Source organism: Micromonospora sp. NPDC093244, assembly GCF_040683695.1.
Classification (GTDB): Bacteria; Actinomycetota; Actinomycetes; order Mycobacteriales; family Micromonosporaceae; genus Micromonospora.
The window spans coordinates 396,054-453,424 of record NZ_JBFBEO010000004.1 but is presented as its reverse complement, the minus strand read 5'-3'; the positions used below and the strand labels follow the sequence as shown (position 1 = coordinate 453,424).

General features: G+C 72.3%; 48 protein-coding genes and 2 pseudogenes (2 of these 50 cut by a window edge). 20 read left to right on the top strand and 30 right to left on the bottom strand.

Going from position 1 to position 57,371, the window contains the following annotated elements; all coding sequences use genetic code 11:
* Positions 1-261, top strand: partial view of a glutamate-5-semialdehyde dehydrogenase gene (locus AB0N27_RS22925; RefSeq protein ID WP_364373256.1) — the end only. Its footprint begins 981 nt before the window's first position; the window shows 261 of its 1,242 coding nt (coding positions 982-1,242); its start codon lies beyond the left edge, outside the window; the stop codon is at positions 259-261.
* Here AB0N27_RS22925 and AB0N27_RS22920 read toward each other — a convergent pair.
* From AB0N27_RS22920 to AB0N27_RS22895, 6 genes and pseudogenes are all read right to left on the bottom strand, one after another.
* A complete protein-coding gene (locus AB0N27_RS22920; RefSeq protein ID WP_364373253.1) occupies positions 258-1,094 on the bottom strand; it encodes a prenyltransferase/squalene oxidase repeat-containing protein in 837 nt (278 codons plus the stop codon). The two genes, AB0N27_RS22925 and AB0N27_RS22920, sit on opposite strands and share 4 nt — an antisense overlap.
* 145 nt (positions 1,095-1,239) lie before the next feature.
* Positions 1,240-2,488 (bottom strand): annotated as a pseudogene (moeZ, locus tag AB0N27_RS22915) (adenylyltransferase/sulfurtransferase MoeZ).
* Positions 2,489-2,543: 55 nt separating this feature from the next.
* Positions 2,544-3,281 carry a DUF3152 domain-containing protein gene (locus AB0N27_RS22910; RefSeq protein ID WP_364373250.1) on the bottom strand — a complete coding sequence of 246 codons (738 nt, stop codon included), beginning with the start codon at positions 3,279-3,281 and terminating at the stop codon, positions 2,544-2,546.
* 161 nt (positions 3,282-3,442) lie between these two features.
* Entirely contained in the window at positions 3,443-4,288 is an 846-nt protein-coding gene (locus AB0N27_RS22905) for a DUF3152 domain-containing protein (RefSeq protein ID WP_364373247.1), read from the bottom strand.
* Between the two features lie 5 nt (positions 4,289-4,293).
* Positions 4,294-5,268: an alpha/beta hydrolase gene (locus AB0N27_RS22900; protein WP_364373244.1), complete on the bottom strand. Its 975-nt coding sequence runs from the start codon at positions 5,266-5,268 to the stop codon at positions 4,294-4,296.
* A gap of 23 nt (positions 5,269-5,291) precedes the next feature.
* Positions 5,292-7,121, bottom strand: a pseudogene (locus AB0N27_RS22895) (hypothetical protein); the annotation flags it as partial.
* Between the two features lie 1,595 nt (positions 7,122-8,716).
* Here AB0N27_RS22895 and AB0N27_RS22890 point away from each other — a divergent pair.
* From AB0N27_RS22890 to AB0N27_RS22875, 4 genes are all read left to right on the top strand, one after another.
* Complete coding sequence (locus AB0N27_RS22890) at positions 8,717-9,355, top strand: TetR/AcrR family transcriptional regulator (RefSeq protein WP_139586375.1); 639 nt, start codon at positions 8,717-8,719, stop codon at positions 9,353-9,355.
* Between the two features lie 64 nt (positions 9,356-9,419).
* The gene (locus AB0N27_RS22885; protein ID WP_030329796.1) at positions 9,420-9,647 is read left to right on the top strand and encodes a DUF3107 domain-containing protein; all 228 of its coding nucleotides are present in this window, start codon (positions 9,420-9,422) and stop codon (positions 9,645-9,647) included.
* A gap of 657 nt (positions 9,648-10,304) precedes the next feature.
* Complete coding sequence (locus tag AB0N27_RS22880; RefSeq protein ID WP_364373240.1) at positions 10,305-11,999, top strand: DEAD/DEAH box helicase; 1,695 nt, start codon at positions 10,305-10,307, stop codon at positions 11,997-11,999.
* Between the two features lie 88 nt (positions 12,000-12,087).
* On the top strand, positions 12,088-13,245 hold the full coding sequence (locus tag AB0N27_RS22875) for an SAM-dependent methyltransferase (RefSeq protein ID WP_364373238.1): 1,158 nt from the start codon (positions 12,088-12,090) through the stop codon (positions 13,243-13,245).
* On the opposite strand, the gene AB0N27_RS22870 is transcribed toward AB0N27_RS22875, so the two are convergent.
* Positions 13,242-13,676 (bottom strand): hypothetical protein, encoded by a 435-nt coding sequence (locus AB0N27_RS22870; RefSeq protein WP_364373235.1) that lies wholly within the window; start codon positions 13,674-13,676, stop codon positions 13,242-13,244. The genes AB0N27_RS22875 and AB0N27_RS22870 overlap by 4 nt on opposite strands.
* Before the next feature lie 247 nt (positions 13,677-13,923).
* Here AB0N27_RS22870 and AB0N27_RS22865 point away from each other — a divergent pair, with 247 nt between their 5' ends.
* On the top strand, positions 13,924-14,340 hold the full coding sequence (locus AB0N27_RS22865; protein WP_364373232.1) for a helix-turn-helix domain-containing protein: 417 nt from the start codon (positions 13,924-13,926) through the stop codon (positions 14,338-14,340).
* 11 nt (positions 14,341-14,351) lie between these two features.
* Here the strand turns inward: AB0N27_RS22865 and AB0N27_RS22860 are convergent, their stop codons facing one another.
* The 8 genes from AB0N27_RS22860 to AB0N27_RS22825 form a co-directional block, all read right to left on the bottom strand.
* A complete protein-coding gene (locus tag AB0N27_RS22860; protein WP_364373229.1) occupies positions 14,352-15,287 on the bottom strand; it encodes a hypothetical protein in 936 nt (311 codons plus the stop codon).
* Positions 15,288-15,437: 150 nt separating this feature from the next.
* Positions 15,438-17,606, bottom strand: coding sequence for a DEAD/DEAH box helicase (locus AB0N27_RS22855; protein WP_364373226.1), 2,169 nt, complete (start codon positions 17,604-17,606; stop codon positions 15,438-15,440).
* Positions 17,607-17,719: 113 nt separating this feature from the next.
* A complete protein-coding gene (locus AB0N27_RS22850) occupies positions 17,720-18,466 on the bottom strand; it encodes an SDR family NAD(P)-dependent oxidoreductase (protein WP_364373223.1) in 747 nt (248 codons plus the stop codon).
* Positions 18,467-18,589: 123 nt separating this feature from the next.
* Positions 18,590-19,699, bottom strand: a complete 1,110-nt coding sequence (locus tag AB0N27_RS22845) for a branched-chain amino acid ABC transporter permease (RefSeq protein WP_364373220.1) — start codon at positions 19,697-19,699, stop codon at positions 18,590-18,592.
* A complete protein-coding gene (locus AB0N27_RS22840) occupies positions 19,696-20,586 on the bottom strand; it encodes a branched-chain amino acid ABC transporter permease (protein ID WP_364373217.1) in 891 nt (296 codons plus the stop codon). The genes AB0N27_RS22845 and AB0N27_RS22840 overlap by 4 nt, the downstream gene beginning before the upstream one ends.
* On the bottom strand, positions 20,586-21,311 hold the full coding sequence (locus tag AB0N27_RS22835) for an ABC transporter ATP-binding protein (RefSeq protein WP_364373214.1): 726 nt from the start codon (positions 21,309-21,311) through the stop codon (positions 20,586-20,588). The genes AB0N27_RS22840 and AB0N27_RS22835 overlap by 1 nt, the downstream gene beginning before the upstream one ends.
* Entirely contained in the window at positions 21,311-22,054 is a 744-nt protein-coding gene (locus AB0N27_RS22830) for an ABC transporter ATP-binding protein (protein WP_364373211.1), read from the bottom strand. Before AB0N27_RS22830 ends, AB0N27_RS22835 begins: the two co-directional genes overlap by 1 nt.
* Before the next feature lie 3 nt (positions 22,055-22,057).
* The gene (locus AB0N27_RS22825; RefSeq protein WP_364373208.1) at positions 22,058-23,257 is read right to left on the bottom strand and encodes a substrate-binding domain-containing protein; all 1,200 of its coding nucleotides are present in this window, start codon (positions 23,255-23,257) and stop codon (positions 22,058-22,060) included.
* A 518-nt stretch (positions 23,258-23,775) separates the two neighbouring features.
* On the opposite strand from AB0N27_RS22825, the gene AB0N27_RS22820 reads away from it, so the two are divergent.
* Together AB0N27_RS22820 and AB0N27_RS22815 are read left to right on the top strand one after the other, a co-directional pair.
* Positions 23,776-25,110, top strand: coding sequence for a potassium transporter TrkG (locus tag AB0N27_RS22820; protein WP_364373205.1), 1,335 nt, complete (start codon positions 23,776-23,778; stop codon positions 25,108-25,110).
* Between the two features lie 16 nt (positions 25,111-25,126).
* Positions 25,127-25,795: a TrkA family potassium uptake protein gene (locus AB0N27_RS22815; RefSeq protein WP_364373202.1), complete on the top strand. Its 669-nt coding sequence runs from the start codon at positions 25,127-25,129 to the stop codon at positions 25,793-25,795.
* A gap of 41 nt (positions 25,796-25,836) precedes the next feature.
* On the opposite strand, the gene AB0N27_RS22810 is transcribed toward AB0N27_RS22815, so the two are convergent.
* The 7 genes from AB0N27_RS22810 to AB0N27_RS22780 all read right to left on the bottom strand — a co-directional run bounded on the left by AB0N27_RS22810 (position 25,837) and on the right by AB0N27_RS22780 (position 34,541).
* Positions 25,837-27,474, bottom strand: a complete 1,638-nt coding sequence (locus tag AB0N27_RS22810) for a serine/threonine-protein kinase (protein WP_364373199.1) — start codon at positions 27,472-27,474, stop codon at positions 25,837-25,839.
* A 70-nt stretch (positions 27,475-27,544) separates the two neighbouring features.
* Positions 27,545-29,104 carry a fused MFS/spermidine synthase gene (locus AB0N27_RS22805; protein ID WP_364373196.1) on the bottom strand — a complete coding sequence of 520 codons (1,560 nt, stop codon included), beginning with the start codon at positions 29,102-29,104 and terminating at the stop codon, positions 27,545-27,547.
* A gap of 36 nt (positions 29,105-29,140) precedes the next feature.
* Positions 29,141-30,115 (bottom strand): hypothetical protein, encoded by a 975-nt coding sequence (locus AB0N27_RS22800; protein WP_364373403.1) that lies wholly within the window; start codon positions 30,113-30,115, stop codon positions 29,141-29,143.
* A gap of 236 nt (positions 30,116-30,351) precedes the next feature.
* Positions 30,352-31,161, bottom strand: coding sequence for an inositol monophosphatase family protein (locus AB0N27_RS22795; protein ID WP_364373193.1), 810 nt, complete (start codon positions 31,159-31,161; stop codon positions 30,352-30,354).
* Positions 31,154-31,606: a response regulator gene (locus tag AB0N27_RS22790; RefSeq protein WP_091569521.1), complete on the bottom strand. Its 453-nt coding sequence runs from the start codon at positions 31,604-31,606 to the stop codon at positions 31,154-31,156. Before AB0N27_RS22790 ends, AB0N27_RS22795 begins: the two co-directional genes overlap by 8 nt.
* Complete coding sequence (locus tag AB0N27_RS22785) at positions 31,603-33,345, bottom strand: ATP-binding protein (protein ID WP_364373189.1); 1,743 nt, start codon at positions 33,343-33,345, stop codon at positions 31,603-31,605. Before AB0N27_RS22785 ends, AB0N27_RS22790 begins: the two co-directional genes overlap by 4 nt.
* Positions 33,342-34,541 carry a fused response regulator/phosphatase gene (locus tag AB0N27_RS22780; RefSeq protein ID WP_364373186.1) on the bottom strand — a complete coding sequence of 400 codons (1,200 nt, stop codon included), beginning with the start codon at positions 34,539-34,541 and terminating at the stop codon, positions 33,342-33,344. The genes AB0N27_RS22785 and AB0N27_RS22780 overlap by 4 nt, the downstream gene beginning before the upstream one ends.
* Positions 34,542-34,941: 400 nt before the next feature.
* On the opposite strand from AB0N27_RS22780, the gene AB0N27_RS22775 reads away from it, so the two are divergent.
* The gene (locus AB0N27_RS22775) at positions 34,942-37,242 is read left to right on the top strand and encodes a M28 family peptidase (protein ID WP_364373400.1); all 2,301 of its coding nucleotides are present in this window, start codon (positions 34,942-34,944) and stop codon (positions 37,240-37,242) included.
* Positions 37,243-37,294: 52 nt separating this feature from the next.
* Here AB0N27_RS22775 and AB0N27_RS22770 read toward each other — a convergent pair whose 3' ends face one another.
* The gene (locus AB0N27_RS22770; RefSeq protein ID WP_364373183.1) at positions 37,295-38,236 is read right to left on the bottom strand and encodes a threonine/serine dehydratase; all 942 of its coding nucleotides are present in this window, start codon (positions 38,234-38,236) and stop codon (positions 37,295-37,297) included.
* A 41-nt stretch (positions 38,237-38,277) separates the two neighbouring features.
* The gene (locus AB0N27_RS22765) at positions 38,278-39,297 is read right to left on the bottom strand and encodes a hypothetical protein (protein ID WP_364373397.1); all 1,020 of its coding nucleotides are present in this window, start codon (positions 39,295-39,297) and stop codon (positions 38,278-38,280) included.
* Positions 39,298-39,472: 175 nt separating this feature from the next.
* On the opposite strand from AB0N27_RS22765, the gene AB0N27_RS22760 reads away from it, so the two are divergent.
* The gene (locus AB0N27_RS22760) at positions 39,473-39,832 is read left to right on the top strand and encodes a hypothetical protein (RefSeq protein ID WP_364373180.1); all 360 of its coding nucleotides are present in this window, start codon (positions 39,473-39,475) and stop codon (positions 39,830-39,832) included.
* Between the two features lie 33 nt (positions 39,833-39,865).
* On the opposite strand, the gene AB0N27_RS22755 is transcribed toward AB0N27_RS22760, so the two are convergent.
* The 3 genes from AB0N27_RS22755 to AB0N27_RS22745 all read right to left on the bottom strand — a co-directional run bounded on the left by AB0N27_RS22755 (position 39,866) and on the right by AB0N27_RS22745 (position 41,464).
* The gene (locus AB0N27_RS22755) at positions 39,866-40,120 is read right to left on the bottom strand and encodes a Smr/MutS family protein (RefSeq protein WP_088987488.1); all 255 of its coding nucleotides are present in this window, start codon (positions 40,118-40,120) and stop codon (positions 39,866-39,868) included.
* 115 nt (positions 40,121-40,235) lie between these two features.
* The gene (locus AB0N27_RS22750) at positions 40,236-40,604 is read right to left on the bottom strand and encodes a tetratricopeptide repeat protein (protein WP_364373176.1); all 369 of its coding nucleotides are present in this window, start codon (positions 40,602-40,604) and stop codon (positions 40,236-40,238) included.
* Positions 40,605-40,693: 89 nt separating this feature from the next.
* Positions 40,694-41,464, bottom strand: a complete 771-nt coding sequence (locus AB0N27_RS22745) for an ROK family protein (protein ID WP_364373173.1) — start codon at positions 41,462-41,464, stop codon at positions 40,694-40,696.
* A gap of 62 nt (positions 41,465-41,526) precedes the next feature.
* Here AB0N27_RS22745 and AB0N27_RS22740 point away from each other — a divergent pair, with 62 nt between their 5' ends.
* From AB0N27_RS22740 to AB0N27_RS22730, 3 genes are all read left to right on the top strand, one after another.
* The gene (locus AB0N27_RS22740; RefSeq protein ID WP_364373170.1) at positions 41,527-43,164 is read left to right on the top strand and encodes an ABC-F family ATP-binding cassette domain-containing protein; all 1,638 of its coding nucleotides are present in this window, start codon (positions 41,527-41,529) and stop codon (positions 43,162-43,164) included.
* 38 nt (positions 43,165-43,202) lie between these two features.
* Positions 43,203-43,511, top strand: a complete 309-nt coding sequence (locus AB0N27_RS22735; protein WP_364373167.1) for a hypothetical protein — start codon at positions 43,203-43,205, stop codon at positions 43,509-43,511.
* A 129-nt stretch (positions 43,512-43,640) separates the two neighbouring features.
* Entirely contained in the window at positions 43,641-44,366 is a 726-nt protein-coding gene (locus AB0N27_RS22730; RefSeq protein WP_364373164.1) for a methyltransferase domain-containing protein, read from the top strand.
* Here AB0N27_RS22730 and AB0N27_RS22725 read toward each other — a convergent pair.
* A complete protein-coding gene (locus tag AB0N27_RS22725) occupies positions 44,363-45,370 on the bottom strand; it encodes a LacI family DNA-binding transcriptional regulator (protein WP_364373161.1) in 1,008 nt (335 codons plus the stop codon). The genes AB0N27_RS22730 and AB0N27_RS22725 overlap by 4 nt on opposite strands.
* A gap of 146 nt (positions 45,371-45,516) precedes the next feature.
* Between AB0N27_RS22725 and AB0N27_RS22720 the strand changes: the two genes are divergently transcribed.
* The 5 genes from AB0N27_RS22720 to AB0N27_RS22700 are packed head-to-tail and all read left to right on the top strand — an operon-like array spanning position 45,517 to position 51,282.
* Positions 45,517-47,031 carry an alpha-N-arabinofuranosidase gene (locus AB0N27_RS22720; protein ID WP_364373158.1) on the top strand — a complete coding sequence of 505 codons (1,515 nt, stop codon included), beginning with the start codon at positions 45,517-45,519 and terminating at the stop codon, positions 47,029-47,031.
* A gap of 60 nt (positions 47,032-47,091) precedes the next feature.
* Entirely contained in the window at positions 47,092-48,420 is a 1,329-nt protein-coding gene (locus AB0N27_RS22715; RefSeq protein ID WP_364373155.1) for an ABC transporter substrate-binding protein, read from the top strand.
* Positions 48,421-48,426: 6 nt separating this feature from the next.
* The gene (locus tag AB0N27_RS22710) at positions 48,427-49,389 is read left to right on the top strand and encodes a sugar ABC transporter permease (RefSeq protein WP_364373152.1); all 963 of its coding nucleotides are present in this window, start codon (positions 48,427-48,429) and stop codon (positions 49,387-49,389) included.
* A gap of 10 nt (positions 49,390-49,399) precedes the next feature.
* Positions 49,400-50,257 carry a carbohydrate ABC transporter permease gene (locus tag AB0N27_RS22705; protein ID WP_364373149.1) on the top strand — a complete coding sequence of 286 codons (858 nt, stop codon included), beginning with the start codon at positions 49,400-49,402 and terminating at the stop codon, positions 50,255-50,257.
* The gene (locus AB0N27_RS22700; RefSeq protein ID WP_364373146.1) at positions 50,254-51,282 is read left to right on the top strand and encodes a glycoside hydrolase family 43 protein; all 1,029 of its coding nucleotides are present in this window, start codon (positions 50,254-50,256) and stop codon (positions 51,280-51,282) included. Before AB0N27_RS22705 ends, AB0N27_RS22700 begins: the two co-directional genes overlap by 4 nt.
* Before the next feature lie 42 nt (positions 51,283-51,324).
* Here AB0N27_RS22700 and AB0N27_RS22695 read toward each other — a convergent pair whose 3' ends face one another.
* The gene (locus AB0N27_RS22695; RefSeq protein WP_364373143.1) at positions 51,325-52,821 is read right to left on the bottom strand and encodes an amino acid permease; all 1,497 of its coding nucleotides are present in this window, start codon (positions 52,819-52,821) and stop codon (positions 51,325-51,327) included.
* Positions 52,822-53,023: 202 nt separating this feature from the next.
* Here AB0N27_RS22695 and AB0N27_RS22690 point away from each other — a divergent pair, with 202 nt between their 5' ends.
* The gene (locus AB0N27_RS22690; RefSeq protein WP_364373140.1) at positions 53,024-54,682 is read left to right on the top strand and encodes a family 10 glycosylhydrolase; all 1,659 of its coding nucleotides are present in this window, start codon (positions 53,024-53,026) and stop codon (positions 54,680-54,682) included.
* Between the two features lie 179 nt (positions 54,683-54,861).
* A complete protein-coding gene (locus AB0N27_RS22685; RefSeq protein WP_364373137.1) occupies positions 54,862-55,398 on the top strand; it encodes a phospholipase in 537 nt (178 codons plus the stop codon).
* A 100-nt stretch (positions 55,399-55,498) separates the two neighbouring features.
* Here the strand turns inward: AB0N27_RS22685 and AB0N27_RS22680 are convergent, their stop codons facing one another.
* A protein-coding gene (locus AB0N27_RS22680) for an NB-ARC domain-containing protein (RefSeq protein WP_364373134.1) crosses the window boundary here: on the bottom strand, positions 55,499-57,371 show its 3' portion. 968 nt of this gene lie beyond the right edge of the window; the window shows 1,873 of its 2,841 coding nt (coding positions 969-2,841); its start codon lies off the right edge, out of view — the gene reads right to left on this strand; its stop codon occupies positions 55,499-55,501.

Sequence of the window (57,371 nt, the reverse complement as noted above, 5' to 3'; positions counted from 1 at the left end):
GCGCACATCCGGCGCTACGGCACCGGGCACACCGAGGCGATCCTCACCGACTCGGCGAGCGCGGCCCGCGAGTTCGTCGCCCGGGTGGACGCGGCGGCCGTGATGGTGAACGCCTCGACCCGCTTCACCGACGGGGGCGAGTTCGGCTTCGGCGCGGAGATCGGCATCTCCACGCAGAAGCTGCACGCCCGCGGCCCGATGGGTCTGCCCGAGCTGACCAGCACCAAGTACGTGGTCACCGGGAACGGGCACGTCCGCTAGGCGACGGTCACCGGGCGGCAGGCCCGGATCGCCGAGAGCGTGGTGTGCACGTCGAACTGGTGGCCGTCGTCGCTCTCCCAGCCGCCGTCGCTGCGCTGCGTCTCGGCCAGCCGGCGGAGCGCCCGCACCATGACCCAGTCCTGCGCGTCGATGCCGACCCGGCGTAGCGTGGCCGCCAACCAGGCCACGTCACCCGGGGACATCGTCGCCATCCGCTCGGCCAGCACCACCTGGATGCGCGCCGACTCGTGGAACATGTCCTGCCGGTGCAGCACCGCCGCGCTCAGCCAGCCGGCGGCGAGGAACGACGGCCAGCTGCCGTCCGGGCGGATCCGTCCGGCTATCGAGTGGGCCGCCGCCTGGACGACGCCGGCGTACGCCCCGCCGACCCGGTGATCGAGCGGCCCGGAGGCGCGGGCGTCCAGCCCGGCGACGGTGAGCCAGAAGCCCGCATTGGCGGTGACGAAGAGCTTGGCCTCGGGGTCGCCGGGACGGGCCCACTCCGGAGCCGAGCCGGCCAGCGAGGCGTCCTCGTCCCAGCCGCCGTCGGCCTGCTGGCGTGACGCCAGCCAGTCCAGTGCGCGGCGGGCGGCGGGACGGCCGAGCGCGCCCAGGTCGTCCAGCTCGGCGAGCCGGAAACAGGTCGCGTCGATCGAGGCGACCTCGCCACCCCACGTCGCCGGCCAACCGCCGTCGGACGACTGGCCGACCTCGGCCGTCTCCAACAGCTCGGTGGGCACCGGGGTGCCGTTGCGGAGCCACGAGAGACGGGCGCGTTCCACCGCGTCCCCATGCGCCACGACGAACCCGATGGCGGCTTCCATGTCGACCACGGCGGGAACGCTACCTGCGCAGACGCGATACCGCCTCGGGGAATCGGCCAGCCGGGAGTGGCTGCGTCGCTCCGACCCGACGGCGACTCGTCGTCATGTGCGTCGATTTGCCGGGACGGCGGTGACGCCGCCCCGGCTCAACCGGTCAGTACGCGGGCAGCGACGGGTCGATCTGCTTGATCCAGGAGAGCACGCCGCCCTGCACGTGCACGGCGTCGCGGAACCCGGCGGCCTTGAGCGCGGCGAGCGCCTCCGCCGAGCGGACCCCGGACTTGCAGTGCAGCACGATCTGCCGGTCCTGCGGCAACTGCGCGAGGGCGTCACCGGAGATGATGTCGCCCTTGGGGATGAGAGTGGCGCCGGGGATCCGGACGATCTCGTACTCGGCCGGCTCCCGGACGTCGACGAGGAAGATGTCCTTGCCGGCGTCCTGCCACTCCTTCAGCTCCAGCGCGGTGATCGTCGAGTCGAGCGTCGCCTCCTGGGCCCCCACCGAGACCGCGCCGCAGAAGTCCTCGTAGTCCTCGAGGAGGTCGGTGACGCTCGGGTTCTCGCCGCAGAGCACGCAGTTCGGGTCCTTCCGGACCTTGATCTTGCGGTATTCCATCTCCAGGGCGTCGTACACCATGAGGCGGCCGACAAGCGGCTCACCGATGCCGGTGAGCAGTTTGATCGCCTCGTTGACCTGGATCGAGCCGATCGACGCGCAGAGCACACCGAGCACGCCGCCCTCGGCGCACGACGGGACCATGCCGGGCGGCGGCGGCTCCGGGTAGAGGCAGCGGTAGCAGGGGCCGTGCTCGGCCCAGAACACCGACGCCTGGCCGTCGAAGCGGTAGATCGAGCCCCAGACGTACGGCTTGCCGAGCAGCACCGCCGCGTCGTTGACCATGTAGCGGGTGGCGAAGTTGTCGGTGCCGTCGACGATCAGGTCGTACTGGGCGAAGATCTCGCGGACGTTCTCCCGGTCCAGGGCGATGTTGTGGATCTCCACGTTGACCAGCGGGTTGATCTCGCGGATCGACGCGGCGGCGGATTCGGCCTTGGACCTGCCGATGTCTGACACGCCGTGGATGACCTGGCGCTGGAGGTTCGACTCGTCGACGGTGTCGAAGTCGATGATGCCGAGCGTGCCGACCCCCGCCGCGGCGAGGTACAGCAGGGCGGGCGAGCCGAGGCCACCGGCCCCGACACAGAGCACCCTGGCGTTCTTCAGCCGCTTCTGCCCGGCCACCCCGACGTCCGGGATGATCAGGTGGCGTGAGTAACGGCGGATCTCGTCAACGGTCAGCTCGGCGGCGGGCTCGACGAGCGGGGGCAACGACACGGTGGACTCCCCGGGATCGGCGGTCTGAACGGCGCCATTGTTGCTCGCCGGGGCACCCCTCGGCCATGAGGGAGGACACGTGGTCCGCGATGCGGGAGCGGGAATAACCGACAGCCGGTCGATCAGGGGACGAACTCACCCGCGTAGCGACGACCGTCGACGTACGGCCAGGCGTTTGCCACGCAGCCCTCGAGGCCGTACGTCTGCTGCTGCATGACCGGCGCCGGCTCACCCGGGCCGGGGCAGGCCTCGTGCTGCTCGCCGAACTCGTGGCCCACCTCGTGGTTGACGACGTAGGTGCGGTACGTGTCCAGCGGGGCGCCGTAGTCGGGCACGGCCTCCTGCCAGCGCGCCAGGTTGATGATCACCTGCCCGGGCAGCCGGCAGGACGTGTACCGCTCGGTGCTCAGCCCGCCCTCGGCGCACATCCGCTCCGAGGTGACGGGGGTGGCCAGGTAGATGGTGAAGTCGGCTGCCCCCGCGTCGGCGACCCGTTGGACGCGCAGCTCACCGGAGGCGATCCAGCTGCGCCTGTCGGTCAGCACCTCGTCCACCTTGGCGGCGAACGCGTCGACGTCCTGGCCGGTGCCGCGTTCCACAGCGACCCGGTACCGGTGCAGCGGGCCGTCCTCGCCGTGCACTGTGGTTCCGCCATCGGCGGCGGTGAAGCGTCCCGCGCCGACGGACGGGTAGCTGCTGGGCGCCGGGTGGGCGGCCCCGCCGCCCAGTCCCATTCCGCCCTGGGTGGTGGTGGCCGGCACGTCGGCCGGCGGTTCGCCGCCGCGGGAGACGGTCACACCGACGGCGGTGGCGAGCACCAGCGCGCCGATCAGCAGGCTGCGGCGCCGGCGCCGGTGCATCCGGACGAGGGTGGGACGGCCGTGCCGGTACGCCGACCGGTCCGACGGATCGGGCGGCTGAGGCGGGCCGTAAGGGGACGACGGCGTCATGACGCCCAGCCTGCCAGATTATTCGGGCATTTCTCCGCTTATACCGCTATTCACGCAAGAGGGATGCTTCGTCAGAGCCCGGGACCGGCGTAACGGCGTCCGTCCAGGTACGGCCACGGGTTGACCCGACACCCGTTGAGGAACAGCGTCTGCTGCATCATCACCGGCGCCGGCCGCCCCGCCCCCGGACAGCGCTCGTGCCGGTGCCCAAGCTGGTGACCCACCTCGTGGTTGACCACGTACGTCCGGTAGACCGACAGCGGCACGCCGGCCGAGACGTAGTGCGGCACGGACAACCGCCACCGGTCCAGGTTGATGATCACCTGACCGGGTGCCCGGCAGGACGTGTACGGGCGACCCCCGATCCGGATGTCCACCCCACCGGCGGCGCACATCCGACCCGCCGTACGGGCCGTGGCCAGGTAGACGGTGAAGTCGCGGGGCGCGTTGCCGGGCACCTGCTGCAACCGCAGCCGCCCGCTGTCGACCCAGCTGCCCGGCCCGGCGAGCGCCGCCTCGACGGCCCGCCCGAACCCGACGGCGTCCTCGGCACTGCCCGATTCCACGGCCACCCGGTAGCGCCGCAGCTCACCCGCGCGACCCAGCACCGGGCCGGAGCGGTCGTCATAACCGAACCGGCCCGCACCCGCGCTGGGTACCGACCCCGGCAGCCGCAACACCGCGGGCGCACTCGGCGACGCCGACACGGACGGCGACGGGTCCGCCGACGGCGGCAGCGGCGCGGCCACCAGCGGCGGCGGCACGCTGCTGATCTCATCCGCCGCCAGCCGGTCCGCCTCGGGACGGCCACCCGGCCCCTCGGCGACCACGATCACCACCGCACCGACGGCCACCACCACCGCCATCAGTTGCGCGAACAGGGCGAAGCGACGGTGACGACGAGCTGACCTGGGCATCCGGCTCAGCCTGACAGATCAGACCGCCCGGTCGCGTCCTCCGTTTCGGCGAGCAGACCGACCACCGCCCGGGCGACCAGCCGGGGCACCTCCAACTGCGCCACATGACCCACGCCGTCGAGCATCAGCAGACGGCTGTCCGGGATGACCCGCGCGGTCTGCGGCGCGACCCGCACATCGACCAGCCGGTCCGCCCGACCGCCCACCACGAGCGTCGGCGCCCGCACCGACCGGGCCAGCCGCCACAGCGACCCCGACCCCGGCAGGTACGCCCGCAGGAAACTGGAGACCAACCCGCGGAACGTCCGCACGTACGCGGCCGCGTAGTGCTCCGCCTCGTAGCGCACCCGGATCTCCTCCAGCGCCTCGGCGCGGCGCTGGTCGCAGATCCGGTCGAGGTCCGCCACACACGCCTCAAGCACCTGCTGGGCCATCACCTCGGGCGCGAGCTGGGTGAGGTACCGGCCGACCAGCCGTTCACCGCCGGGAATGGCGAGCACCGGCAGCATCCGACCCTGCAACGAGCGCCGGAAGTCGAGGAACGGCAGCGCCGGAGAGATCAGGGTGAGCGTTCGGACCAGGTCCGGTCGCAGGGCGGCCACCTGGACCGAGACCGCGCCGCCCAACGAATTGCCGAACAGGTGCACCGGCCCCCGGCCGGAGTGCTCGATCCAGCGGACGACCAGATCCGCGAAGGCGGGGATCGTGTAGCGGCGACCCGGCTCGCTGCGGCCGAACCCGGGCAGGTCGATGGCCTGACCGTCGAGCCGGTCGGAGAGCAGCCCGGCCAGGTCCGTCCAGTTCTGCGACGAGCCGCCCAGCCCGTGCACGTACAACGCCGGTTCCGCTCCGGCGGCGGTGGCCGGAGTGTCCCGCACGTACGTGACCGAGCTGCCGAGGCGTACCTCACGCCCCGGCCACGGCGGCGGAACCCGGTGCTCGGGCAGAAGCTCGTCCGGCCAGAGGATGGCGCGTTTCATCGTTCCAGTCTGCCCCGGACCACTCAGGACAGCAGTGCCTCCAGCCGACGGTTCACCGCCGCCAGCGTCGCCCGGACCACCGCCTGCCGCGGGTCACCTGCGACAAGCGCCGACCCGGCGAGCTGCTCCACCCAGCCCTCGCAGACCAGCAGCACCACCACCGTCGCCACCTCGCAGTTGCCGAACGGCACCACCGCCGCGTGCTCGACGAAGCAGCGCCCCCGCTCGGCGTTCTCGACACCGCGCAGCAACTCGTCCACGGCGGCGGCAGCGGCCACCGCGCAGAGCCGCAGCACGTACCCGTCCACCGCCGGCCCGGTCGCGTACCCGGAGGCGTTCTCGCCGCCGGCCAGCAACCGCACCTCCACGTTGGCGTCCAGCCCGAACGTGCTCACCTGCACGTGGTCGATCACCACCCGGGGACCCGGCGCGCCGCCGGTGTCCAGCGGCCGGGACGGCGCCGACTCCGTCGTGGTCACCTGACCACCGGAGTACGACGTACCCACCGTCGCCGGGCTACCGGTGGCGTCCCCGGCTGGCGCGGCCGAGACCGAGCCCGGCTCCTCCACGGTGGCACGACCCCGGTGCGGGGCGCTCTGCCGGCGACGACGTGACGTGTCCCCCACCGGCGGGGTCTCCACCCGCCCGCTCACGGTGGGCTCGGCGGCGCGTACCTCCTCGGGCCGTGGTTCGGTGCCGGCGTCCCGGGTCTCCGGGGCGCGCCGCTCGACGGCACGCGACTCGGGGCTGCGCGGCTCGGCACCCCGGCGCTCGGGGCTGCGCGGCTCGGGGCTGCGCGGCTCTGCGCTGCGGCGACGGACCGGCGGGGCCGGCGTGGTGGGCAGGCCGGGCAGGTTCTGCGGGGCGGCGGCGAGACCCATCCGCTCCTGGAGCAGCCGGGCGACCTGTCGACTCACTTCGGCCGGGTCGGCGCCGTCGGCCAGGTCCAGTCGGAGGCTGTGCGCGCCCGCCGGCGTACGGCGCAGCGCCGCGTCGCGGACGCCTGCCACCTCCCGGACGGCGTCCAGGATGGCGTTGACGTCGAACCCCTCGGGGCGCTCCCGCAGAGGCGCGGGTTCGTCGTCGCGGCGCAGGTGGGTGGCGATACGGGCGAGTTCCGGGGTTTCGGCGGGTGGCTCCACGGCTGGCGGCTCCGGCACGACGGGCACGTCCGGTTCGGCGGGGACGCGCTGCGGCAGCACCGCCGCCGTCGTTTCCGCTCGACGGCCGGGGTCGGCCGGGTCGGCCGGCGACGCCGGGTCGGGGGCGGAGCGGCGTGCCGCGTAGGGAGGGGCTGACGCGGGTGAGGGCCGGTCACGGCGGCCGCTCGCACCCGGGACGGCGCCTGTCGACGCGGGTGCGGCGTCGGTGGAGGTCGGACCGGTCGACGAGGGTGCGGGGCGGGGCGGCTCCGGCGGCTCGGGGGTCGCCGGGCGCAGCCGGAAGGGTGCGACCGACCGGGGCTCGGGGCGCAGCGGGCCGGGCTGGTCGCCCGCCTCGTCGAGTCGGGGCATGCTCGCCGGCCAGGACGGGCGCTCACCCGGGGACGCGGGGATGCGCCCCTCGGACCAGTCCGGCCGCTCGGCCGGCGGTGGGCTGCTGGACGCCGTGGGCGTTCCACCGGCCCAGGAGGATCGTTCCGCAGTCAGCGCCGGACCGGCGGGCGCCGGTGGCGGTGTGACCGCCGGGGGTGGCACGACCGCCGGGGGTGGCACGACCGCCGGCGGTGGCACGTCGGCGGGAGCCGCCGCCGCAGGGGTCGCCGCCGGGGCGGGGGACGCAGCAGGCGTCGGGTCGTTCGACGGCGGGCGCGCCCAGGACGGCCGCTCGGCGGAGGGCGTGGGAGCCGACTCAGGCCGACCGGCCCACGACGGCCGCGACGGCGCACCGCTTGTCGGAGCCGGATCAGCCCCACCCGCCCAGGACGGGCGCGACGGCGCACCACTTGTCGGAGCCGGATCAGCGCCGCCCGCCCAGGACGGGCGCGACGGCGCACCGCTTGTCGGCACCGCATCAGCCCCACCCGCCCACGACGGCCGCGACGGCGCACCGCTCGTCGGAGCCGGACCGGCCCACGACGGGCGGGACGGCGGGGCGCTGGTCGGGGCGGGGCCGTCGGCCCAGGTCGGCCGATCGACGGCCGAGGGCGCGGTCCCCGCGGGGGCGGGCGGGCCACTTGTCGGTGCCGATTCGGCAGCACGCGGCTGCCGGTCGACAGGCGGGGTGGCGCTCGGGGCCGGGGCGGCCCAGGACGGGCGGTCCTTCGGCGGCGCGCTGACCGGGGTGGTCGCCTGGCGTTCACCGGCCCAGGACGGGCGCTCGGGGGTCGGCTCCGGTTCGGGTGCGTCCCGGTCGGCGTCGTACGCGCGGGGCGCCTCGGCGCGTACCGGCTCGTACGGGCGGGTGGGCTCGGCGCGTACCGGCTCGTACGGCAGGTTGGGCTCGGCGACCCAGCCCGGGGCGGACTCGTCCCGGGCCCGGCGGCCGGTCGGCTCGTCATCCGGTCTGGACCACTGTGGGGCCCAGCCGCTGCCCCAGCTCGGGCGGTTCCAGTTCGGCCCGGACCAGTCCGGTTCGATGGCCGACGACTCCCCGGCCCGGGGCGGGTCGGCGGCGCGGGGGCCCTCGGCGGACCGGGGCGGGTCGGCAGGGTCGTCGGTCGGCAGGTCCGGAGTGCGGTCGGACTCGGCGGACGCCTCCGCCGGGAGTGGGTTTCTCCACTCGCGGGGTGCGGCTGACCGGTCGTCGGCGGCCAGCCGGTCGGCGCTGGGCGCGTGGAAGCCGGGCGGGACCTCGAAACCCGAGGCGGCGGTGCCCACGGGGGGCACCTGGACGGCCGGCGGCGACGGTGCGGGACGTTGGGCGGGCACCACCAGCCGGTCGCCGCCCGCGGCGGGCCGGTCGTCGTCGGTAGGACCGGGCGGCGCGCTCACCGGCGCGGGACGGCCCGGCGACGCGTCGAGCCCCGGGTGGTGGACGCCGTTGGCCTCGGCTCCGGCGTGTCGGACGCCGTTGGTGTGGTGGCCGTTGACGCGGGCCGGTGGCTCGGGACCGTCGGGCGGCCCGGCCAGCGGCGGCGGCAGGTCGCCGTGCCGCGCGGATGACGTACGCCACCCGGCCGCCGCGTCGGGCTGCCAACGTGTCGCCTGCTCCGGGTCGTCCGCACGCTCGGCGGCCCGGGGCCACCCGCCCGACTGGGGCGCCCACCCGCTGCCGGAACGGCCCGGGTCGTCGTGCTGACCCGTTCCGTCACCGTGCTCTCCCGGGGTGGCGGCTCCGGGTTGCCCTGTTTCACTCACCGCGCGCTCCTTGGTCGCCCCCGCTGAGGCTACCGTGTGGCGACAGTGGCGATAAGTTACAGCGGCGGGCCATTTCCACAACGAGGGTCACGGGCCTCGCCCGGTCTGGGGGGAAAATGCCGGCTCGTACGGAGAACTCGGAGGATCCCATGACCGCTGCGGGGAATGGCGCACAGACCGCTGGCCGACCCACCCGTCTGCCCCGGTCGGCGCGCCGTAAGCAGCTGCTCGCGGCGGCCCAGGAGGTGTTCGTCGCGCAGGGCTACCACGCCGCGGCGATGGACGACATCGCCGAACGGGCGGGGGTCTCCAAGCCCGTCCTGTACCAACACTTTCCCGGAAAGATGGACCTCTACCTGGCCCTGCTGGACACGCACTGTGACGCGATCGTCGCCAAGGTGCGCGACGCGATGCACGGCACGATCGACAACAAGGAACGTGTCGGCGCGTCGGTACGGGCGTACTTCGACTTCGTCGACCACGAGAGCGAGGCGTTCCGTCTCGTCTTCGAATCGGACCTGCGCAACGACCCCGCGGTACGGCAGCGCGTGGAGAGGGTCGAGCAGGGGTGCATCGCGGCGATCACCGACACGATCATCTCGGACACGGGTGTGAGCCGGGCGCACGCCGAGCTGCTCGCCTCCGGGCTGGTCGGCGCGGCGGAGACGGCCGCCCAGTTCTGGCTGGCCGGCGGTCGGCAGGTGCCGAAGGCGGAGGCCGAGGCGTTGGTGGCGGCGCTGTCCTGGCGGGGCATCGCCAGCTTCCCGCTGCAAGGTGAGTCAGCCTGACCACTCACCCCGTGATCGGATAGCCTTCGCCTGGCGGTTCTTTCGCCCCAGTTGAGGAGGCACAGTGGAGGTCAAGATCGGCGTGCAGTACGCGCCGCGCGAGCTGGTTCTGGACAGCGCGCAGTCGCCGGCCGAGATCGAGCAGATCGTGACCGACGCCTTCGCCGGCAACGGCGGCACGCTCTCCCTGACCGATGAGAAGGGCCGGCGGGTGATCGTGCCGGTCGAGAAGGTCGCGTACGTCGAGATCGCCGAGGCGTCGCCGCGCGCGGTCGGTTTCACCGTCCGCTGACCGGTCCGGCCGTCGCGGCAGGTCGGCGCAGTCGTACCTGCCGCGGGCCGGTGCCGCGGCTTCAGTCGTTGCGGCCGACGAATGCCATCCGCGCGGTGTGCGCGGTGGTGAGCCTCCCGAACAGCCCCGGGTACGTCGACCCGGTCGCCCCGCCCGACGAGCGCGGTGAGCGCGGCCCGCTCGGCGGCGACACGGCCGGCCTGGGACAGCGCCTCGCCAACCAGCCGGCGGGCCCACATGGAGAGCCGCCCGGCCACCCGGGGTCGGCGGCGACGGCCGTTCTGATCTCGGCGGCGGCGAACTCCGCGTACCCGGAGTCGTGCAGGACGTGGAGCACCAGCCCCCGGTCGGGCCCGTCCAGGATGTCGGCGATCTCGCGGAGGCTACCGCGCGAAACTCGGCGCCGATAATGTGACGCAGCACACATCTGCCGGCCCCGCGTGGCGGCTGGCCGACCGGGAATCGGGACGTGAGCTTGCCTGTTCAGGTAGCATAGAGCAGTTGCCGTGGGCGCCGACCTGATCGAAGCTCAGCCCGCGGCGCGCGTGCGGCCCGGTCCGGCTCGGCGTTCTGCCCCTGACCGTGTGGCCCGCGTCATACCGAACGCGCCCTGAGGACATGACGGGCGCACCCACGAGAGGGCACCCCCACATCCACATGAGCGATCTGACTCAAGACCTGATGGACGGCCAGGAACTGGCCCCCACCGCCCCGGTTCGACCGGAGGCCCCCACCTTCGCCGCACTCGGCGCCCGCGACGAGACCGTCGAGGCGCTGGCCGCGGCCGGCATCACCCGCGCCTTCGCGATCCAGGAGTACGCGATCCCGATCGCCCTGCGCGGCGTCGACCTGATCGGTCAGGCGCCCACCGGCACCGGCAAGACCCTCGGCTTCGGCGTACCGCTGCTCGACCGGGTGTTCGCGCCCAGCGAGGGCAGCGACGGCGTGCCGCAGGCGCTTGTCGTCGTCCCCACCCGTGAGCTGGGCATCCAGGTCGCCAAGGACCTGGCCGCCGCCGGCCGTACGCGTGGCGTACGGGTGCTGCCGATCTACGGCGGCGTGGCGTACGAGCCGCAGATCGAGGCGCTGCGCAAGGGCGTCGAGATCCTGGTCGGCACGCCCGGGCGACTGATGGACCTGCAGAAGCAGAAGCACCTGCGCCTCGACCGCGTCCACGCACTGGTACTGGACGAGGCCGACCGGATGCTCGACCTGGGCTTCCTCGACGACGTCGAGAAGATCCTGGCGATGCTGCCGGAGGACCGGCAGACCATGCTCTTCTCGGCCACCATGCCGGACCCGATCGTCACCCTGTCGCGGCGTTTCCTGCGCCAGCCGATGACGATCCACGCCGGGCACACCGCCGAGACCGGGCCGTCGCCGCAGACCGAGCAGCTGGTCTACCGCACCCACTCGATGAACAAGGTCGAGGTGGTGGCGCGCATCCTCCAGGCGGAGGGTCGCGGCCTGACCATGATCTTCACCCGTACCAAGCGGGCCGCCGACCGGGTGGCCGAGGACCTCGACTTCCGCGGGTTCGCGGTCGCCGCGGTGCACGGTGACCTGGGCCAGGGTGCCCGTGAGCGGGCGCTGCGGGCGTTCCGCGCCGGGAAGATCGACATCCTGGTCGCCACCGACGTGGCCGCCCGGGGTCTGGACGTCACAGGCGTCACCCACGTCATCAACTACGACTGCCCGGAAGACCAGGACACCTACACCCACCGGATCGGTCGTACCGGCCGGGCCGGGGCGACAGGCGTCGCGGTGACCTTCGTCGACTGGGACGACATGCCGCGCTGGCGCATCATCGACAAGACCCTCGGTCTGGAGATGCCGGAGCCGCCGGAGACGTACCACACGTCCCCGCACCTCTACACCGACCTGCACATCTCCACCGAGGTCACAGGCACGCTGCCCACCGCCGAGCGCACCAGGGCCGGGCTGTCCGCCGAGATCGAGGAGGACCTGGGCGGCACCACGCGCTCCCGTCGCGGCGACGGCGGCGGCCGTGGCTCCCGGCGCGGTGACAGCCGTGGCGGCGAGGGTCGGGGCGAGCGCCGTGGCCGGGGCGACGGCCGTCGGGACCGCTCCGACGCGGCCGAGCCGGTCGCCGCCGAGGCAGCCACCGACGACACCGCCGAGGAGGGCACGCGTACCCCGCGGCGCAGGCGTCGCCGCCGGGCCGGCGAGGCGGTCGTGGGCGAGCCCACCGCGGTGATCTCCGCCGACGCCGGTCCGTCCGAGCCGGCCACCGCAGCCGCCGACGGTGAGCCGTCGAAGCCGCGTCGCCGCCGGCGCCGTCGTGGTGGCGGTTCCGGCGCGGGTACGCCGGCCGAGGCGACCGCGGACTGACGCACAGCGACACCCGACATCCCCCGCACCGCGTCAGCGCGGTACGGGGGATGTTTCCCTTCCCGCCCCACCTGCCGAAGATGGAACGATGCCGGAACCACTGGACGCCGCCCTGACCGAAGTCCGGGCACTGCTTCTCGACCCCGCGCTGACCCGGGCGGTGGCCGCCGGCCGCCGCCGGGGGCGTCGCCCCACAGTGGTCCGGGCCGAGTTGCGGCCGGTGACGCTCAAGGCCGGGCCCCGGCTCCAGATCGCCACCTCCGACGGCGCGCGCCCGTACACCCGTAACGTCGCGCCCGGTCCAGAGGCCGCGGTGGCGGTCGACGAGCTGCTGGCCGAGCCGTTCGGCAACTGGCACGTGGAGACGGCCGACGCGACGCTCCAGCTGCGGGTGACCAAGTCCGGCGAGGCGCAGGTGCACCGCGCGGCGACGGCCCGACCGGCGGCGACGCCGGCCGGGAACGACCGGGCGAAGGAGTACCTGCTCGATCCGGGCGACGAGATCTTCGCCGAGATCGGCGGGTCGGCGGCCAAGCGTCGCCAGGTCGACGCGTTCCTGCGCGCCCTCGCCGCGACCCTGCCCGACGACCTGACCGGTCCGCTGCGGGTGGTCGATTTGGGCTGCGGCAACGCGTACCTGACCTTCGCCGCCTACCGCTACCTGACCGGCCGGGGGCTGGACGTCGAGCTGGTCGGCGTGGACGTCCGCGAGGATCAGCGGCGACGCAACACCGAGCTGGCGCAGCGCCTGGGCTGGGCCGACAAGGTCAGCTTCGTGGCCGGCACGATCGCCGACGCCGTCGTCGACCCCGCCCCGGATCTGGTGCTGGCGCTGCACGCCTGCGACACCGCCACCGACGAGGCACTGGCCCGCGCGGTGCACTGGGACGCCCGTTGGGTGCTGGCCGCGCCGTGCTGCCACCACGACCTGGCCAAGCAGCTCCGCGCGAACCCCGCCCCTGCCCCGTACGACCTGCTGACCCGGCAGGGCATCCTGCGCGAACGCTTCGCCGACGTGCTGACCGACGCGTTGCGGGCCGGGCTGCTGCGGGTGCACGGGTACCGGGCCGAGGTGGTGGAGTTCGTGGACTCGCAGCACACGCCGCGCAACCTGCTGATCCGGGCCCGCCGCACGGGCACCGGCCCGACCGACGCGCAGCGCGCCGAGTACCGCGAACTGGTCGACAAGTGGCAGGTCACGCCCCGGCTGGAGACGCTGCTGGCCTCCGACGGGGTGCGGCCCTAGCGGAGGAGGTCGCCGCCCCGGTCACGCCCGACCCGGTCGCGGGTCGGCAACCGCTCCGGGCTGGTCCGCCGGGAGACCCAGTCCCTGTCCCCCGTACCCGCGGGGAAGGGCACGACCTTGCCCATGCCCTCGGCGTTGCCGACGGCCACGAAGGCGTTCCAGGAGATGTCGACGAGCAGTCTCTTCACCTCGGCGTGTCGGACGCTGGCGTTGCGCTGCAGGGCCAGCCGTACGCCGAGCACCACCCCGGCCAGGCTGGCGGTGACCGCGCCGGTGGCGACCAGCACCTCCACCCCGGTCGCCGTATAGCTGCGCAGCACCAGGACCAGCAGCCAGCCCCAGAATCCGGCGGCGAACACACCTGCGGTGGCGACGAAGAAGAGACTCACCGCACCGGGCTGGTACGGCCGCGAGCGGCTCGGTTCGGCCATGATGCTGCTCCTCAGCGATGCTGCGAGAACGCGGCGTACGGGACGGACGTTACGCCGGGAGCAGAGCTTAGTTGATGAGCGGCGATGGTTCCTGCTCGCCGGTTCCGCATGTTCGTCGATGCGGCCGAAGAAAAAGTCCCGTCCACGGGACAGATTGTGCGGTCAGTCAATTGTTTCCGGCCCCTGTCGTACTACCCTCGGAAGGCGCATCGCCCAGTGCTCCGGCCGGGAGGGAAGACCCGCAGGGATGGGTTCCGCAGAGGTTTCGCCGCAGATGGCGTTCGCCCGCTTCGTCAGGCGAGCGATCGACGACGCCCGCGAGGAACGCGGGTGGACCGTGACCGATCTTGCCTCGCACACGGGCGTGGGCCGCTCGACTGTGTTCCGCTGGCTGGCCGGAGATTGGCAGGACTATCCCGAATTGGCCAAAGTACGGGGCTTCTGCGCGGCGCTGGATCTGCCGGTGGCGGCCGCGTTCCGGGCGCTCGGTCTGCCCGATGCCGGCCCGACTCCCCGCCGCCGCAGCGACGACGGCCCGGTCGAGGCCGACGTCCGGGCCATCCTCGAACGGCTGGCCGACCCCGGTGTCCCCGCCGAGGAGAAGCACCACATCCGCGACCTGCTCCGCTACCTGGCCCGCCGTCCCATCCGCCGCGCCGGCTGAGCCCTCCGGGGTCAGGGGACGGCAAGCGTGAACTCGGCGGTGTGGACCTTCGCGTCTGTCTGGAAGTCCAGGAAGAGGCGGTAGCGGCCGGGGCCGGGGACGGTCAGCCAGAACCGCACCTGCCCGTCCACCAGTTCCGGCTCCGGGTGCACGTGCAGGTAGGCGAGGTCGCCCTCGCGCAGCGCCACCAGGTGCCCGTACGCCCCGAGGTAACGCTCCAGCGGCGTCGCGCCCGCCGCGCCGTCGATCCGGAAGGTCAGCGGCACGGTGGCACCGACCTGGGCCGTGCCCTGGTAGCCGACGGTGAACCCGTCAACTGTCGTCGAGGTGGCCGCCTCGGGCAGCGGACGGGGCTGGTAGCCGCCCGGCGCGGCAAGGTCCACGCCGAGGGTCACGGCGGTCTGGTCGCCGTTGTCGGCGACGACCGTGAAGTCGGCGTACGCCCGCCAGACGCCTGCCCCGTCGAGGGTCAGCGGCATCGACCAGGTGCCGTCCGACGCCATGCTCGGGTGCAGGTGCTGGTAGCCGGTCAGGTCACGGCGTACGACGATGAGGTGCATCGGCTTGTCGTGGACGACGGCGAAGCGGGTCACCGGCTGGCGCTGCGCGTCCCGTACCTGGAAGCGGAACTGCCCCGCCCGGCCGGACGGGAACTCGGTGGCCACCGGGGCCAGCGTGTAGCCCGCCGCGCTGACCGACAGGCCTCCCGGCTCGACGCCCGCGCCCTGGTCGCCGCCGCCCACCACGGAACCGTGGTTGTGCGGGGCGGTGCCGGGCGGGTCGGTGTGCTCGGCGGCCAGTGACGGGCCGCCGACGCCTGTGGTGGTGGTGCCGGTGTTCATCCGGCCGAGGCCGAAGCCGAGCAGCACCGCTAGCACCAGACCGCCGACCACCAGGGCCAGCCGCAGGGTGCTCCGATCCGGTGCGGCGGAGACCTGGTCAGGCACCGCCGACGTCCAGTGCGCGGCCGGTGACGGGGTGCTGATCGGTCATGCCGCCCACGGTACCGCCGCGCCCGCCCGCCCTCGGCGGACGTCCGGACGGCGTGGCGACAGTCGCATTCCGCCGCGCCCGGGAACTTTTCCGCATCAGCGCGTTCAGCCGGCCACGGCGAGGGCCAGCGGAAGCACGTCGGGTGCGCCGGCCCGGCGCAGGGCACGGGTCACCATCGTCATCGTCCAGCCGGAGTCGACCAGGTCGTCGACGAGCAGCACCGGCCCGTCCAGCCCGGCCAGCGCGTCGGCCAGGTCGGTCGGAACGGTGAAGGCGTCGTGCAGCGCGCGTACCCGTTGGGCGCTGTTGCCACGCGGCCCGCCGGGGCCGCCCGGGCCGTCGGGGACGACCTCGCCGAGCAACGGCAGCCGGCCCACGGCGGCGATCCGCTCGGCCAGCGACCCGACCAGCCGGGGCCGCCGCCGGGAACCGACCGCGACCACCGCCACCGGCCGGCGCGGCCACGGGTCGTCGCCGTGCGCCCACGCCTTCAGCACCTCCACCACGGCGGCGGCCACGTCGTCGGGCACCGGCACGTCGGGTGCCTCCGGGCCGACCAGGTCACGCAGCCGGCCACCCCAGCCCAGGTCGGAGAGCCTCCCGACGGCACGGCCCGGCAACGCCTGCTCCGCCGGCGGGATCCGGCCCTTCAGGGGTACGCCCACCGCGTCCAACCCGGTCGGCCAGAGCTTCTTCGGGGCGATCTCCACGCCGGGGCGGCCCAGGAAGGTCTGCGCGGCGGCGAGCGCGGCAGTGGACACGTCGGCGGAGAAGAGCGGGTCGGCGCACCTGTCGCACCTGCCGCAGTCGGTGGCCCCGGTGTCGTCCAGGCGTTCCCGTAGATACCGCATCCGGCAGTCGGACGTCGTCGCGTACTCCCGCATGGCCTGCTGCTCGACGGTGCGCGCCTCGGCGACGCGGCGCAACCGGGCCTCGTCGTAGACCCAGGGCTCGCCGGTGGCGAGCCAACCACCGCGCACCCGGCGGACCGCGCCGTCCACGTCGAGGACCTTGAGCATCAGCTCCAGGCGGGCGCGGCGCAGGTCGACGAGCGGTTCGAGGGCCTGGGTGGAGAGCGGGCGGTCGGTGTGCAGGGCGGCCAGCACGGCCCGGACCTGCTCCTCCGGTGGGAAGGCAAGCGAGGCGAAGTACCGCCAGATGGCGGCGTCCTCCGCGCCGGGCAGGAGCAGCACCTCGGCGTGCTCCACGGCGCGGCCCGCGCGACCGACCTGCTGGTAGTACGCGATCGGCGACGGAGGCGCGCCGAGGTGGACGACGAAGCCCAGGTCGGGCTTGTCGAAGCCCATGCCGAGCGCGCTCGTCGCCACCAACGCCTTGATCTTGTTGTCGAGCAGGTCCTGTTCGGCGGCCCGCCGGTCGGCGTCCTCGACCTGCCCGGTGTACGAGGCCACCGGGTAACCCCGGGACCGCAGGAACTCGGCGGTCTCCCCGGCCGCCGCCACGGTAAGCGTGTAGACGATGCCCGAGCCGGGCAGCTGGTCCAGGTGGTCGGCGAGCCAGGCCAGCCGGTGCGCCGGGCTGGGCAGGTCGAGCACGCCGAGACGCAGCGACTCGCGGTCCAGGGTGCCGCGCAGGACGAGGGCGTCGCCCAGCTGCTCCGCCACGTCCTGGGTGACCCGGGAGTTCGCGGTGGCGGTGGTGGCCAGCACCGGGGTGCGCTCCGGCAGCTCGGCCAGGAAGGTACGCAGCCGCCGGTAGTCCGGCCGGAAGTCGTGCCCCCAGTCGGAGACGCAGTGCGCCTCGTCGACAACCAGCAGACCTGTGGTCGCGGCGAGCTTCGGCAGGACGCCGTCGCGGAAGTCCGGGTTGTTGAGCCGTTCCGGGCTGATCAGCAGGACGTCCACCGCGCCGGTCTGGATCTCGGCGGTGATCTCGTCCCACTCGTCGAGGTTCGCCGAGTTGATGGTGCGGGCGCGGATGCCGGCCCGGGCGGCGGCCTCGACCTGGTTACGCATCAGCGCCAGCAGCGGCGACACGATGACTGTCGGCCCGGCCTGCCCTGCCCGCCCAGCCCGGTGGCCCTGGTCGGCCTGGCCGGCTTGGTCGCTGTCGCGGAGCAGGGCGGTGGCCACGAAGTAGACGGCCGACTTGCCCCAGCCGGTCCGCTGCACGCAGAGCACGCGCCGCCTGTCGACGACAAGCGCCTCGATGGCCCGCCACTGGTCCTCGCGCAGCCGTGCGTGGTCACCGGCCAGCCGGCGCAACACCGCCTCGGCCCGCTCCCGTACCCCTGCCCGCTCTGCTGTCTCCACCCGACATGTCTACCAGCGCCGTCCGTCAAGCCCTTGTTGATCAAGAGGTTTACGCCATTCCCGGGTCGAATCCCGACGCAACCTCTCGATCGACACGTGCGGCGGGGGCGTCGTCAGCGGCCGAGGACCGAGCCTCCGTTGACGCCGAGGACCTGGCCCGTCACGTAGCCGGCCGTCGGGCTGGCAAGGTAGCGGACCGCCTCGGCGACGTCGTCCGGGAGCCCGGCCCGCCCGACCAGGGTCGCCGCAATCCGGTTCGCGTGCCCCTCCGCGGTCATCCGGTCGCCGAAGAACTCGGTCTCGGCGACGTACCCCGGGCTCACCACGTTCACCGTGATCTGCTCCGGGCCGAGCTGCGCCGCCAGGTCGTACGCCCAGCCGTGCAGAGCCGCCTTCGCCGCCGAGTAAGGCCCACCGCCGCCGCGCTGGGCGGCGATCGAGCTGATCAGGATCACGCGGCCACCCGGTCGACGCAGGCCCGGCCGCAGCGCCTCGGTGAGCAGCACGGCGGTGAGCACGTTGGCGTCCAGGTTGGCCCGCCAGTGTGCGGCGGTGCCCGCCAGCGTGCCCGTGTCCCCGCCCAGGTAGCCGCCTGCGTTGTTGACCACCACGTCGACCGGTCGACCGCCGACCGCCGCCAGGACCCGGTCCAGCTGCTCCGGGTCGGTCAGGTCCGCCGTCACGGCGGTGACGGCGTCCAGCCGCCCGCAGTCAGCGGAGATCTGCTCGGCGGCGGCCGCCAACACGTCCGTCCGCCGCCCGACGATCAGAACGTCGTACCCATCAAGAGCGAGCACCCGGGCGACGGCCGCCCCGATCCCGGTCCCGCCTCCGCTGACAACCGCAACCCTCGAGTCCATCCCCGCCGCCTCCCCATCCGCAGAACCCCGTCGATCATGAAGTTATCGCCATCCGCGACGGCGCGTCGTGGCAATAACTTCATGATCGACGGGGTGGGCGGGGGCCGGGGGGGCCGGGGGGGGTTAGCGGCGGGGGGTGGGGCGGAGGGATCTGGTCAGGTGGGCCAGGCGGGGGGCCAGGCTGGTCAGGCCTCCTGGGAAGAAGTAGACGGCCACGATGAAGACCGTGCCCAGGACGAACAAGGGCTGGCTCAGCGGGCGGCTGAGGACGGCCGGCAGGTTGTCCACCGCGTCGCTGGTGCCGAACGCGGTGAGCCGGTGGTCCAGGTACATGTAGAGGACGCCGCCGAGCACCGGCCCCCACCTGGTGCCCGGCCCGCCGAGCACCACCATGACCAGCAGCGACAGGGTCAGCTCGGAGGACGTGATGTGCGGCGACGCACCGCCGACGATCAGGACGTAGACCACCCCGCCCGCCGACGCCAGCCCGCCGGCCAGGGTGAACGCCACAAGCTTGTAGCGGTACGGGTCCAGCCCGAGCACACCGATCCGCCGCTCGTCGTCGCGCAGCCCGGCGAGCACCCGCCCGGTCGGCGACCCGCTCACCCGGTGCACCACGAAGACCACGAGGGTCAGGTACGCCAGTGCCAGCCAGTACAGGTTGACCGTGTTGGTCACCCCCACCAGCCCGGCGGGCAGCCCGGACACGTCCAGCGGCAGGCCCTCCTCGCCGCCGGTCAGCCCACCGAAGTCGCGGGCCACCAGGATCGCCCCGACCTGCGCGAAGGCCAAGGTGACCATGGCGAACGCGATGCCCACGGTCCGCAGCGCCACCGCACCGAGCAGCGCCGCGAGGATCGTGCCGCCGGTGATCGTCAGCAGCGCCGCCTGCCACAGCGGCAGACCGGCCCGGGTGACGAGGATGTCGGTGCCGTACACGCCTGCCGCGAAGTACAGCGCGTGCCCGAAGGACAACATGCCGGTCCTGCCGAAGAGCAGGTCGTAGCCGGCGGCCAGCCCGCCGAAGATCAGGCAGATGGCGAGCAGCTGCAGGGTGCCCGGCGAGTTGACCGGCCCCTCGAAGATCCCCGGCAGGGAGATCGTCGAGTACGGCAGGATCGCCAGCACGGCCAGCGCGACGAGCGGCAGGAACGGGCGCACCCGGTGCCACCGCCCCCGCTGCGGGGTCAACTCGTCGGGCACCTGCGCGGGAGGCGCGTCGATCACCGTCATGCCGTTGCCACCTTTCCGGCGATGCCCTGCGGACGCAGCAGCAGCACCACTGCCAACAGCCCGACCACGCAGATGTCGCCCAGCCCGGACGTGCCGTAGTAGTTGACGAACTGCTGCACCAGCCCCACGACTACCGCCGCGTACGCGGAGCCGACCACCGAGCCCATCCCGCCGATCACCACCACGATGAACGCGAAGATCAGCAGTGAGCCGCCCTGCCCGGGCGAGACGGTGCCGAAGTAGACCCCGCCGAGCGCCCCGGCGAGCGCGGCAGCCGCCCCACCGATCGCGAAGACAAGCGTGAACGCCTTGCGCACGTCGATGCCGAGCGCCGTCACCATCTCCCGGTTCTCCACGCCGGCCCGGATCACCAGGCCGTACCGGGTCCAGCGCAGGAACGCCAGGATCGCGCCGAGCACCAGCACCGCCGCGATGATCAGCAGCAGGCCACCGTTGGGCACCTGCGCGCCGAGGATCCCGGTCACCTGCCGGGTCCAGTCCGGGCGCGGGAAGGTGCGGGCGTCCGCACCCCAGGTGGCCTGGAGCAACGCCACCCCGGCCAGGGACAGGCCGACGGTGACAAGCACCTGTTCGATGGTGCGGGAGTACAGCGGGCGGATCAGCACCAGCTCCACCAGGACTGCCACAAGCGTGCCGGCGGCCACCCCGAAGGCGACAGCGACCACGAAGCCGAACCCGTCCGAGCTGGCACCAGGCAGGTTGCCCGCCGCCCACCAGGTGCCGTACGCGCCGACGCCGAGGAACAGCCCGTGCGCGAAGTTCAGCACGTCGGCCAGACCGAAGACCAGGGACAGGCCGGAGGCGACCAGGAAGTACAGCGCCGCCAGCCCCAGCCCGGTCAACGTCAACAGGATCACGGTCCCCATCAGTGGGACACCTCCGCCGAGCCCACACCCAGCAACGACTTGGTGAGCGCCGTCTCCAGCAGCAGTTCCCGGGCGTCACCGGTCCAGGCCACCTTGCCGGCGGCAAGCACCACCGCGTCCTTCGCGAGCCGCCGGACCACCGCCAGGTTCTGCTCGACGAGCAGCACCGGCACCGACTCCGCGACCCGTTCCAACACCTCGGCCACCTCGGTCACCACCTTCGGCGCCAACCCCTTGGTCGGCTCGTCGACCAGCAGCAGCCGGTTGTCGTTGAGCAGCACCCGCCCGATCGCGAGCATCTGCTGCTGCCCGCCGGAGAGCGAACCCGCCCGTTGCCGTCCGCGCCGGTCCAGCTCCGGAAAGAGCGCGAAGACCTTGTCGTACGCCGGGGTGGTGCCGCGCCGCTCGGCGAGCCGCAGGTTCTCGGCGACGGTGAGGCCGGCGAACACGCACCGGTCCTCGGGTACGTAGCCGAGCCCGCCACGGACCAGCCGGTGCGTCGGGCGGGCCAGCAGGCTCTGCGCGCCCATCCGGATGGTGCCGCGGACCTCCCCGGCGGGCGGGGTGAGGCCGACGATCGCACGCAACGTGGTGGTCTTGCCGACGCCGTTGCGGCCGAGCAGGACCGTCACGCCGGTCGGGGCGACGGTGAAGGACACCCCCTGGAGGATGTGCAGCCCGGAGATCCGGACCGACAGATCCTCCACACTGAGAACCGGTTCCATTAGAGCGACTCCCCCAGGTAGGCCTCTTGCACTGTGGGGTTGGCCATCACCGTCTCCGGGGTGTCGCAGGCCAGCAGCGCGCCGTGGTGCATGACGGCGATCCGGTCGGCCAACTCCAGGATGACGTCCATGTGGTGCTCGACCATCAGCACCGCCCGGCCGCTGTCCCCGGTCAACGACTTGATGACGGCGACCAGCTCGGGGACGTCCTCTGCGCTGACCCCGGCCATCGGCTCGTCCAGCAGCATCACCCGTGGTTCACCGGCGAGCAGCAGGGCGATCTCCAGCTTGCGTTTCTCGCCGTGCGCCAGGGTGCCGGCGAGCGCCGTACCCCGGTGGGCGAGGCCGACCCGGTCGAGCACCGCGTCGGCGGCGGCGGCCACCTCCCGGTCGGCCGCCGCCCGCCGCCACAGTGCCATCGAGCCCCCGCGGTGCGCCTGCACGGCGAGCCGGACGTTCTCCCGCACGCTCAGCGAGCCGAAGACCGAAGACGCCTGGAAGGTACGGCCGAGACCGAGGCGGGCCCGCCCGTGTGGCGGAAGTTCCCCGATGTCCTGCCCGTCCAGGGTGACCCGGCCCTCCGTGGCCCGGCGCAGGCCGGTGATCAGGTTGAACAGTGAGGTCTTGCCGGCGCCGTTCGGCCCGATCACGCCCAGGAACTCCCCGGGCGCCAGGTCGAGGTAGACGCTGTCGACGATGGCGACCTCACCGATCCGCCAGGTCAGACCGCGGGTGGCGAGCATTTCTCAGCCCTTCATCGCCACGGCCGGCGGCGCCGACTCGTCACCGGTGAGGCTCTTCTGCGCGGTGGCCGTGAAGGCGGTGCCGCTGCCGGTCAGCTTGGCCTGGAACATCGGCTGGAGCAGCGCGTGGTCGGCGGCCCGGATGGTCATCTTGCCCTTGACGCCGTCGAAGCTCCAGCCCTCCAGTGCGGTGACCATCTTGTCGACGTCGTCGCCGCCCTCCTGCACCGCGCGGACCACCATCTGGGCGGCGGCGAAGCCGTCCGGGTGGAACAGGTCGATGGTGCTGACCTTCGCCTTGAGCGCCTTGCTCGCCTCGGTGTCGCTGGCGCCGTCGAAGTAGTGCGACAGGAACGAGATCTTCGCGCCGGCCGCGCCGAAGGTAGGCCAGGAGGCCCGGATGTCCAGGCCGGTGACGACTGTGGTGGACGACAGCACGCCCTGCTGGTCGAGGGTCTGCCACATCGCCGGAGCGGTCGTACCCGCCCACGCCACGAAGAGCAGGTCCGGCTTGGCCGCCTTGATCTGGCTGGCGAACGGCGTGAACTCGGTGGCGCTGGCCGGCGCCCGTACGCTGCTCACGGTGGCGCCCGCGCTGCCGATGACGGCCTTCACGGCGGCCTCGTTGGCGTCGCCGAACGCGCCGTCCTGGGCGAACACCACCACCTTCTTGCCTGTGGGGTCGCCGATGAACGACTTGGCGGTCACCACGTCCTGGTACGACTGCCTGCCGGAACGGAACGTGTACTTGTTCGCACCGGTCACCGCGTCCGTGGCGGCCGGGCCGGAGATGAACAGGACCTTGTTCTGCGCCGCGATCGGCGCGACCTGGAGCGCCACGCCGGAGGCGGTGGAACCAGCGATGATCTTCGTGCCCTTGCCGATCAGGTCCTTCGCCGCGGACACCGCCTTGGCCGGGTCACCCGCGTCGTCGACCTCGGTCAGTTCGATCTTCCGGTCGCCGACCTTGCCGGTGCCCTTGGTGGCGAAGTCCAACCCCGCCTTGAACCCCTCGATGTACTGCTTTCCATAACTGGCCAGGGCTCCCGACTGGGAGTACACCAGGCCGACCTTCACCGGCGCGGCGCTGTCGCCGCCGCCGGTGGCGGTGTCCTGCGGGCTACCACAGGCGGTGGCGGCGAGCGCCGCAGCCATCATCGTGGCGGCGGAGAGGAACGCCCGCCGCGTGTGCCGGACCGTCATCGCGACTCCAGGTGAGGACAGGATGCTGTGTTGTCGGCTCACGCTAGAAGTGAGGTCACCCACGGGCTATGTGGCAGAAACACACAAGTAACAGGAACGAGGTGGCCGGAGGTTACAACGGACCGCACTGCCACGTGGCGGCCCGGTCTCCCGATGGTCCCAACCTCCACGGCCCACCCGAGGCGTGTGTCGCCTCGCGCCATCCGCCCCGCTCGGCCGAGCACTCCGGCCGCTGACACCTCCGCCGACCCGCCGCCCGAGGTCGAGCAGGCGAAGATCGTCGCAACTTCCCTGATGTTGCTGTCTCGTGCCGCGGTTCGCCCTGTCAAGATCGTGCTCGATCGTGGATGTAGTGGCCTCGGGGGCGCAGCGATGCCACCACATCCTGGATCGAGCACGATCTTGCGGGTGGTCCCCGTGCTGAACGGGCGCAGTCCTGCTGTGGCGCGTAGCGGCAGGTGAGTCTCCGGAATGGGCGTTCCCGCTCCGACGCCCGTACGGAAAAGGAAGATTGTCTGGTGCGCCGTCTTCTCCGCAACCCTGTGCGGCTGGTGCCGCTGGGGTTCCTGGTGCCGATCCTGCTCGGCACCGCGTTGCTGATGGCGCGCTGGGCGACCGTCCAGCACCAGCGACCTCCCCTGGTCACCGCCCTGTTCACCGCGACCTCGGCGGTGTCGGTCACCGGAATGGCGATCACCGACACCCCCAACTACTGGTCCGGCTGGGGCCTGCTGGTGATCACCCTGCTCACCCAGCTCGGTGGTCTCGGCATCCTCACCGCCGCGGCGCTGGTGATCCTGGTGGTCTCGCGTCAGCTCGGTCTGCGCAACCGGCTGCTGGTGCAGGCCGAGACGGCCGAAATCGGTGTCGGTGACGTGGCGCGCCTGCTGCGCCGGATCGCGGTGACCGTCTTCGCCTGCGAGGCGGTGATAACCGCGCTGGTCGCCGGCCGGCTCTTCTGGGCGTACGACTACGCGCCGGGGCGGGCGCTCTGGTCGGGCGTGTTCCACGCTGTCCAGGCGTTCAACAACGGCGGCTTCGCGCTCTACAGCGACGGTCTGCTGGCCTTCGACCGCGACCCGTGGGTGTCGCTGCCGTTGGCGTTCGGCGCCATCGTCGGCGGCCTCGGGTTCCCCGCCCTGTTCGAGGCCTTCCGCGAGTGGCGCGGGCCGGCCGGCTGGGCGGTGGCCACCAAGCTGACCATCTGGGGCAGCGCGGCCCTACTGCTGCTCGGCTTCCTCGGTCTGCTGGCCTCCGAGTGGACGAACGTCAGCACCATCGGCTCGTACGACGTCGGGGGCAAGGCGCTCGCGTCGTTCACCCAGATCGCGTTGAGCCGCACCGGCGGCTTCAGCGTGTTGAACATCGCCGACCTCCAGGAGGAGAGCTACCCACTGCTGATCGTGCTGATGTTCATCGGCGGCGGCAGCGCCAGCACTGCCGGCGGCATCAAGGTGTCCACGTTCTTCCTGTTGGCGTTCACCATCTGGGCGGAGCTGCGCGGCGAGCCCGACGTGACTGTCGGACATCGCCGGGTGGCCACCGCCAGTCAGCGGCAGGCAGTCACCGTGGCCCTGCTCAGCGTCGCGCTGGTCACGGCCGGGACGATGCTCCTGCTGCTGCTCACCGAGGGCGTGCGCTTCGTGGCGGCCCTGTTCGAGGTCACCTCCGCGTTCAGCACCACCGGCCTGACCATCGGTCTGGCCGGCGAGCTGCCGGCCAGCGGCCAACTGGTGCTGACGGTGCTGATGTTCATCGGCCGGGTCGGGCCGCTCACCCTCGGGTCGGCGATCGCACTGAACACCAGGCGCCGGCTCTACCGCTATCCGCAGGAACAACCAATTGTCGGCTAGGCGCGAGGAGATCGGGATGTCGGCGAGACGATCGGACGGCGGTGGTGTCGTGGTGATCGGGTTGGGTCGGTTCGGCTGCCACCTCGCCGGGTCACTCACCAGGATGGGCCGCGAGGTCCTGGCCGTCGACCGTAACGCGAGTCAGGTGCAGCGCTTCTCGGCCCAGCTCGACCGCGTGGTGCAGGCCGACGCGACGGAGGACGGGGTGCTGCGCCAACTCGGCGTGGCCAGCTTCGAACGGGCGGTGGTGGCCATCGGGGCGTCGGTGGAGGCGAGCGTGCTCACCGTACTGGCGTTGACCGAGCTGGGCCTGCCGCAGATCTGGGCGCGCGCCACGTCGCAGAAGCACGCCAAGATCCTGTCGTCGGTGGGCGCCCACCACGTGATCTTCCCGGAGGCGGAGACGGGCGACCGGGTGGCACACCTGATCGTCAGCCGGCTGCTCGACTTCATCGAGTTCGACGACGACTTCGCCATCGCCACCATCCGGGTACCGGAGTCGCTCGTCGGTCGGACCCTGCTCGACCTGCGCCCGGACGAGCGTTACGGGGTCCGGGTGATCGGCGCGAAGGCGCCGGGTGAGCGCTTCCGGTACGCCTCCGACGACACGGCGCTGGCCCCGGGTGGGGTGCTGGTCGTGGAGGGTGGGATCGACCAGGTGCAGCGGTTCGCGGGACGACGCTGACCGTCACCTCCGGTGGCCACCACCGTGCCCCTCAGCGGCTTTCACCCTTTTCCCGGACCACCCGGCCCCTTGCCCGTGCCCGGCTTCTTCGGAGGGTTCGGCGGCGCCGGGGCCTTCGGCGCGACCTTCGTGGTCGTCTTCGTGGTGGTCTTCGTCGTCTTCTTCGGCGGGGCCTTCGTGGTGGCCGCCTTGGTCGCCGGCGCGGTGGACGGCGCGCTGCCGGCCACCCCGGAGACGCGTACGCCGCAGGTGCTGTCGCCGACCCGGAACTCCACAGGCAGCGGGTTCGCACCGCTGTACGTCCCGGTCAGGGTGACCTTCTCGGCCGCGCCTGGCGCGAGAGTGCTGCGCTGGGCCGCCGGCCGGATCAGCACCGTGTTCCCCTCCTGCCGCACCGACGTCGGGTCCGCCTTGGTCACCGCCTGCTGGCCGGGGAAGGTGAAGCTCATCGTCCAGTCCCGCAGCTCCTGCTCACCCTTGTTGGTCAGGGTCAGCTCGGCGGCGAAGTCCTTGCCCGAGTCGGTCCGCAGCGCGTACGCCACCTCGCAGGGCGCCGCCTTCGGCAGGCCCATCCGGGCCTCGGTGGTGGGCCGGTCCTCGCCGCTGGCCGGGCTGCGCGAGGTGAACCCCCACATCGCGCCGGTGACCGCGATGAGGCCGACGGCGGCCACCCCCGCCTCCACCCGCCGCCGACGGCTGTGCTCCCGCCGGGTGCGGTTACGGGTCCGGGAAAGCGGCAACGCGTCGGTCGCCGCCGACCAGGGCAGGATGGTGGTGCCCGCGCTTGCCAACGCCGCCGGGTCCAGATGCCCGGCGGCAGGCGAGACAGGCACGGCCGACAGCATCCCGGCAGCCTCGGCGAGGGTCCGGGCCAGCTCGGCGGTGGCCGGACGGTCCGCGGGCTTCTTGGCCAGGCAGCGCCGCACCAGATCGCTCACCGCGTCCGGCAGGCCGGGTACCTGTGGCATCGGGTCCGGGTCGTTGTACATGTGCGCGCGCAGCATCTGCGTGGTCGTGCTGGCCTGCCACGGCAGCCGGCCGGTGAGCATCCGGTAGAGCAGCAGTCCGACGGCGTACACGTCGGTGGCCGGGGAGACCTGGCCGTTGTCCAGCCGTTCCGGTGCGAGGTACGCGGGTGTGCCGAGCAGCGCGCCGTCCGGCCCCTTCTCGCTCTCCCCCACAAGCGCGGAGATGCCGAAGTCGACGACCTTGACGCCGGTCGAGGTGAGCATGACGTTGCCCGGGGTGACGTCGCGGTGCACCACACCGCGAGCGTGCGCGGTGGCCAGCGCGGAGCTGACCTCGGCACCGATCGTCACCGCCTCCCGCCACGGCAGCTTCACCTCGCGGCCCAGCCGGCTGGCGAGTGACATGCCGTCGACCAGCTCCATCACGACGTACGGCACGGTCAGGCCGACCTGCTCGGACTCGCCGTAGTCGTACACGTTCGTGATGTTGGGGTGGCAGAGCCGCGCGGCGGCCTGCGCCTCCACCCGGATCCGGTGCCGGAACGCGCGGTCGCTGGCCAGCCGGGACGCCAGGACCTTCACGGCGACCTGGCGACCGAGCACCTCGTCGTAGCCGCGCCAGACCACCGACATCCCGCCCGCGCCGAGTTGCTCGACGAGCCGGTACCGCTCATCGAGGAGTTGCGCGCCGTTCCGGTCCCCACCGCCCATGGTGGCCGTAGTTGCCCGTCCGGGGGACACCTACACCTGGACGATCGGAATCGGTCAGGATGTCACCCGATCAGGCGGTCGCCAGCAGCTGGTCCACAGGGGCGTAGTCGTCGGTCAGCACGAGCGCCGAACCGACGAAGTCCGTGAGGTCGGTGCCGGAGAGCAGACTGACCTTGGGGTCGGTCTCGCCCAGCCGGCCGCGGACGGCGTCCAGCGGCAGCGGAGCGTCGGACGCGACGATCAGGAAGTTGGAGCCCTGCTCCTCGGCGAGCGCCTCCGGTGGGGCGATCAGCGCGACGTGCGTGAACTCGGCGGCCACCGTGGCCAGCTCGGCGCGGATGAACCGCAGTGGCGGGTAGTCGATGACGTTCTGCACGTACACCCCGCCCGGGCGGGTCACCCGGCGGATCTCGGCGGCCATCTCCCGGGTGGCCAGGTGCCACGGCACCACCAGGTGCCCGAACGCGTCACCCACCACCAGGTCACGGCTGTCCGTCTGCTCCCCGGCGACGAGCATCCGGGCGTCGCCCACCACCGCCCGCAGGTCCGGGCCTGTGCGTACGCCCAACTCGCGCTCGCCCAGCTCGACCAGCCCGCCGTCGATCTCGAAGACGACGTTGTCGGTGCCCGGTCGGGTGGCGGTCAGGTACCGCGGCACCGTGAAACCGCCACCGCCCAGGTGCAGGGCGTCCAGCCGCTGCCCGGCCGGCGCGGCCACGTCGGCGACCGCGCCGATCCACTTGGTGTACGCGTACTCCAGGTGTTTCGGGTCGGCCAGGTCCACGTACGAGTGCTGGGCGGAGTTGAGCAGCAACGTCCGGCCGTCGGGCCGGGCGGGGTCAGTCGTCACGCGGGCACAGTGGTACGCCGTCTCGATGTCGCACGGGTTCGGGGCGACGGTGCTCAGCCCCGCGCCGAGTAGGCCGAGCACGGCAAGCGCGGCCCGGGTGCGGGCCGGACCGGGCAGGTCGGTGGGCGCCTGCCGGCGCAGATACCACCCCAGGGCGATGCCGGCCAGCCCGAGCGCCACCGCCAGCGCCACCAGGATCACAGTGGTGGGCAGGGCGGCGACCAGTACGAACCCGGTGAGCAGGGTGGCGGTGATGCCGCCGAGGGTGCCGATGCCGGACAGCCGCCCAACGACCTGACCGGTGCGGCGCAGGTCGGCGAGTTGGAGCTTCACGACAAGCGGGGTGACCGCGGCGAGCAGCGCGGCAGGCACGAACACGGCCAACGCGACGAGCAGCAGGATGGCGCTGGCCGCGCCGCCGCGCAGCACCTCACCCGCGTACCTGACGACGGGCAGGGTGATCGCGGTGGCGATGCCGGCCAGCACCAGCGCCGGCGCCAGCAGGCCGCGCGGGTCGCGCCGGTCGGCCAGCCAGCCGCCGGACCACGCGCCGTACGCGATGGCGGCGAGCGCGATGCCGATCACCGAGCTGGTGACCTGGAGGGTCACCCCGACGTACGGGCCGACCAGGCGCAACGCGACGGTCTCCAGCACCAGCACGGCGCCGCTGGAGAAGAAGACCAGGAACGCGGCCAGGCCGTTGGGCAGCGCCCGGCCGGTGGCAGGTACGGGCGTGGCCGAGGCCTGCGGGGCCGCTACGTCGGACGGTGGGGAGCTCATCGTCGCGATGGTACGCAGCGAAGCTGGCGCTCCGGGTCAGTACATCGAGAGATGAACATGGTTCGTGTGGCTGGCGGCGGGACTGCCGCTGCCGCTGTACGCGCGCCAACCCGTGCCGGGATGCCAGATCTGCCGGTACCAGATCACGTAGAGCACACCGAGCCGGTCGGCGTTTCGGACGTGCCAGGCGGCCAGGCTGTCGCCGTACGCCTTGTCGCCGCCCGTCGCGTTGCGGTCCTCGAAGCCGTTCGTGGCTGCCGAGAAGTCACAGGCGCGGCCCTTCGGGTGCTCGCCGCCGCCGCCTTCACGCTTGCAGGAGACGTGCCGCTTGTAACCGGCCGCCTGGGTCTGCTTGAGGGCGTTGAGGGTGCGCGGGGTGATGCAGCCGGAGGTGGTCGGGTCCTTCACCGAGCACGACTCGGACGGCCACGACCCGTCGGGGTTACGCGGCGCCGGCTTCGCCGAGGCGGAGCTGCCGCCGCTGAAACCGCCGCTGACGCCCGAGCTGACCTCGGCAAGAGCCGCCTCGGCCTCCTTCTTCTTCTTCGCCATCACGGCAAACTGCTTCTGCTGCTCGCGGACCTCCGCGTCGATGGCGATCTTGGCCTGCTGGGCCTCCTGCTGGGCGTTGACGAGATCGCGCAGCCGCTTGCTGTCCCGTTGGGCCATCATGTCGAGGTCGCTGACGCGTTCCAGGAACGCCTGCGGGGTGCTGGTGTTGAGCAGCATTGTCGCCGGGGTGAGCCGGCCGACCCGGTACGACTGCGCGGCCACCTCGCCGACCTGGGCGGTGAGCCCCACCAGCCGACCTTCGACGGACTTCAACTCGCCGGTCAGCGCCGTCTGCCGGCGCTTGGAGTTGTCCAGTTTGGCCTTGGCCTCGATGTGGCCCTTGGCGGTCAGCTCCAACGCGTCCCGCAGCTTCTTGGTGCCACCCTCGTCGGGCTCCGCGTACGCGGGGACGGCGCCGCCGACGAGCACGAGCGTGACGGCGGCGAGCACGGCGAGCAGAGCGCGGCGACCGCGCCGCTGGGTGAGCCTGGTCCTGGGCACGAAAGCGTCCTTCCGTCGACCGCCGGCCCCGGTGAAACCCACTACGCGGCGGCGTCCCCGCCGGCGCCGGTCGGCGGCCTGCTGGCGGAGACCGCCGGTCACGATACCGGAACGCCCGCCGGTGACCAGCCCCCTGACCCTCCGACGGGCTCGATGTCGACGCAGCGTCCCGGCACTGTCGCGCAGCGCTCTGATCAGGAGCTGAGGAGGGCTTCGTGCACCTCGGCCCAGACCTGCTCGTTGGCCGCGACGAGCAGACCTCGCCCCTCGTCGGCGGGGTGGTAGTCGACGCCGTCGAACCGGCGGGCCACCCCACCGGCGGCGCGCACGAGCAGCACCCCCGGGGCGTGGTCCCAGGGCAGGGTGCGCCAGAACAGGGTGAACTGCTGTTCGCCGGTGAGGATGTCCAGGTACTCCCGGCCCGCGCAGTGCTGGCCGGGCAGCAGCTCGCCGAGTCGCCGGCCGCCGGCACGGACCCGGTCCCGGGCCTCGGGGGGCAGGAACTTGGTCATGGCCGCACCGCGCAGCTCACCCAGCGACGGCACCTGGCCCGCGTTGTCCACCGGCTCGCCGTTGAGCAGGGCGCCCTCGTCGACCCAGCCCGAGGCCAGCGTCTCGGCCAGCGGATCGAGGATCCAGCCGGCGGTCGGCCGCCCGTCGGTCAACAGCGCCACCATCAGGGCGAACGGTCGACGGCCGGCGGCGAAGTTGGCGGTGCCGTCGACCGGGTCGACGAGCCACACGTCCCCGCCGTCGCGCAGGTGTCGCAGCAGCTCCGGATCGTCGGCGACGCCCTCCTCGCCCACCACGATCGAGCCGGGGCGCAGGTGCCGCAGCCGCGCCGAGATCAGCTCCTCGGCCCGGCGGTCCGCGACGGTGACGATCTCGCCCGGCGCCTTCTCCGACACGTCGGCGTCGTCGAGTTTGCGGAACAGCGGCAGCACGACCTGGTCGGCGGCCTCGCGGAGCAGGTCACCGACGTCGTCGAGCAGGGTGTCAGCCACGCGGCGGCAACTTCACCACGCTGACGAAGAACTCGTCGATCTGGCGGACCACCGAGATGAAGCGCTCGAAGTCCACCGGCTTGGTCACGTAGGCGTTGGCGTGCAGCTGGTAGCTGCGCAGGATGTCCTCGTCGGCCTGGGAGGTGGTGAGCACCACGACGGGGATGCGGCGCAGCTCCTCGTCCTTCTTGATCTCTTCGAGCACCTCGCGGCCGTCGCGGCGGGGCAGGTTGAGGTCGAGCAGGATCAGGTCGGGGGTCACCGCGTCGGCGTACTGGCCCTCCCGCCGCAGATAGGCGAGCGCCTCGGCGCCGTCGGAGACGACGGTCAGCCGGTTGCGGAGCTTGTGCTCCTCGAACGCCTCCTGGGTCATCAACACGTCACCCGGATCGTCCTCGACGAGCAGGACCTCGATCGGGCTCTTGCCGTCCGCTGGCGCGGTCATCCCACCGTCTCCCTCATGTCACCCGTTCTACCGCTTTCCGGTGCTCCGTCGGCCCGGTCCGGCCGGTCCGGGTCGGCGGACTGCTCCGGCGGCCCGGCCGGCGCCTCGGCCGGGGTCGCCGCGTCGTCCGGCGCGGAGGGCTCCGACTGCTCCGACTGCTCCGGCGCGTCGGCGGCGGCAGCGGCCTCGACGTCCTCGGGGAGCGCCGGCAGGGTGAACCGGATCGCGGTGCCCTCCGGAACGTCGGTGTCCACCCAGACCCGGCCACCGTGGTATTCCACGATCTTCTTGACGATGGCCAACCCGATGCCGGTGCCCGGGTACGCGTCCTTCGAGTGCAGCCGCTGGAAGATCACGAAGATCTTGTCGGCGAACTCCGGCTCGATCCCGATGCCGTTGTCCTGGCAGGTGATCTCCCACTCGGCGCCGACCAGCCGGGCCGACACGTGCACCTTCGGCGGCACGTCCGGGCGGCGGAACTTGACCGAGTTGCTCACCAGGTTTGCCAGCAGGTTGGTGAGCAGGGGCTCCTCGCCACGGATCACCGGCATCTCGGTCCAGGTCAGCTCGGCGTCCGCGTACTGCCGGGCGGCCTCGGTCTGACCTGCCACGTCACCGAGCACCTTGTTCAGGTCGACCTCGGTGAAGCCGGTGGTGAGCCGGCCGATGCGGGAGAACGCCAGCAGGTCGTTGATCAGGCGCTGCATCCGCTGCGCGCCGTCGACAGCGAACGCGATGTACTGGTCGGCCCGCTCGTCGAGCTGCCCGGCGTAGCGGCGCTGGAGCAGCTGGCAGAAGCTGGCCACCTTGCGCAGCGGTTCCTGGAGGTCGTGCGAGGCCACGTACGCGAACTGTTCCAGGTCACGGTTGGACCGGGTCAGCTCCTCGGCCTGCTTCTGGAGCTGGCTGTTGACCCACTCGATGCGTTCCCGTGCCTGGCGCACCTCGGCCAGGTCGGAGGCGATCTTCTGGCGCATCGCGTCGACGTCGTCGCCGAGCCTGATGAACTCCGGTGGGCCGTCGGTGGCGATGCGGTGCTGGTAGTCGCCCTCGGCGACCTCGCGGACCTGGCTGGCCAGGCCGGTCAGCGGCCGGACCACCATCCGGTCCAGCGAGATAAGCAGCACCGTGCCGGCCACGACCACCACCAGGGCGGCGACGATCAACAGTACGACCAGCACGTTGCTGCTGCTACGGACGTCGGCGGCGGACTGCTCCCGGGCGGCCAGGATCTCCTCCTGGAGGCTGGAAACCGCCGCGCGGACCTCGTCGAACTGCTGCCGAGCCTGGTCGGTGACCAACGCCTGGCCGGCCTGGGTGCCACTGCGCTCGGTCGTGGTGATCACCGGCTCCGCCACCGTCTGCCGCCACTGCCCGACGCGTTCCTGGACTATCCGCAGCTCCCGGCCGACCTGCGGGTAGTCCCCGATCAGCTCGCCCATCGAGGCGATGACCGCCTTCTCCTGGTCCAGCCCTTCCCGGTAGGGACCCAGGTCGGCCGGCTTACCGCTTACCGCGTACCCGCGGACCGCCGTCTCCTGGTCGAGCAGCGCGTTGAGCAGTTCCTGCGACTGCACCCGCAGCGGACCTGTCTGGTTGAGGACCGCGTCGATCTGTGTGCGGTTGCGGGCGGCCACCGCCGCCTCAGCCGCGGCCAGACCGATCAGCAGCACACCCACGACTGTGAGCAGGGTGATGACCCGGCGGCGCAGACTCCAGCCGCCGCTCACCGGCCTCACCGGCCACCGCCCCGGCTGACCAGCAGCATCGCCACGTCGTCGGCGAGCGGGCCGCCGTTGATCTGCTCCGCGCGACCGACCAACCACGCCGGCAGATCGGGCAGCGACACCTCGCGGTTGGCCGGTTCGTCGAGCAGGCCGCTCAGACCCGGCACGTCGAGGCGTTCGTTGCCGTCGCCCACACGCCCCTCGATGAGGCCGTCGGTGTACATCAGCAGGGACCAGTCATCGGTGTCGAACTCCAGGTCGTAGGCGATCGGCCGGCGGGGTCGTACGCCCAGCAGCAGGCCGCCGGGCGCGGGCACCGGGACGACCCGGCCGCCGGAGAGCAGCAGCGGCGGCGGGTGCCCGGCGAGTCGGACGGTGGCCCGGTTGGCGTCCAGGTCCAGTCGGGTGGTGGCCACCGTCGCGAAGATCTCCTGGAGTCGGCGCTCGCTCATCAGCACCTGCTCCAGCGCGGGCAGCACCTCGTCGTCCGGCACCCCGGCGAGCACCAGCGCCCGCCAGGCCACCCGCAGCTCGACGCCGAGGGCCGCCTCGTCCACCCCGTGTCCGCAGACGTCCCCGACGATCAGGTAGAGACGGTCCGGACGGGTCTGGACCACGTCGAAGAAGTCCCCGCCGATGAGCGCCGCGTGCCGGCCCGGCCGGTAGAAGGTGTGCACCGCCACCTGGTCGGTGGTCATCAGCGGCTGGGGCAGCAGGCCGCGTTCGAGGCGGGCCGACTCGGCCTGGCGCAGCTCGACCTCACGCAGCCGGCGGGCGTTCTCGTCGGCCCGCTTGCGCTCCACGGCGTAGCGCAGCGCCCGGGTCAGCAGCACCCCGTCCACCTGGCCCTTGACCAGGTAGTCCTGTGCGCCCTCGGCGACCGCCACGATGCCCAGGTGCTCGTCGGAGCGACCGGTCAGCACGCACACCGCCGCGCCGCTGGACATCTCCAGCACCTGACGCAGCCCGTCCAGCCCCTGCGCGTCGGGCAGGCCCAGGTCGAGCAGGACGCAGTCGACGCCGGTGATCCGCTGCCGCGCCTCGCTGAGGCTGGTGGCGACCAGCAGTTCGATCATCGAGTTGGTCTCGGCGAGCAGTTCACCGACCAGGAAGGCGTCACCCTCGTCGTCCTCCACCAGCAGCACCCGCAGCCGCTCGCCCGGCGGCAGGTTGGCGTGCCGCGCCAGGCCGCCGTGCGGGTACGGCACGACTGGGGAACCGGCCAGGCCGGGTCCCCGGTGCGGCCGGGTCACCGCCGCGAGACGCGGGAGTTCGCTGGTGATGTCGGGCTCCTTCCGAGTGCCCTGCTGATCCTGTATTAGACAACGGTCGCACACAACACGGCGGCCTCGGCGCGGGCGGGGATGGGCCGCGTCACTGCCCCCGTGACCGTTCGGGCCGATCGCTGGCCGACCGGCCATCCCGCCCGAAGTCACTGGACGGCAGGATAGTGCCACCCCAGGCCCCCACCACCTTCGAGGAGTTCCCGTGGGCGCACCCCCCACCCAGGCTGCGACGGGCCGTCCGGCCCGCCCCGGTCCGGGCGTACCTCCCGCCGACCGCGCGTTGGCCCGACCGCGCCGCCGGCTCCTGGCCGTCGCGGCTGCGATGGCGGCGCTGGCCGCCGTGGGCGCCGGCAGCCTGCTCGACCTGCGCACGCCTGCGCCGTCGCCGGCGAGCGCGCCGGCCGACGAGTTCAGCGCCGGCCGGGCGTACGAGGACGTCCAGGTCATCGCGGCCCGGCCGCACGCCGCCGGCAGCGCGGCAAACGATCAGGTACGCGCGCACATCGAGCAGCGGTTGCGCGGGCTGGGCCTGGAGACCGAGGTGCAGGACACGGTGGCCCCGGAGGCCGGCCAGCTCAGCGGCGCGGCGGGTGGGGCGACTGTGGCCCGGGTCCGCAACGTGGTGGCCCGGGTTCCCGGCACCGATCCGACCGGCCGGGTGTTCCTCGTCGCCCACTACGACTCGGTGCAGACCGGGCCGGGCGGCAACGACGACGCGGCGGGCACCTCGGCGATCCTGGAGGTGGCGCGGGCGCTGGCGGCAGGTCCGAAGCCCCGCAACGACATCGTCTTCGTGCTTACCGACGCGGAGGAGGCGTGCCTGTGCGGCGCGGCCGCGTTCGCCGCCAGCCACCCGCTGGCCGCCGACGGCGGGGTGGTGCTCAACCTGGAGGCGCGCGGCTCCACCGGTCCGGTGATCATGTTCGAGACGTCGAAGAACAACTCCCGGCTGGTGGACGTCTTCGGCCGGGCCGCCCCGCACCCGGTCGGCACCTCGTTCGCGGTGGAGATCTACCGGGCACTGCCCAACGACACCGACTTCACCGCGTTCCTGGACCAGAAGTTCGTCGGGCTGAACTCGGCGTACATCGACGGCGGCGCCATCTACCACACCCCGCTGGACACCCCGGCGGCGATGGACCGGGGCAGTCTCCAGCAGCACGGGGACAACGCGCTGGGCCTGGCCCGGGAGTTCGGCCGCACCGACCTGACCGACCTGCGTTCCGGGCACGACGCCACCTACTTCCCGGTCCCCGGCGGGCTGGTCCGCTACCCCGGCTGGCTCACCCTGCCGCTGGCCCTGCTCGCCGTGGCAGCGGTGGCCGCGCTGGGCTGGCTGACCCGCCGCAGCGGGCGGGCCAGCGCCGGCCGGCTGGCCGCCGGCTTCGGGCTGGCCCTGGTGCCGATCGTGGTCGCGCCGGCCGCCGCCCAGCTGCTCTGGCTGGCGATCACCACTATCCGCCCGGGGTACGCGGAGCTGCTCGACCCGTACCGCCCGATCTGGTACCGGCTGGCCGTGGTGGCGCTCGCCGCCGCGATGGTGTTCACCTGGTACGCGCTGCTGCGCCGCCGGATCGGCCCGGCCGCGCTGGCCGTGGGCGGGCTGGCCTGGCTGGCGCTGCTCGGCGTGCTGCTCGCCGTGGCGGTTCCCGGCGGGGCGTACCTCACGACCCTGCCGGCCCTGGCCGGTGCCCTCGGCGGGCTGGTCGCGCTGCGGACCCGGCAGACCGGGCCGTGGCCGGTGGTGGCGGTGACCGCCGCCGCCGCGGTCGGGGTGGCCATCCTGCTGCCGACGGTGGTGCTGCTCTTCCCCGCGCTGGGGATGGCGATGGGTGGGGTGGTCGCGCTTGTCGCGGTACTGCTCGGTCTGACCGCCCTCCCGGTCGTCGACCTGCTGCATCCGCAGGCCGGCGGGCAGCGCGGGCTGGCCGCACTGCGGGCCCGGCGGCTCGCGATGCTGCCGGCCGGGGCCGCCGCCGTCGCGGCGGTGATGCTCGCCGGGGTCGGGCTGGCCGTCGACCGCTTCGACGCCGACCATCCCGCGCCCACCCACCTGATGTACGCCCTGGACGCCGGCACCGGCCAGGCCCGCTGGCTGAGCCGCGAAACCGACCCCCAGCCGTGGACGGACGGCTACGTGGACGGGGTGACCGACGTCGGCGACGACTTCCCCGGGCTCGGCGACGCTGAGCTGCGCGCCGGCCCGGCGCAGGCGGCGAACCTGCCGGCGCCGAAGCTCGACGTGGTGGCCGACAGCACCTCCGGCGACGAACGCACGCTGCGGCTGCGGCTCACCCCGCAGCGGACGGTACGGCTCGCCACCCTGCACGTCGACACGGCGACCGCCACCGTGTTGCGCGCCGAGGTGGCCGGACGGTCGGTGCCGGTCGAGGCCCGCGACGGCCGGTGGGGCTTCGGGCTGGTCTTCCACGCCCCGCCGTCGGAGGGCGTCGAGGTCACGTTGACGCTGCGGCCGATCGCCGCGCAGGTGGCGCTGCGGGCGATGGACGCCAGTGACGGGTTGGACGCGCTACCCGGCTTCCGGCCCCGGCCGCCGGCCGTCGGCGTCGTCGGATCGCACAGCTCCGAGATGCTGGCGGTCGCGCGCACCTATCCAATCTGACCCGAAGCGGCCCGGCGGAGTCCCTCCTCCGCCGGGCCGCCGCCCTTCGGCGTCAGTGCGGTGCGGCCGGGCCGAGGTCGCTCGGGTCGGTGTTGCCGCCGCACACGATCACCGCCACCCGCTCCCCCGCCTGCGGCACGTACGCCCCGCCGACCAGCGCGGCGAGCGCGGTGGCACCGCCGAACTCGGCGGCCACCCGCAGCTCCGACCAGAGCAGCCGACGCGCCCGCATCAGATCGTCGTCGCTGACCAGCACGGAGACCACACCCGTCCGGCGGGCGGTGTCGTAGGCGATCTCGCCGATCCGGCGGGCGCCAAGCGAGTCCGTGGCGATGCCGCCCACCTCGATGTCGACAGGCCCGCCCGCCTTGAGCGCGGAGTGCAGGGTCGGGATCTGCTCGGGCTCGACGGCCACGACCCGTACCGACCCGTCGAACCAACTCGCGACGCCGGACACCAGACCACCACCGCCGACCGCCACCAGCACCGTGTCGATCCCGTCGAGCTGCGCCTCCAACTCCCGGCCCACGGTGCCCTGACCGGCCACCACCTCCGGCTGGTCGTACGCGTGCACGACCAGGGCGCCGGTCTCCTGCGCCCGCTCGGTGCTCGCCGCCAGGGCCTCGGCGTAGTGCTGACCCACCTGCCGCACCTGGGCACCCAGCCCGGCCAGCCGCTGCACCTTCACCGGTGAGGAGGTCACCGGCACGAACACCTCCGCCGTCACTCCCAGCGACCGGGCCGCGTACGCCACCGCCAGACCGTGGTTGCCACCGGAGGCGGCGATCACTCCCGCCGGCGGCAGCGGCCCCTGGAGCATCCGGTTGAACGCGCCGCGCGGCTTGAACGAGCCGGTGTGCTGGTGCAGCTCCAGCTTGAGACTGAGCTGGCCGGGCACGCCCAGGTCAGCGCCGTCGACAGCGATGACCGGAGTTTCCCGGACCCGCCCGGAGACCAGCGCGGCAGCGGCCTCGACGTCGCTTCTGTTCACCATGGGAAACGCCCTCTCACCGGGACCGTGGTCGGTGAGCCATCCTATGGAGCGTCGACGGGGTCACCCCGATCGGCTGCGCGCCGCAACCGGCGGTGCTCGGCGGTCACCACCCCCAGCAGGGCCAGGTCAATCGCGACCACGGCTACCGCGTTGAACTGGTTGACAGTGAAGTTGAAGACCTGCCCGAACAGCAGGCTGACCAGCAGCGCGAGCTTGAAGAACCGGAACGCCTCGAGCCGGTTCGAGCGCAGCAGCCACGCCGCCCGCAGACTGAGCGCCGCCGTGACCAGCGCGGTAGCGGTGACACCGAGCACCGCGCCCCACTCGCGCTCCTGGTCCAGTTCTCCGGTCACACCGTCCAGCAGCACCGCCACCACGACAAGCACCGGCTCCACCACCAGGTAGACCACCACCAGCCAGACCAGCCAGCGCTGCCGCGTCGCCCAGCCGGCGAGACGCCGGGCCCGGTCGGCCGCCCGCTGCCAGAACCGGACCGACGGCGGCTCACGTCGGGGCATCGTGTCCAGCAACTGCTGCATGGCAGCCGCGGTGGCAGGCCCGGCGCCCCGCACGAGACGCCGCACGTCCGCCCGGCGCCGGTCCGTCAGCCCGGCGGGCAGAGCGCTGAGCACCACGTCCAGCGCGTTGGCCGTACGCTCGGCCGGGGTCAACTGGGATCGGCCGGTACGCCCGCGTACCGCCTGGGTGAGCAGGACGAGCAGGGCGAACGCGACGTAGATGATGGCGGCAGCCGGGGCGTAGAAGTAGTCGGTGCCGGCGGTGACGAACTTGCCCACCTCGTCGATGAACAGGCCGAACCCGACGCCGCCGACGATCGCCCCGGCGGTGCGTGGCCCTTCGCCCAGGAAGATCAGCGGGATCCCCAGGCCGACCGCGAGCAGCAGACCGCCCCAGAGCACATGTGCGATGTGCAGCCCGCCGCCGCCGAGCTGCGGATAGTCGGTGGCCTCCAGGTACGCCCGCAGGGCCAGCACGGTGACCACACCGGAGAGCACGAACGCCTGGAGGTGGGACGCCGCCCCGACCGCCCGGGTCGGCAGCAGGCGGACCAACCAGCCGATCCCGGGGCGGTGGCGCGGAGGTCCAGGTGGCATGTTTCGAAACCTAGTAGCCACCCACTCCTCGCGGACGTGGTCCGGTCGACCCGGCGACGCCGGCCCGTCCAGTGGTACGCCACGGGCTGACGCCGCTCGCGCGATGCCGGATACTTCGTCCATGACGCTGTCGGCGACACGCCCTGCCCTCGTCGGAACGGGCAGGGCCGACCCGCGCGCCTCGTTGCTGGTGCTGATCGGCTGGTACGCGGCAGTCGTGGTGGCGTTCGGCCTGTTTCTCGGCACGCTCTCCGGGTCGGTCCCGGCGGGCTGCGACGAGGGGTGCGACTCGGAACGGTCCCGGATGCTGCTCTTCGGGCTCTACGTGGCCCTGCCAGCGATGTTCCTCGCGCTGCTGGTCAGCCTGGCGACGCTCGCGGCCCTCGTCTCCCGCACCCGGATCCGTTCGGCGGCCCTCGTGGGGACGCTGTCCGCGGTGGTGCCGCTGGCCGTCTGCGCCGTCGTCACCGCGAGCCTCTGACCCGCCCGTGGTTCAGGCCGGGGCATGCGACCGCTACTTCCAGCGGAAGTGGACGAAGAGGCGGCCGAAGTTCTTCGAGTCCTTCTCCACCCGGTGGTAGAGCTGCTTGACGTCCTTCTGGTCGAGGAACCGCAGCACCCGCTTCTTAAGCTGGCCCGACCCCTTGCCGGGGATGATCTCCACGAGGGTGGCCTTCTTCGCCACCGCCTCGTCCATGATCCCGCGCAGTGCGCGGTCGATGTCCTGGCCCTTGTTGAAGATGTCGTGCAGGTCCAGCTTGAGCTTCATGCCGCAGCCCCCGGCCGGTCAGGTCCCATGTCCGCCATCCTAGGCACCCCCGTCGGGCCGCCCGCCGGACGACGAAGGGGCGGTCCCGCAGGACCGCCCCTTGTCCGTTTCGCGTTCAGCGGGTGCCGCCCACGCGGGCCTCGACCCGCGCCAGCGCCACCCGGTAGTCGTCGTTCGCCGCGTACATGGCGGCGGCGATCCGCAGGTGCCGCAGCGCGTCGGTGGGCCGGTTCAGCCGCTCCAGCGTCCGACCGAGCACGTGGTGCGCGTAGTGGTCGCTCGGGTCCCGGTCGACCAGCTCCCGCAGGTGCTCCTCGGCCCGGTTGAGCTGGGCCGACTGGAAGTACGCCCGGGCCAGCAGCTGCCGGACCGCCGCGTTGCCGGGTTCGGCGTCGACGATCGGCTCCAGCAGTCGGGCCGCCCCGCTCGGGTCACCGGTCTCGAAGAACATGGTCGCCCGCCGGTAGTCCGCCAGAAGATCCATCTGCCCACCTCCTCGGGTCGCACCGTCACCTGTTCCGACGCTGGCACAACGTCCGGCGTTTGGCGACTGTTCCCGGAGTCGAGATCGCGTCAGGTTCGGGCGTCCCGGCGGCCGGCGGCCAGCTCCCAGGCGCGGACGCCGCCGACGATCCCCGCCGTGTTGGGCACCACCACCACGTCGTCGCCCATCCGGGCGAGCTGCTCCGGCCGGATCAGCCGCGAGTTGCCCCCGCCCAGGTAGAGCCGGTCCCAGCGGAACACCGGGCGGAGCCCGTCCACCACCTGTCGGATGCGGCGCGACCAGAAGGCGTCGCCGAGCCGGCGGCGCTCGGGCTCCCCGACGTACGTGTCGTAGGTGGTGCCCCAGCGCACCGGCGCGTGCGACAGCTCCAGGTGCGGCGCGAGGATCCCGCCGTCGAAGAGGGCGCTGCCGAGCCCGGTGCCCAGGGTCAGCACCAGCTCGCAGCCCGTCCCGGCGACCACGCCCGCCCCGTGCACCTCGGCGTCGTTGAGCACGAGCGCCGGCACCCCGAACGCGTCGGCGAGCGCACCACGCGCGTCCCAGCCGGACCATTCGGCCAGCAGGTCCGGGTCGACCCGGCTGCGCGGGCCGCTGCGTGTCACGTAGTGCGGCGTGGCGACCACCACGCCGTGCCTGATCATCCCGGGTACGCCTACCGTCAGCCGGTCCGCGGTCGGCAGCCGTGCGCCCAATTCCAGCAGGGTCCGGACGAACAGGGCGGGCGGCAGCGGGTACGGCGTCGGCACCCGCAGCGGCCGGGCGCGCATCGTGCCCGCCTCGTCGAGCACGGACGCCTTGATGCCCCCGCCGCCGCAGTCGATCGCCAGTGTGGTCACCACGCCGTTGAGTCTGCCCGCTGCGGTCGGTTCGTATGCGGGCAGCCGGATAGGCTGCCGTCCTGATGAGCGCCACGATGATCGTCAAGGACCTGGCCGCCGGGCACGGCGACCGTTCACTCTTCGCCGGGCTGGACCTGGTGGTCGCCCCCGGCGACGTGGTCGGCCTGGTCGGGCCGAACGGGGCCGGCAAGTCGACGCTGCTGCGTACCCTCGCCGGGTTGCTGCCGGTCGAGGCCGGCAGCGTCCGACTCAGCCCGCCCACCGCGACCGTCGGGCACCTGCCGCAGGAGCCGGAGCGGCGACCGGGCGAGACGGTACGCGACTTCCTGGCCCGCCGGACCGGGGTGACCGCCGCGCAGGCGGCCCTGGACGTGGCGACCGAGGCGCTGACCGCCGGGGCGGCAGGAGCGGACGACGCGTACGCCGACGCGCTGGAGCGCTGGCTCGCCCTCGGCGGCGCGGACCTGGACGAACGCGCCGAGCAGGTGAGCGCCGACCTCGGGCTCGCGGTCGACCTGGACCACCCGACGACCGGCTTGTCAGGCGGTCAGGCCGCCCGGGCGGGGTTGGCGTCGTTGCTGCTCAGCCGGTACGACGTGTTCCTGCTCGACGAGCCGACGAACGACCTGGACCTGGCCGGATTGGAGCGGCTGGAGGAGTTCGTGACCGGGCTCCGGGCCGGCACGGTGCTTGTCAGTCACGACCGGGAGTTCCTGACCCGCACGGTGACCCGGGTGCTGGAGCTGGACCTGCCGCAGCAGCAGATCAACCACTACGGCGGCGGCTACGCGGCCTACCTGGAGGAGCGCGAGGTCGCGCGGCGGCACGCGCGCGCGGACTTCGAGGAGTACGCGGACACGAAGGCCGGCCTGGAGGCGCGGGCGCGCACCCAGCGGGGCTGGATGGAGAAGGGCGTCAAGAACGCCCGCCGCAAGGCCACCGACAACGACAAGATCGGCCGCAAGTTCCGCGCCGAGGCGAGCGAGAAGCAGGCCGCCAAGGCCAAGCAGACCGAACGGCTCATCGAGCGGCTAGACGTGGTGGAGGAGCCCCGCAAGGAGTGGGAGCTGCGGATGGAGATCGCCGCCGCGCCCCGCGCGGGCGCCGTCGTGGCCACGCTGCGCGGCGCGGTGGTACGCCGAGGCGGGTTCACCCTCGGCCCGGTCGACCTCCAGATCGACTGGGCGGACCGGGTGGCGGTGACCGGGGCGAACGGCTCGGGCAAGTCCACCCTGTTGGCGGCGCTGCTGGGGCGGCTGCCGCTGGACGAGGGCAGCGCCGCACTCGGGCCGGGCGTGGTGGTGGGTGAGGTGGACCAGGCGCGCGGGTTGTTCCTCGGCGACGCGCCGTTGATCGACGCGTTCCAGGCTGCCGTACCCCACCTGTCGCCGGCGGACGCGCGGACCCTGCTTGCCAAGTTCGGGCTGCGGGCGGCGCACGTGCCGCGGCCGGCGGCGACCCTCTCCCCAGGTGAGCGGACCAGGGCGGCGCTTGCGCTGCTCCAGGGTCGCGGCGTCAACCTGTTGGTGCTCGACGAGCCCACCAACCACCTGGACCTGCCGGCCATCGAACAGCTCGAATCGGCGCTGGCCAGCTACCCGGGCACGCTGCTGCTGGTCACCCACGACCGGCGGATGCTTGCGGCGATCGAGACGAACCGGCGGCTGCGTGTCGACGGCGGGCGGATCGCCGAGGATTGATCCGTGCCGGCAGGCCGTCGCGGGGTGAGAATGACGCCATGCTCAAGTGGGAGTACGCCCTGCTGGTCCGCCGCCGCCAGGCCGCGACGAACGACCTGGGCTGGGAGGTCGTCTTCGTCTGGTACGGCCCGGACGGCTCGATGGTCGACGTGACGCCGTACGGCGACACCGCGCTGGCCCACCTCAACCGGGCCGGTGACCAGGGCTGGGAGTTGGTCGCGATGAGCGAGGATCCGTCCCTGCCCGGCAACAACGAGTTGCACCGCTACCACCTGAAGCGGCCGAAGCCCGCAGCCCCGCAACCGCGCCAGCGGATGCGCGGCAGCCGTCGCACCGTCACGGGCTGAGCCGGCGCCGAGGAAACCGCCAGTCGCGGGGTTCGGGTGCGCCCACCAGCGACGCGCCGATCCCTGGCGGGGGACGAGCTGGGCATACCGGGCGCGAATGCGGGTAACGCGCGGCGGGAGGTGGCCCGAATGGTCGCTTTGGCACAGACTCCGCCCTCGGCCGACCGGCTGCGGGCGATCGACGACTTCCTCGCGCAGGCGTGGGCGGACCAGGTCCGGCACGACGACCGGCTGCGCGGTCTGGCCGTGGACGTCCGGTTCGACAGGGGTGTCGCCCATCTGAGCGGCGAGGTGGCCGAGCAGGGCGACCTGCGGCTGGTCCGCGACCTGGTGGGGCGGCTGGCCGGGGTGTACGGCGTCTGGTGCCGGGTCGGCGTCGGTGGCCGGGAGCCGGTGGTGGTGGACCTCGGTTGCGGCCCGACCAAGCAGTGGTCGAGCAACCTGGGGCTGGACATCTACCCGGCGCCGGGGGTGGATGCCGTGGCGGACCTGTCCGGCTCGCTGCCGCTGGCCGACAACTCGGTGGACGTGCTGTTCGCGGTGCACATCCTGGAGCACCTGATCGACTTTCTGCCGCTGGTCGACGAGTGCCACCGGGTGCTCCGCCCGGGCGGCGTGCTGCACGTGATGAGCCCCTGGTGGGGGCATGTGAACGCGGTAGCGGACCCGACCCACGTCCGGCTGATGGACGTGCAGACGTTCAAGGGGATCTGTCAGCTTCGGCCGCCGGGCACCCCGCGCTGGTATCCGCTGCACGCGGGCTGCGACGGTGCCTCGATCTTCGCCGACCTGACCCCGCTGCCCGCCGACGCCGACCCGGCATCGGACTCGCACCTGGCCCGCTTCTTCGACTAGGGGGTCTGGGTGGATTCGCGGAACTCCAGGCGGTAGCTGGCGGAGAGCTCTCTCGCCGGGGCGGCGCGGTCGCCGTCCAGGCGGTCGGCAAGCAACTCGACGGCCAGCCGGGCGATCTGCGCCTTGTCCGGCGCGACGGTGCTCAGGGTGGGGATCGAGAAGCGACCGTCCTCGATGTCGTCGAAGCCGACCACGGCCACGTCCTCGGGCACCCGCAGACCTGCCTCGTGCAGCGCGCGCAGGGCACCGAGGGCGAGCGTGTCGTTGAAGCAGAAGACCGCGTCGGGGCGTACGCCGGAGGTGAGCAGGCCGCGCATCGCGGCCGCGCCGTCGGCGCGGTGCCAGGCCGGCGCGGGCGCCACGAGGGTTTCGTCGTAGCCCAGTCCGGCGGCGCGCAGCGCGTCGGCGTAGCCGGCCAGCCGCAGTCGGGCGCTGGCGCCCTCGTCGGTGCGCTGCGAGCCGACTGCCGCGATCCGGCGCCGGCCGAGGCCGATGAGATGGCTGGTGATCTCCCGGGCCGCGCCCACGTTGTCGATCACGACACGGTCGGCCGGGCCGTGGTCGATCCGCTCGCCGAGCAGCACCATGGGCGTGCCGTCGAGGCTGGCCAGGTCCTCCGCGGTGAGGGCCAGCGGGCTGAAGATCAGACCGTCGATCAGGTGGTCGGTGATGCCGGACGCGACCACCCGTTCCTGCTCCCGCCCGCCGCCGGTCTGGTCGATCAGCACGGTCCAGCCGAAGTCGGCGGCGGCGGTGACGACGTGACGGGCCAGCTCGGCGAAGTACGGGATGTCCAGTTCCGGTACGGCGAGGGCGATCACGCCGGTGCGGCCCTTGCGCAGGTGCCGGGCGGAGAGGTTGGGCCGGTAGTTGAGTTCAGCGATGGCCTCCTCGACCCGGGCGCGGGTGTCCGGCCGGACGTGGACATAGCCGTTCACCACGTTCGACACGGTCTTCACCGACACGCCGGCCCGCTCGGCCACGTCCTTGAGCCTGTGCCGCACTTCGCACCCTCCCCGATGTAACCCAGCGCACCATACCTCTTCACCAGCCCTTTACAACGTTGCCTACAACGTTGTACAAACGGTGGACACCGGGTGGGCGGTGACTGCGGTCACCCGGCGCCGGCACTGACGAAAGGTGGCACCCCTTGCGGACCGCGCAACTGACGATCGACCCGGCCTTCTCGATCGGGCCGGCCGACCGACGTCTCTTCGGCTCCTTCGTCGAGCACATGGGTCGGTGCGTCTACGGCGGCATCTACGAGCCCGGCCACCCCGACGCCGACTCCCGCGGCCTGCGTCGCGACGTGCTGGAGCTGACCCGCGAGCTGGGCGTCTCAGTGGTCCGCTACCCGGGCGGCAACTTCGTCTCCGGCTACCGCTGGGAGGACGGTGTGGGTCCGGCCGGCGACCGGCCGCGCCGGCTCGACCTGGCCTGGAAGACGATCGAGACCAACGCGTTCGGGCTGGACGAGTTCATGACCTGGGCGGCCGAGGCCGGCGTCGAGCCGATGATGGCTGTCAACCTCGGCACCCGCGGCGTGCAGGAGGCCCTGGACCTGCTGGAGTACGCCAACCACCCGGGCGGCACCGAGCTGTCCGACAGGCGGCGCAAACACGGCGCGGAAGAGCCGTACGGGGTGCGGCTGTGGTGCCTGGGCAACGAGATGGACGGCCCGTGGCAGGTCGGCCACAAGACCGCCGACGAGTACGGCAGGCTCGCCGCCGAGACCGCCCGAGCGATGAAGATGATCGACCCGTCGATCAGCCTGGTCGCCTGCGGCAGCTCCAACCGGCGGATGCCCACGTTCGCCGCGTGGGAGTCGACAGTGCTGGAGCACACCTACGAGCACGTCGACTACATCTCGGCGCACACCTACTACGACCCGTCCGACGGTGACCAGGCCAGCATCCTGGCCTCGGCCGTCGACATGGGCAACTTCATCAACGAGGTCGTCGCCACAGCCGACCACGTGGCCGCCCGGCAGCGGCACAGGCGCAAGCTGAAGATCTCCTTCGACGAGTGGAACGTCTGGTACGAGTCCCGCCTCCAGGCCGACCTGGACCGGCGCGGCTGGGTCGAGGCCCCCGCCCTCATCGAGGACGACTTCACAGCTGTCGACGCCGTGGTCGTCGGTGACCTGCTGATCACCCTGCTCCGGCACGCCGACCGGGTCGGGGTGGCCGCCCAGGCCCAGCTGGCCAACGTGATCGCGCCCATCCGCACCCGCAACGGCGGTCCGGCCTGGCGGCAGAGCATCTTCCACCCGTTCGCGCTTACCGCACGGTACGCCCGGGGCACCGTGCTGCGTACCGAGCCGGTGTCGCCGCGCTACGAGACGAAGAAGTACGGGGACGTGCCGGTGCTCGACACCGTCGCCGTGCACGACGAGGAGACCGGCGAGCTGACCGTCTTCGCGGTCAACCGGGACCAGACGGACCTTCCGCTGGAGATCGACCTGCGCGGGCTGCCGGGCATGGCTGGCCTGTCCTTCCAGAGCATCGCCGCCGGGTCCGACCCGTCGGCGACAAACACCGAGGCCGAGCCCGACCGGGTGACGCCCCGGGACCTGCCCACCCCCACCCCCGACGGCGGTCGGTGCACCGTGCGCCTGCCCGCCGTGTCCTGGAGCGTGCTGCGGTTCGGCCCGACCCGCGCCTGAGGTCGCACCGGGCTTGAGCAGGCACAATTCATCCCGTCCCCCTGCAAGGAGAGATACAGCATGATCCAGAACGACATGAGCCGGCGGCGCCTGCTCGGCCTCGGTCTCGGACTCGGTGCCGCGGCCACCCTGACACTCGCCGGCTGCGGCGGAGACGACGACGCCTCCGGGCCGGCCGCCGGCAACGGCGGCAAGGAGTACACCGGCCCCAAGGTCGACCTGAAGCTGTGGAACGGCTTCACCGGCGGCGACGGCGACATCTTCAAGGCGCTCGTGAACCAGTTCAACACCGAGCACCAGAACATCGCCGTGTCGGTGGCCACGTACCAGTGGGAGGACTACTACGCCAAGCTCCCCGGCGCGGCCTCCAGCGGCAACGGTCCGGACATCGCGGTCATGCACATGGACCAGCTCGCGACCTTCGCCGCGCGTGGCGTGATCACCGAGCTGGACGACGTGGCCAAGAACCTGGAGCTCTCCGAGGCGGACTTCGCCCCCACCGTGTGGAAGGGCGGCCTCTACAACAACAAGCGGTACGGCATCCCGCTGGACATGCACCCGCTGGGCTTCTACTACAACAAGGCCGTCATGCAGAAGGCCGGCCTCGACCCGAACAAGCCGCCGACCACCCGGGACGACTACATGGCGGCCCTGGTCGAGCTGAAGAAGTCGGGCGTACAGGGTTTCTGGATCAGCCCGTTCCAGTTCACCGGCGGCATGACCTTCTACTCGGTGCTCAACCAGTGGGGCGGCACCCTCTTCGACGCCGAGGTGGCGAAGGCGACGTTCAACTCCGACCCGGCGGTCGAGGCGTGCACCTGGCTCGTCGACATGATCAAGCAGGGGCACTCGCCGGCCAACGTCGGCCAGGACGCCGAGTACCTGGCGCTCAAGAGCGGCAAGAACGCCTTCACCTGGAACGGCATCTGGCAGATCAACGACCTGAAGAAGAGCCCCGAGGTGCAGTGGGGTGTCGCTCCCCTGCCGCAGATCGGCAGCAAGCCGGCGGCCTGGGCCAACTCGCACAACTTCACGATCGTGAAGCAGCGGGCCAACAACGCCAACAAGGTCTCCGGCGCGAAGGTCTTCATCAACTGGCTGAGCCAGCACTCGCTGGACTGGGCCAAGGGCGGCCAGATCCCGGCCCGCAAGGACGTCCGCGAGGGCGCCGAGTTCAAGGCGCTGCCGGAGATCTCGTCGCTCGCTCCCGAGCTGGAGTACGCGGCGTTCCCGCCGGCGGCACCCGGGCTGGGCGAGGTCATCACCACCTTCTACGACTCGTTCAACGAGGCCGCGCTCGGCAAGAAGTCGCCCAAGCAGGCCCTCGACGACGGTGTCGCCAAGGCCAACAAGCAGCTCGAGGACAACCGCAAGAAGTACGGGAGCTGATAACCCGTGGCGGACGTGATCGAGGTCGGGGCGGCGCGCGGTGACGCGCCGCCCCCGGCGGCCAACGCAGCCCGCCGGGCCTCGGCGGGCCGGACCGGACGGGCGACGCCATACCTGTTCCTCGCCCCGTACCTGGTCCTGTTCGGGGTCTTCGGCCTGCTGCCGATCGTCCTCGGCCTCTGGCTGAGCGTGCACCAGTGGGACTTCCAGCTACCCAACCGGCCGTTCGTCGGGCTGGACAACTACAAGGAGCTGTTCTCCAGCGACTCCGCCGTCTACGGCGACTGGTGGCGGAGCGTACGGGCCACCGCGATCTTCACGGTGCTGTCGGTGCCGCTGCTTGTGGTCGTACCGCTCGGGCTGGCGTTGCTGTTGAACCGCTCGTTCCCGGGCCGCACGTTCTTCCGGGCGATCTACTTCGCGCCGTACGTGCTGGGTGTGGCCGTGATCGGCCTGCTCTGGCGGTTCCTGCTCGACGCCAACCTGGGCCTGGTCAACAGGCTCCTCGGGGTGGTCGGGCTGCCGTCGGACACCCCGTGGGTGACGAACATGCCGTGGGCGTGGATCTCCCTGGTCGGGGTGACCGTGTGGTGGACCTCCGGGTTCAACGCGGTGATCTACCTGGCCGGCCTCCAGGACATCTCCCCGGAGTTGTACGAGGCGGCCCGGATGGACGGGGCCAGCGCGTGGCAGCGGTTCCGCAACGTCACACTGCCAGGCCTGCGTCCGGTGCTGCTCTTCGTGATCACCACGACCGTGCTCGCCTCGGCGAACATGTTCGGCCAATCCTTCCTGATCACCCAGGGTGCGCCCGGCACGGAGACCCGCACGGTGGTGTGGTTCATCGTCGAGGAGGGTTTGCGGGACAACGACGCGGGCCGCGCCGCCGCGATGAGCATCGTGTTCGCCCTGCTCCTGGCGGTCGTGAGCATCGCCAACTTCCGCCTCTTCCGCTACCGGGAAGACTGAGGGGACCGCCATGACGACGCCCACGCCGACCACTGACGGTTCCGCCTGGGGAGCGCGCCGGGTCGTGTTCTACGCCATCCTGGTCGCGCTGACCCTGGTCTTCCTGACCCCGCTTGTGTGGATGGTCATCACCTCGCTGAAGACCTACACGGCCGCCCAGGAGATCCCGCCGAGCTGGCTGCCGAACCCGATCGCCGGGTACGGCTACGAGCAGATCCTCAACAACTCGGCGAACCCGGTGCTGCGCTGGTTCCTCAACAGCATGGTGGCGGCCACGCTGCACTCGCTGCTGGTGCTGGTGACCGCCTCGATGGCCGCGTACTCCCTGGCCCGCCTGCGGTTCCGCGGACGCGGGGTGACCTTCGCGTTGATCGTCGGGACGCTGTTCATCCCGCCGACCTCGCTGATCATCCCGAACTTCCTGATCGTCGACCAGCTCAACTGGATCGACACCCTCGCCGTGGTCGTGGTGCCCGGCGCGGCGAGCGCGTTCGGGGTGTTCTTCCTGCGGCAGTTCTTCCTGTCCCTGCCGAACGAGCTGGAGGAGGCCGCCACCCTCGACGGCGCCAACCAGTGGCAGATCTTCTACAAGGTGGTGCTGCCGCTGTCCAAGCCGGCGCTCGCCACCCTGGCCGTGCTGTCGTTCCTCACCAACTGGAACGACTTCCTCTGGCCGATCTTCGTGCTGTTCAGCCCGGAGAAGTTGACGCTGCCGCCGGGCCTGGGCCTGCTTCAGGGCTCGTACGTCACCGACTACCCGGTGATCATGGCGGGTGCGGTGCTGGCCAGCCTGCCGGTGCTGATCCTCTTCGTCCTGGCGCAGCGGCACATCATCCAGGGCGTCTCCCGCAGCGGTCTGAAGGGGTGACAGCCACGAGGACCTGGCGTGGCGGCGCGGCGGCGATCATCATCGCCGCCGCGCTGCTCGCATCGGGCTGCGCCGACGACGCCCGACCCACAGCCACCACGAGCAGCGGGAGCGAATCCAGCATGTTCACCAACCCGGTCGTCCGCACCGACGCCCCGGATCCGCAGGCGATCCGGGTGGGCGACACCTGGTACCTGTTCCACACCAACTCGCAGGGCCGCAACGTCCCGGTGCTCACGTCCACCGACCTGGTCGACTGGACCGAGGCCGGGGACGCCCTGCCGACGCTGCCGGCGTGGGCGGACGCCGGAAAGACGTGGGCGCCCGAGGCAATCGAGCTGGCACCGGACCGGTTCGTCCTCTACTACACGGTCGCCGGCCGGGGGTCCGGGCGGCAGTGTGTCGGGCGGGCGGTGGCCAGTGCACCGCAGGGGCCGTACTCCGACGACGCGGACGGCCCGCTGATCTGCCAGGCCGAGCTGGGCGGAGCGATCGACGCCAGCCCGTTCCGGGACACCGACGGCAGTCTGTGGCTGCTGTGGAAGAACGACGGCAACGCCATCGGGGTGGACACCTGGCTCTGGTCGCAGCGTCTCGCCGACGACGGCCTGACCCTGGTGGGCGAGCCGACGAAGCTGCTGAAGCAGACCGAGCCGTGGGAGGGCACCCTGATCGAGGGGCCGTTCTTCCACCGTCAGGACGGCCGGCTGCTGCTCTTCTTCGCCGCGAACGCGTACGACAGGGCGGAGTACGCCGAGGGCTACGCGGTCTGCGACAGCCCGACCGGCCCGTGCGTGAAGGCCACCGAGAACCCGATCCTGACGAGCAACGAGGTCGCCTCCGGCCCCGGCCACGCGTCGATGGTGGTCAAGGACGGCCGTACCTGGCTGCTCTACCACGCCTGGCCGCCCGGCCAGGAGGGCAGCACCGACCCCGGCCGCCAGGTGTGGCTGGACGAGGTGACCTGGGTCGACGGCAAACCGGTCGTCAAGGGCCCGACCGGTACCGCGCAGTCCCGCCCCTGACCTGATCGTGCGGAGGGGCGTTCGGCCCCTCCGCACGCCCGGTCAGGCGGTCGGTTCGCGCGGCGCCGGAGCGACTGCCGGTTCGTGCCGGGCCAGCCGGTTGCGGCGGTATCCGTAGCCGAAGTAGATGATCGCGCCGAGCAGCATCCAGGCCAGGAACCGCAGCCAGGTCTCCACCGACAGGTTCAGCATCAGGTAGAAGCAGGCAAGCGCGGAGACGATCGGCAGCACCGGGGAGAACGGCACCCGGAACGGCCGCTCCAGGTCGGGGCGCTTGCGACGCAGGATCGGCACCGCGATCGACACCAGCACGAACGCGCAGAGCGCGCCGATGCTCACCAGGTCGGCCAGTGCGGAGAGCGGCAGGAAGCCGGCGAGCAGGGCGACAGCCACCGTCATGATCGCCGAGATCCGGTACGGCGTACCCCAGCGCGGGTGCACCTTCGCGATCGACGGCGGGATCAGCCCGTCCCGGGCGATGGCGAAGCCGATCCGGCCCATGGCCACCAGGTCGACCAGGATGACGCTGGTCAGGCCGGCGACCGCGGCGATGGAGACCAGCACGGCCGCCCACCCGGCGCCCACCGACTCGAAGGCCGATGCGATCGGGGCACCCCTGTCGATCTCGGTGTACGGCACCATGCCGACGACCACGAGCGAGACGCCGATGTAGAGCACTGTGGAGATCAGCAACGTGCCGAGCAGACCCAGGGTGAGGTCCCGCTTGGGCTTGCGCGTCTCCTCGCCCAGGTTGGCCACGGCCTCGAAGCCGGTGTACGCGAAGAAGACCACGGCGGCGGCGCTGAGCACCCCGACGAAACCGAAGACCGACGGCTCCAGCCCGAACAGCGCCTGCGTGACGGGCTGCTTGATGCCGTCGTCGCCGCTGCCGGCGGGCTCGGCCGGCGGGATGAACGGGGTGAGGTTGGCGGCCTTGACGAAGAACAGCCCGGCGACCACCACGAACACGCAGATGGCCACCTTGACCAGCACCAGCAGGTTGGTGATCCGGGCGGACTCGCGGATGCCGATGATCGCGACGACGCCGAGGATCAGCACGATGGCGATGGCGCCGATGTTGACGGTGCTGCCCTCCTCGCCGAACCAGCGGGTCGGCAGGTCGAGCAGCTCGGCGAGGTAACCGGACCAGCCCCGGGCGACCACTGCGGCGCCGAGCGCGAACTCCAGCAGCAGGTCCCAGCCGATGATCCAGGCGACGATCTCGCCCATCGTCGCGTACGCGTAGGTGTAGGCGCTGCCGGCGGTCGGCACGCTTGACGCCAGCTCGGCGTAGCAGAGGGCGGCGAGCAGGGCGACGACGCCGGCGATGGCGAAGGAGATCACGACACCCGGGCCGGCGCTGTCGCGGGCCTCGATCCCGGTGAGAGTGAAGATGCCGGTGCCGATCACGATGCCGATGCCGAAGCCGGTGAGGTCGATCGCACCGAGCCGCCTCTTCAGCCCCAGTTGGCCGTCGGTGCCGTCCGCTTCGCCCTGAGCTATCACGTCCTTGATCGGTTTTGTGCGCAGCACGGACATGCGCTCACCCCTCCCACCGTGCGACCACCACCGTGGCGGCCGGTGACCGGCGTTGCTACCCAGCGGCGGGAATGGTCAACCACGAACCCTTGCGGTTACCGGCCGAGTGTGAAAATTTCCTACCAGCGGCAGATAGTCATCGGCGAATCTTGCCGACATGCCGCGTTGATCACACGGGAGCCCCAACGAAGGGACACACCGCATGAAGGCAACTCGCCTCGCGGCCGCCGGGCTGGCCACAGCCCTGCTCGCCACGCTCGCGGCGGCCTCCACCCCCGCGAGCGCCGCACCTTCCACCTCCGCCTCCACCACCACCTGCGTCACCGACCCCGCCACGCCGAAACGGCAGTTCCGGGCGATGTGGATATCGTCGGTGGTCAACATCGACTGGCCCAGCAAGGCGTCCCAGACCAGCCCGGACCGGATCGCCGCCCAGCAGACCGAGTACCGCGAACTGCTCGACCTCGCCGAACGGCTGAACCACAACGCGGTGGTGGTCCAGGTCCGGCCGACCGCCGACGCGCTCTGGCCGTCACCGTACGAGCCGTGGTCCGAATACCTGACAGGCGTCCGGGGCCAGGACCCCGGCTGGGACCCGCTGGCCTTCCTGGTCGCCGAGTCGCACAAGCGCAACCTGGAGTTCCACGCCTGGTTCAACCCGTACCGCGTCTCCATGCCGGCCCCCGGCGGCGCCGGCGCGGACCTCAGCCTGCTCGCCCCCGACCACCCGGCCCGGCAGCACCCGGACTGGACCTTCGCCTACCCGCCGGCCGGCGTCGCCGGCAGCCGGCTCTACTACAACCCAGGCATCCCCGAGGTACGCGAGTTCGTGCAGACCGCGATGATGGACGCCGTCAAGCGGTACGACATCGACGGCGTGCACTTCGACGACTACTTCTACCCGTACCCCAGCGGCACCTACCAGGTGCCCGACGACGCCACCTTCGCCGCGTACAACAGGGGCTTCACCGACCGGGCGGACTGGCGGCGGGACAACATCAACCTGCTGATCCAGGAGATGAACAGCAAGATCAAGGCGGCGAAGCCGTGGGTGAAGTTCGGCGTCAGCCCGTTCGGCATCTGGCGCAACAAGACCGCCGACCCACTGGGCTCGGACACCACGGGCAGCCAGTCGTACGACATCATCTCCGCCGACACCCGCAAGTGGGTCAAGCAGGAGTGGATCGACTACGTGGTGCCGCAGCTCTACTGGTACATCGGCCAGTACCCGGCCGCCGACTACGCGCGCCTGGTGCCGTGGTGGGCCGAGACGGTACGCGGCACCCGCGTGCAGCTCTACATCGGCCAGGCCGACTACAAGAGCGGCGACCCGGCGTACGGGCCGTTCTGGCAGAACCCCCGTGAGCTGTCCGACCACCTGACGCTCAACCGGTCGTACCCGGAGGTGCAGGGCAACGTGCACTTCTCCGCCGTACAGGTGCGGGCCAACCGGCTGGGCGCCACCGACATCTACGCCGCCGAGCACTACTCGCGCCCCGCGCTGGTGCCGGCCATGCCGCACCTGCCGGCCAAGCCCCTGCTCTTCCCGGTGATCACCAAGATCACCCGGCAGGCCGACGGGGTACGCCTCAGCTGGCGTCAGCCCGCCGACGGCGTCGGCCCGCTGGGCACCGCCACCTCGTACGCCATCTACCGGTTCGACGGCACCACGCTGCCCGGTCGGTGCGCCACGGCCGACGCCGCGCACCTGGTCGACACCGTCCGGGCCGTGCCGGGCGCGGCACAGTCGTGGGTGGACACCACGGCCGAGCCCGGCCGTCGCTACACCTACCAGCTGACCGCGCTGGACCGGTCGGCGAACGAGAGCCTCCCCAGCCCGCCGGCGTTCAGCAGGCGCTGACCGCCCTCTCGAATGCCCCGGGCGCCCGCGCGCCCGGGGCATTTCGTCTGTTTGAACCCATGTCACCAATAGTTGGCACGGCACATACCACCCGGTTGATCAATTGATCGACACTTGTCGAATCCCGGTGACCCGCCGGTAACTTCCGTCCCAGCCGCTCACCCCCGCGGAGGTAACAAGTGCCCCGACGTCTCGCCACCCTGCTCGCCTCGGGCGCGCTCGCGCTGCTCGCCACCCTCGCCATCGCCTCCCCCGCCGCCGCCGTCACCGCCGCGGAGAAGCTCTCCGTACTGTCCAGCTGGACCCAGACAAGCGCGTCCAGCTACAACTCCTGGAACAGCGCCCGGGTCAACCGGGCCCCCTGGGCCGAGTACAACTTCGACTGGTCCACCGACTACTGCTCGTCCAGCCCGGACAACCCGCTCGGGTTCACCTTCAACCTGGGCTGCTACCGGCACGACTTCGGCTACCGCAACTACAAGGCGGCCGGCCAGTTCTCCGCCAACAAGTCCCGCCTCGACAGCGCCTTCTACGCCGACCTGAAGCGGGTCTGCACCACCTACAACACGGTCGTCCGTCCGGCCTGCTACAGCCTGGCCTGGACCTACTACCAGGCGGTAAGCATCTTCGGCTCCGTCGCCGCCGTCCAGCAGGCCGACATCGACCGCGCCGCCCGAATGAAGGCCGAAGCCGAAGCCAACGCCGCCCGCGCCTGACCCCACCCCCCTCCCCGCCGTTGATCAAGAGGTTTGCGTTCCTGACGCAAATCTCTTGATCAACAGAGGCGGGGCGGGGGCCCGGCGGGGCAGGGGCGGGTTAGGCGCGTTCGGTTCGGGTTGCGGGGTGCCGGTCGGCGTCGGCGGGACTGCGCGGGGCCGGTTGGGACAGTCCAGTGCTGAAGCGGGTCGAATCCGCCGCCAGATCCGGATGTTCCACGTCGAGCGCCAGCACTGCGGCCTCGTCCAACCCCAACTCGGCGCCCTCGCCGTACGCGTCGTCGAAGGCGGCGTCACCCAACGCGGCCCGCAACTCCGCCTGCTGCTCGGCCCAGTAGCCGCCGTAGATCCCCGGCGTCGCCCGCATGCTCGCCCGGGTGGCCTGCGCCGCCCCGAACAGCCGAGCCGCGGTCAGCCGGTTGCCGCCTGCCGCGCAGCGCACCGCGATCGCGTTCAACGTGTCGCACGCACCGCCGTGATAGCCGTGACCCATCCGCGACCGCAACGCCACAAGCAGATGCTCGTGCGCGGCGATCACGTCACCCCGGGCCAACGCGACCATCCCGAGCAGCATGTCGACCGACCGTCGGCCCCGCTCCACGGGCCGGGCCGCCTCCACCGGGCGGACCGCCCCCAGCAGGTCCGCGGCCTCCGCCAGCGCGCCCCTTCGCCACAGCAGCTCGGCCAGGCTGAACACCGCGAACAACGCCTCGCCCACCACGTCCTGCCCGTGCGCCCAGTCGATGACCTCCCGGCACACCCGCTCGGCCTCGGCGAACTGCCCCATGTCGACGAGCGGCGCGGCACGACCGGCGAGCACCCGCGCCAACAACCCGGCGTCGCCGGCCTGCCGGGCCGCCGCCTCCGCCCGCTGGGAAAAGCGCAACTCCTCGGCGAACTCGCCGTCCGCACCGGCGTGCAGGGAGTGCATGTGGTACGCCGCCGCCAGCTCCGCCTCCGGTATCCGCTCACCGGTCTCGGCGATCCGCCCGTACAGCCGGAACAGCCACAGCCGCCCCTCCCGGGCCAGGCCACGCTCCCGCCACCACTGGTCCAGCCCACCGGCCAGGCCGAGGCCGGCGCGGGCGCTGCCACCTGTGGCACACCACCGCAGCGCCGCCCGCAACTCCCCTGCGAGAGGGTCCAGGGTGTAGAGCGACAGCGTCACCGGCCGCCCGTCCGGCCCCAGATGCGCCCGCTCCAACGCGTGCGCAGACCAGGCCACGTGCCGATCCCGGGCAGCCTGCTCCTCACCCGCCTCGGCGAGTCTGCGCGCCGCGTACGCACGGATCGGGTCGAGCATCCGGTACGTGCTGCCGGCCGCACGTGGCTCGGCCAGCACCATCGACTTGTCCACGAGCACCGACAGCGGATCCAGCGGGTCGTCGCCCAGCAGCCACTCCACAGTCGCCAGGTCCACCGGGCCGGCGAAGACCGCCAGCCACCGCAGCAGACGGGCGGCCCGGGGGCCCAACGTCCGGTACGACCAGGTGACTGTCGCCTGCATGGTCAGGTGCCGTTCGGTGGCCGAGCGCTGCACCGCCCTGCTCGCCGGAGTCGGCGGCGAAGCCCCGGCCGCCGCCGCCACCAGGTCCACAGTGTCCTGCTGGTTGCCGGACCAGCCCCGCTCCATCGGCGGCGGCTCCGGATCCTCCCGGCCCGCGTCCAACGTGCTGAGCACGTCGTCGAGCCGCTCGGCGAGCTGACCGACGGAGAGCACCCGCAGCCGGGCCGCCGCCAACTCGATGGCCAGGGGCAGCCCGTCGAGCCGCTGCACCACCCGGCGCAGGTCGGCCGACTCGGACGGTTCCGGCTGCCGGCCACCCCGCGCCGCCGCCGTACGGTCCAGCAGCAGCGCGACCGCGTCGCTCTCCGCGCCGTCTGCCCGCGGGTCGACCGAGAGCGGCGGGATCCGCCACACCACCTCACCGGGCAGGCTGAACGACTCGCGGCTGGTGGCCAGCACCCGTACG

Excerpts from the sequence above, each read along its gene's own strand:
- AB0N27_RS22880 (WP_364373240.1), top strand. The coding sequence starts at position 10,305 with ATGAGCGATCTGACTCAAGACCTGATGGACGGCCAGGAACTGGCCCCC.
- AB0N27_RS22735 (WP_364373167.1), top strand. The coding sequence starts at position 43,203 with ATGCTCAAGTGGGAGTACGCCCTGCTGGTCCGCCGCCGCCAGGCCGCG.
- AB0N27_RS22890 (WP_139586375.1), top strand. The coding sequence starts at position 8,717 with ATGACCGCTGCGGGGAATGGCGCACAGACCGCTGGCCGACCCACCCGT.
- AB0N27_RS22810 (WP_364373199.1), bottom strand. The coding sequence starts at position 27,474 with ATGGGCGGTGGGGACCGGAACGGCGCGCAACTCCTCGATGAGCGGTAC.
- AB0N27_RS22770 (WP_364373183.1), bottom strand. The coding sequence starts at position 38,236 with ATGGTGAACAGAAGCGACGTCGAGGCCGCTGCCGCGCTGGTCTCCGGG.
- AB0N27_RS22755 (WP_088987488.1), bottom strand. The coding sequence starts at position 40,120 with ATGAAGCTCAAGCTGGACCTGCACGACATCTTCAACAAGGGCCAGGAC.
- AB0N27_RS22845 (WP_364373220.1), bottom strand. The coding sequence starts at position 19,699 with ATGACGGTGATCGACGCGCCTCCCGCGCAGGTGCCCGACGAGTTGACC.
- AB0N27_RS22910 (WP_364373250.1), bottom strand. The coding sequence starts at position 3,281 with ATGCACCGGCGCCGGCGCCGCAGCCTGCTGATCGGCGCGCTGGTGCTC.
- AB0N27_RS22740 (WP_364373170.1), top strand. The coding sequence starts at position 41,527 with ATGAGCGCCACGATGATCGTCAAGGACCTGGCCGCCGGGCACGGCGAC.
- AB0N27_RS22815 (WP_364373202.1), top strand. The coding sequence starts at position 25,127 with ATGTCGGCGAGACGATCGGACGGCGGTGGTGTCGTGGTGATCGGGTTG.
- AB0N27_RS22830 (WP_364373211.1), bottom strand. The coding sequence starts at position 22,054 with ATGCTCGCCACCCGCGGTCTGACCTGGCGGATCGGTGAGGTCGCCATC.
- AB0N27_RS22905 (WP_364373247.1), bottom strand. The coding sequence starts at position 4,288 with ATGCCCAGGTCAGCTCGTCGTCACCGTCGCTTCGCCCTGTTCGCGCAA.
- AB0N27_RS22775 (WP_364373400.1), top strand. The coding sequence starts at position 34,942 with ATGGCGGCGCTGGCCGCCGTGGGCGCCGGCAGCCTGCTCGACCTGCGC.
- AB0N27_RS22750 (WP_364373176.1), bottom strand. The coding sequence starts at position 40,604 with ATGGATCTTCTGGCGGACTACCGGCGGGCGACCATGTTCTTCGAGACC.
- AB0N27_RS22875 (WP_364373238.1), top strand. The coding sequence starts at position 12,088 with ATGCCGGAACCACTGGACGCCGCCCTGACCGAAGTCCGGGCACTGCTT.
- AB0N27_RS22730 (WP_364373164.1), top strand. The coding sequence starts at position 43,641 with ATGGTCGCTTTGGCACAGACTCCGCCCTCGGCCGACCGGCTGCGGGCG.
- AB0N27_RS22840 (WP_364373217.1), bottom strand. The coding sequence starts at position 20,586 with ATGGGGACCGTGATCCTGTTGACGTTGACCGGGCTGGGGCTGGCGGCG.
- AB0N27_RS22695 (WP_364373143.1), bottom strand. The coding sequence starts at position 52,821 with ATGTCCGTGCTGCGCACAAAACCGATCAAGGACGTGATAGCTCAGGGC.
- AB0N27_RS22705 (WP_364373149.1), top strand. The coding sequence starts at position 49,400 with ATGACGACGCCCACGCCGACCACTGACGGTTCCGCCTGGGGAGCGCGC.
- AB0N27_RS22825 (WP_364373208.1), bottom strand. The coding sequence starts at position 23,257 with ATGACGGTCCGGCACACGCGGCGGGCGTTCCTCTCCGCCGCCACGATG.
- AB0N27_RS22870 (WP_364373235.1), bottom strand. The coding sequence starts at position 13,676 with ATGGCCGAACCGAGCCGCTCGCGGCCGTACCAGCCCGGTGCGGTGAGT.
- AB0N27_RS22805 (WP_364373196.1), bottom strand. The coding sequence starts at position 29,104 with ATGAGCTCCCCACCGTCCGACGTAGCGGCCCCGCAGGCCTCGGCCACG.
- AB0N27_RS22865 (WP_364373232.1), top strand. The coding sequence starts at position 13,924 with ATGGGTTCCGCAGAGGTTTCGCCGCAGATGGCGTTCGCCCGCTTCGTC.
- AB0N27_RS22760 (WP_364373180.1), top strand. The coding sequence starts at position 39,473 with ATGACGCTGTCGGCGACACGCCCTGCCCTCGTCGGAACGGGCAGGGCC.
- AB0N27_RS22790 (WP_091569521.1), bottom strand. The coding sequence starts at position 31,606 with ATGACCGCGCCAGCGGACGGCAAGAGCCCGATCGAGGTCCTGCTCGTC.
- AB0N27_RS22835 (WP_364373214.1), bottom strand. The coding sequence starts at position 21,311 with ATGGAACCGGTTCTCAGTGTGGAGGATCTGTCGGTCCGGATCTCCGGG.
- AB0N27_RS22690 (WP_364373140.1), top strand. The coding sequence starts at position 53,024 with ATGAAGGCAACTCGCCTCGCGGCCGCCGGGCTGGCCACAGCCCTGCTC.
- AB0N27_RS22850 (WP_364373223.1), bottom strand. The coding sequence starts at position 18,466 with ATGGACTCGAGGGTTGCGGTTGTCAGCGGAGGCGGGACCGGGATCGGG.
- AB0N27_RS22715 (WP_364373155.1), top strand. The coding sequence starts at position 47,092 with ATGATCCAGAACGACATGAGCCGGCGGCGCCTGCTCGGCCTCGGTCTC.
- AB0N27_RS22900 (WP_364373244.1), bottom strand. The coding sequence starts at position 5,268 with ATGAAACGCGCCATCCTCTGGCCGGACGAGCTTCTGCCCGAGCACCGG.